The organism is Sporolactobacillus spathodeae, from assembly GCF_016908935.1.
In the GTDB taxonomy this organism is placed as follows: domain Bacteria; phylum Bacillota; class Bacilli; order Bacillales; family Sporolactobacillaceae; genus Sporolactobacillus; species Sporolactobacillus spathodeae.
This window is the reverse complement of the sequence record NZ_JAFBEV010000008.1, coordinates 57672-109273: the sequence shown is the minus strand read 5'-3', so window position 1 is coordinate 109273 and position 51602 is coordinate 57672. Positions and strand designations below refer to the sequence as shown.

46 protein-coding genes and 2 pseudogenes (1 of these 48 only partly in view) are annotated in these 51602 nt (G+C 41.3%); 34 read left to right on the top strand and 14 right to left on the bottom strand.

The window, feature by feature from the left end; all coding sequences use genetic code 11:
* Positions 1 to 579: 579 nt before the first annotated feature.
* Positions 580 to 750, bottom strand: coding sequence for a hypothetical protein (locus JOC27_RS06130; protein ID WP_205006125.1), 171 nt, complete (start codon positions 748 to 750; stop codon positions 580 to 582).
* 217 nt (positions 751 to 967) lie between these two features.
* Here JOC27_RS06130 and spoIIID point away from each other — a divergent pair, with 217 nt between their 5' ends.
* The 5 genes from spoIIID (at position 968) to fabZ (ending at position 5641) form a co-directional block, all read left to right on the top strand.
* Complete coding sequence (gene spoIIID / locus JOC27_RS06125) at positions 968 to 1252, top strand: sporulation transcriptional regulator SpoIIID (protein ID WP_205006124.1); 285 nt, start codon at positions 968 to 970, stop codon at positions 1250 to 1252.
* Between the two features lie 902 nt (positions 1253 to 2154).
* On the top strand, positions 2155 to 3156 hold the full coding sequence (gene mreB, locus JOC27_RS06120; protein WP_205006123.1) for a rod shape-determining protein MreB: 1002 nt from the start codon (positions 2155 to 2157) through the stop codon (positions 3154 to 3156).
* A gap of 75 nt (positions 3157 to 3231) precedes the next feature.
* Positions 3232 to 4047, top strand: coding sequence for a flagellar hook-basal body protein (locus tag JOC27_RS06115; RefSeq protein ID WP_205006122.1), 816 nt, complete (start codon positions 3232 to 3234; stop codon positions 4045 to 4047).
* Positions 4048 to 4228: 181 nt separating this feature from the next.
* Positions 4229 to 5062 (top strand): flagellar hook-basal body protein, encoded by an 834-nt coding sequence (locus tag JOC27_RS06110; RefSeq protein ID WP_205006121.1) that lies wholly within the window; start codon positions 4229 to 4231, stop codon positions 5060 to 5062.
* A 147-nt stretch (positions 5063 to 5209) separates the two neighbouring features.
* Positions 5210 to 5641, top strand: a complete 432-nt coding sequence (gene fabZ, locus JOC27_RS06105) for a 3-hydroxyacyl-ACP dehydratase FabZ (protein ID WP_205006137.1) — start codon at positions 5210 to 5212, stop codon at positions 5639 to 5641.
* 295 nt (positions 5642 to 5936) lie between these two features.
* Here fabZ and JOC27_RS06100 read toward each other — a convergent pair whose 3' ends face one another.
* Together JOC27_RS06100 and JOC27_RS06095 are read right to left on the bottom strand one after the other, a co-directional pair.
* A complete protein-coding gene (locus tag JOC27_RS06100) occupies positions 5937 to 7460 on the bottom strand; it encodes an alpha/beta fold hydrolase (RefSeq protein ID WP_205006120.1) in 1524 nt (507 codons plus the stop codon).
* A 39-nt stretch (positions 7461 to 7499) separates the two neighbouring features.
* Positions 7500 to 9023, bottom strand: coding sequence for an alpha/beta fold hydrolase (locus JOC27_RS06095; protein ID WP_205006119.1), 1524 nt, complete (start codon positions 9021 to 9023; stop codon positions 7500 to 7502).
* Between the two features lie 120 nt (positions 9024 to 9143).
* Between JOC27_RS06095 and JOC27_RS06090 the strand changes: the two genes are divergently transcribed.
* On the top strand, positions 9144 to 9401 hold the full coding sequence (locus tag JOC27_RS06090) for a hypothetical protein (protein WP_205006118.1): 258 nt from the start codon (positions 9144 to 9146) through the stop codon (positions 9399 to 9401).
* 1040 nt (positions 9402 to 10441) lie between these two features.
* A complete protein-coding gene (gene allB, locus JOC27_RS06085; RefSeq protein WP_205006117.1) occupies positions 10442 to 11839 on the top strand; it encodes an allantoinase AllB in 1398 nt (465 codons plus the stop codon).
* 40 nt (positions 11840 to 11879) lie between these two features.
* Here allB and JOC27_RS06080 read toward each other — a convergent pair whose 3' ends face one another.
* Both JOC27_RS06080 and JOC27_RS06075 read right to left on the bottom strand, forming a co-directional pair.
* On the bottom strand, positions 11880 to 12080 hold the full coding sequence (locus JOC27_RS06080) for a hypothetical protein (protein ID WP_205006116.1): 201 nt from the start codon (positions 12078 to 12080) through the stop codon (positions 11880 to 11882).
* Positions 12077 to 12817, bottom strand: coding sequence for a hypothetical protein (locus JOC27_RS06075; protein ID WP_205006115.1), 741 nt, complete (start codon positions 12815 to 12817; stop codon positions 12077 to 12079). The genes JOC27_RS06080 and JOC27_RS06075 overlap by 4 nt, the downstream gene beginning before the upstream one ends.
* Before the next feature lie 756 nt (positions 12818 to 13573).
* Here JOC27_RS06075 and JOC27_RS06070 point away from each other — a divergent pair.
* The 19 genes and pseudogenes from JOC27_RS06070 to JOC27_RS05980 all read left to right on the top strand — a co-directional run bounded on the left by JOC27_RS06070 (position 13574) and on the right by JOC27_RS05980 (position 31157).
* Positions 13574 to 14893, top strand: a complete 1320-nt coding sequence (locus JOC27_RS06070) for a UDP-glucose dehydrogenase family protein (protein ID WP_205006114.1) — start codon at positions 13574 to 13576, stop codon at positions 14891 to 14893.
* Between the two features lie 30 nt (positions 14894 to 14923).
* A complete protein-coding gene (gene galU / locus JOC27_RS06065) occupies positions 14924 to 15805 on the top strand; it encodes a UTP--glucose-1-phosphate uridylyltransferase GalU (RefSeq protein WP_205006113.1) in 882 nt (293 codons plus the stop codon).
* 14 nt (positions 15806 to 15819) lie between these two features.
* Entirely contained in the window at positions 15820 to 16521 is a 702-nt protein-coding gene (locus tag JOC27_RS06060; RefSeq protein WP_205006112.1) for a sugar transferase, read from the top strand.
* Between the two features lie 46 nt (positions 16522 to 16567).
* The gene (locus JOC27_RS06055) at positions 16568 to 17710 is read left to right on the top strand and encodes a glycosyltransferase family 4 protein (RefSeq protein ID WP_205006111.1); all 1143 of its coding nucleotides are present in this window, start codon (positions 16568 to 16570) and stop codon (positions 17708 to 17710) included.
* A gap of 28 nt (positions 17711 to 17738) precedes the next feature.
* The gene (locus JOC27_RS06050; protein WP_205006110.1) at positions 17739 to 19082 is read left to right on the top strand and encodes an O-antigen polymerase; all 1344 of its coding nucleotides are present in this window, start codon (positions 17739 to 17741) and stop codon (positions 19080 to 19082) included.
* Positions 19075 to 19989, top strand: coding sequence for a glycosyltransferase family 2 protein (locus JOC27_RS06045; RefSeq protein WP_205006109.1), 915 nt, complete (start codon positions 19075 to 19077; stop codon positions 19987 to 19989). Before JOC27_RS06050 ends, JOC27_RS06045 begins: the two co-directional genes overlap by 8 nt.
* Before the next feature lie 14 nt (positions 19990 to 20003).
* On the top strand, positions 20004 to 21101 hold the full coding sequence (locus tag JOC27_RS06040; protein WP_205006108.1) for a glycosyltransferase family 4 protein: 1098 nt from the start codon (positions 20004 to 20006) through the stop codon (positions 21099 to 21101).
* A gap of 367 nt (positions 21102 to 21468) precedes the next feature.
* Positions 21469 to 22347, top strand: a complete 879-nt coding sequence (gene rfbA / locus JOC27_RS06035) for a glucose-1-phosphate thymidylyltransferase RfbA (protein WP_205006107.1) — start codon at positions 21469 to 21471, stop codon at positions 22345 to 22347.
* A gap of 15 nt (positions 22348 to 22362) precedes the next feature.
* The gene (rfbC, locus tag JOC27_RS06030; protein ID WP_239529924.1) at positions 22363 to 22935 is read left to right on the top strand and encodes a dTDP-4-dehydrorhamnose 3,5-epimerase; all 573 of its coding nucleotides are present in this window, start codon (positions 22363 to 22365) and stop codon (positions 22933 to 22935) included.
* A complete protein-coding gene (rfbB, locus tag JOC27_RS06025) occupies positions 22935 to 23957 on the top strand; it encodes a dTDP-glucose 4,6-dehydratase (protein WP_205006106.1) in 1023 nt (340 codons plus the stop codon). The genes rfbC and rfbB overlap by 1 nt, the downstream gene beginning before the upstream one ends.
* The gene (rfbD, locus tag JOC27_RS06020) at positions 23947 to 24795 is read left to right on the top strand and encodes a dTDP-4-dehydrorhamnose reductase (RefSeq protein WP_205006105.1); all 849 of its coding nucleotides are present in this window, start codon (positions 23947 to 23949) and stop codon (positions 24793 to 24795) included. The genes rfbB and rfbD overlap by 11 nt, the downstream gene beginning before the upstream one ends.
* A 54-nt stretch (positions 24796 to 24849) precedes the next feature.
* The gene (locus JOC27_RS06015) at positions 24850 to 26097 is read left to right on the top strand and encodes a flippase (protein WP_205006104.1); all 1248 of its coding nucleotides are present in this window, start codon (positions 24850 to 24852) and stop codon (positions 26095 to 26097) included.
* 219 nt (positions 26098 to 26316) lie between these two features.
* A complete protein-coding gene (locus tag JOC27_RS06010) occupies positions 26317 to 27564 on the top strand; it encodes a glycosyltransferase (RefSeq protein ID WP_205006103.1) in 1248 nt (415 codons plus the stop codon).
* A 632-nt stretch (positions 27565 to 28196) separates the two neighbouring features.
* The gene (gene tnpA, locus JOC27_RS13660; RefSeq protein WP_415641019.1) at positions 28197 to 28343 is read left to right on the top strand and encodes an IS66 family insertion sequence element accessory protein TnpA; all 147 of its coding nucleotides are present in this window, start codon (positions 28197 to 28199) and stop codon (positions 28341 to 28343) included.
* Between the two features lie 155 nt (positions 28344 to 28498).
* Entirely contained in the window at positions 28499 to 28801 is a 303-nt protein-coding gene (gene tnpB, locus JOC27_RS06005; protein ID WP_205006102.1) for an IS66 family insertion sequence element accessory protein TnpB, read from the top strand.
* Positions 28750 to 29073 (top strand): annotated as a pseudogene (locus JOC27_RS13595) (IS66 family transposase zinc-finger binding domain-containing protein); the annotation flags it as partial. The gene tnpB and the pseudogene JOC27_RS13595, both read left to right, overlap by 52 nt.
* A gap of 599 nt (positions 29074 to 29672) precedes the next feature.
* Entirely contained in the window at positions 29673 to 30137 is a 465-nt protein-coding gene (locus JOC27_RS05990) for a tyrosine-type recombinase/integrase (RefSeq protein WP_205006135.1), read from the top strand.
* On the top strand, positions 30124 to 30342 hold the full coding sequence (locus JOC27_RS05985) for a site-specific integrase (protein ID WP_205006100.1): 219 nt from the start codon (positions 30124 to 30126) through the stop codon (positions 30340 to 30342). Before JOC27_RS05990 ends, JOC27_RS05985 begins: the two co-directional genes overlap by 14 nt.
* Complete coding sequence (locus tag JOC27_RS05980) at positions 30333 to 31157, top strand: tyrosine-type recombinase/integrase (protein WP_205006099.1); 825 nt, start codon at positions 30333 to 30335, stop codon at positions 31155 to 31157. The genes JOC27_RS05985 and JOC27_RS05980 overlap by 10 nt, the downstream gene beginning before the upstream one ends.
* Positions 31158 to 31234: 77 nt before the next feature.
* Here the strand turns inward: JOC27_RS05980 and JOC27_RS13410 are convergent, their stop codons facing one another.
* From JOC27_RS13410 to JOC27_RS05965, 4 genes and pseudogenes are all read right to left on the bottom strand, one after another.
* The gene (locus JOC27_RS13410) at positions 31235 to 31576 is read right to left on the bottom strand and encodes a hypothetical protein (protein ID WP_239529920.1); all 342 of its coding nucleotides are present in this window, start codon (positions 31574 to 31576) and stop codon (positions 31235 to 31237) included.
* Positions 31577 to 31697: 121 nt separating this feature from the next.
* Complete coding sequence (locus tag JOC27_RS13405) at positions 31698 to 31988, bottom strand: hypothetical protein (RefSeq protein WP_239529918.1); 291 nt, start codon at positions 31986 to 31988, stop codon at positions 31698 to 31700.
* A 545-nt stretch (positions 31989 to 32533) separates the two neighbouring features.
* The gene (locus JOC27_RS05970) at positions 32534 to 33556 is read right to left on the bottom strand and encodes an acyltransferase family protein (protein WP_205006098.1); all 1023 of its coding nucleotides are present in this window, start codon (positions 33554 to 33556) and stop codon (positions 32534 to 32536) included.
* Between the two features lie 93 nt (positions 33557 to 33649).
* Positions 33650 to 35021, bottom strand: a pseudogene (locus JOC27_RS05965) (IS5 family transposase).
* Positions 35022 to 35319: 298 nt separating this feature from the next.
* On the opposite strand from JOC27_RS05965, the gene JOC27_RS05960 reads away from it, so the two are divergent.
* Positions 35320 to 36306 carry an IS1595 family transposase gene (locus JOC27_RS05960; RefSeq protein WP_205006097.1) on the top strand — a complete coding sequence of 329 codons (987 nt, stop codon included), beginning with the start codon at positions 35320 to 35322 and terminating at the stop codon, positions 36304 to 36306.
* 38 nt (positions 36307 to 36344) lie between these two features.
* On the opposite strand, the gene JOC27_RS05955 is transcribed toward JOC27_RS05960, so the two are convergent.
* Positions 36345 to 37229 (bottom strand): C39 family peptidase, encoded by an 885-nt coding sequence (locus JOC27_RS05955; RefSeq protein WP_239529916.1) that lies wholly within the window; start codon positions 37227 to 37229, stop codon positions 36345 to 36347.
* A gap of 750 nt (positions 37230 to 37979) precedes the next feature.
* On the opposite strand from JOC27_RS05955, the gene JOC27_RS05950 reads away from it, so the two are divergent.
* Positions 37980 to 38960, top strand: a complete 981-nt coding sequence (locus tag JOC27_RS05950) for a glycosyltransferase (RefSeq protein WP_205006096.1) — start codon at positions 37980 to 37982, stop codon at positions 38958 to 38960.
* 13 nt (positions 38961 to 38973) lie between these two features.
* Here JOC27_RS05950 and JOC27_RS05945 read toward each other — a convergent pair whose 3' ends face one another.
* Together JOC27_RS05945 and JOC27_RS05940 are read right to left on the bottom strand one after the other, a co-directional pair.
* On the bottom strand, positions 38974 to 39747 hold the full coding sequence (locus JOC27_RS05945; protein ID WP_205006095.1) for a hypothetical protein: 774 nt from the start codon (positions 39745 to 39747) through the stop codon (positions 38974 to 38976).
* A 128-nt stretch (positions 39748 to 39875) separates the two neighbouring features.
* Complete coding sequence (locus tag JOC27_RS05940) at positions 39876 to 40790, bottom strand: thermonuclease family protein (RefSeq protein ID WP_239529914.1); 915 nt, start codon at positions 40788 to 40790, stop codon at positions 39876 to 39878.
* A 286-nt stretch (positions 40791 to 41076) separates the two neighbouring features.
* On the opposite strand from JOC27_RS05940, the gene JOC27_RS05935 reads away from it, so the two are divergent.
* From JOC27_RS05935 to JOC27_RS05925, 3 genes are all read left to right on the top strand, one after another.
* A complete protein-coding gene (locus JOC27_RS05935; RefSeq protein WP_205006094.1) occupies positions 41077 to 42210 on the top strand; it encodes a hypothetical protein in 1134 nt (377 codons plus the stop codon).
* 284 nt (positions 42211 to 42494) lie between these two features.
* The gene (locus tag JOC27_RS13590) at positions 42495 to 44336 is read left to right on the top strand and encodes an SH3 domain-containing protein (RefSeq protein WP_205006093.1); all 1842 of its coding nucleotides are present in this window, start codon (positions 42495 to 42497) and stop codon (positions 44334 to 44336) included.
* 232 nt (positions 44337 to 44568) lie between these two features.
* Complete coding sequence (locus JOC27_RS05925; protein WP_205006092.1) at positions 44569 to 44934, top strand: 3D domain-containing protein; 366 nt, start codon at positions 44569 to 44571, stop codon at positions 44932 to 44934.
* Positions 44935 to 45017: 83 nt separating this feature from the next.
* On the opposite strand, the gene JOC27_RS05920 is transcribed toward JOC27_RS05925, so the two are convergent.
* Together JOC27_RS05920 and JOC27_RS05915 are read right to left on the bottom strand one after the other, a co-directional pair.
* Entirely contained in the window at positions 45018 to 45881 is an 864-nt protein-coding gene (locus JOC27_RS05920) for a serine hydrolase (RefSeq protein WP_205006091.1), read from the bottom strand.
* 208 nt (positions 45882 to 46089) lie between these two features.
* Positions 46090 to 48228: a YhgE/Pip family protein gene (locus JOC27_RS05915; protein WP_205006090.1), complete on the bottom strand. Its 2139-nt coding sequence runs from the start codon at positions 48226 to 48228 to the stop codon at positions 46090 to 46092.
* 488 nt (positions 48229 to 48716) lie between these two features.
* On the opposite strand from JOC27_RS05915, the gene JOC27_RS05910 reads away from it, so the two are divergent.
* The 3 genes from JOC27_RS05910 to JOC27_RS05900 form a co-directional block, all read left to right on the top strand.
* Positions 48717 to 50195, top strand: a complete 1479-nt coding sequence (locus tag JOC27_RS05910) for an ArnT family glycosyltransferase (RefSeq protein ID WP_205006089.1) — start codon at positions 48717 to 48719, stop codon at positions 50193 to 50195.
* 345 nt (positions 50196 to 50540) lie between these two features.
* On the top strand, positions 50541 to 50786 hold the full coding sequence (locus JOC27_RS05905; protein ID WP_205006088.1) for a hypothetical protein: 246 nt from the start codon (positions 50541 to 50543) through the stop codon (positions 50784 to 50786).
* Positions 50787 to 50912: 126 nt separating this feature from the next.
* Positions 50913 to 51602 carry the 5' portion of a YveK family protein gene (locus JOC27_RS05900; RefSeq protein WP_205006087.1) on the top strand. 75 nt of this gene lie beyond the right edge of the window, so the window shows 690 of its 765 coding nt (coding positions 1-690); it begins with the start codon at positions 50913 to 50915; its stop codon lies off the right edge, out of view.

The window sequence follows — 51602 nt, the reverse complement described above, 5'->3', positions numbered from 1 at the left end:
AAGTTAGACCGAATCCGTAAAAAGTTAGACCGAAAATCCAGAGTTAGACCGAAACGAGGAAAAGTTAGACCGAACCATGAAAAAGTTAGACCGAACCCGCGAAAAGTTAGACCGAAAAACAGGAGTTAGACCGAAGCGAGAAAAAGTTAGACCGAACCCGCGAAAAGTTAGACCGAAAATCCAGAGTTAGACCGAAGCGAGAATAAGTTAGGCCGAACCGTGAAAAAGTTAGACCGAACCCGCGAAAAGTTAGACCGAAAAACAGGAGTTAGACCGAATTCCAGCTAACCTAAACTTTCTATGAAATGCGGTGATACAGATAGGATTTTTCAAAGAAAAATCCTTCCATCTCAATCCAAAAAAGGAAGAACTTTCCCTTTGAGCACAACTGGGAAAGTTCTTTCCACTCCCATTAAAAGCGGGCAGGATTTTTCTCCTTAGCACCATAGAAAAATCCCTCCATCTCAATCCAAAAAAGGAAGAACTTTCCCCTTGAGCGCAACTGGGAAAGTTCTTTCCACTCCCATCAAAAGTGGGCAGGAATTTTTCTCCTTAGCACCATAGAAAAATCTTTCCATCTCAATCCAAAAAAGGAAGAACTTTCCCCTTGAGTGCAACCGGGAAAGTTCTTTCCACTCCCATTAAAAGCGGGCAGGATTTTTCCCCAGCTCCGAAGAAAAATCCTTCCATCTCAACCCAAAGAAGGAAGAACTTTCCCCTCAAGCGCAACCGGGAAAGTTCTTTCTCCATTTCCCGTCCATTTCGCATGCCTTTGAAACCTGCGTGATCCCTTGTCCCACTTGATTTTTTGGCATATAACGGAGACTCGTTTAATAAGATGTTACAAACTCACATACGGGGTTTCGAGGTGAGCGCGGCGGGCTTGAAACGAGTTTGAGCGTTTGTTTCCGTTTCCCTCCATACATTGTCTCATTTCGCATCTTCAGATTAACAGGAGGCGAGTGGTGTGCATGACTACATCAAAGAGCGTACGATCAAGATTGGAAAGCATATCGTGGAGACGAAGAAGACGGTTCGAGTCATCGCCAAAGAATTCGGTGTGTCGAAGAGCACGGTCCATAAAGACCTGACGGAGCGACTGCCGAATATCAATCCGGAACTCGCGAATGAAGTAAAAAATGTGCTCGATTATCACAAACAAATCCGTCATTTGCGCGGGGGAGAGGCGACACGACTGAAGTATCAGAAAGACGCCGAAAGTGAGCACAACGAACAGGCCGTCCAAAACTGAATCCCCGAATGCTTCCCTACCCTATCTGCAGTCAACACACCCATGTTCCTCGGCGGGGGAACCTCACATAAATGAAACCGAAAGAAACCCTGTTTTCGCCAACGACTGATTGTTACAAAAAAATAAGTCGGAGTCCGCCTTGATCACTAGAAAGGAAGTGCGTGCAGGCTAAGTGAAACAGTCAGCAAATTACCGATATCGAAAAATGAACAAACAAGGAATGCGGGCTCATCCCAAGCGCTGAGCCCGTCATTCTTTTCTCAGCATTGCTTTGCCAACGAAAGGATTATTCGTTTTTGCGAGGCTCCGTCTTACCCGCGCCAAGCTAGCCGCCAAAGCGTCATTGTTGCAAATGGTCATGGCAGCGCCAAGTTTTTTCCGAAAATCGTTTTTCCAATTTAACGATCATTCACTTGTCTGAGCGGGGTTCCCGCACTGCCCGCGATCAGAGCCCTTTTCCTAAAGCTATGTTTAAATTTATTATTGTTTGTCTTACCAAAAGGAAATGTACGAGACGCCTGCGGGAACAGTGAGCCACGAGACCCCGCAGATTCCAGCCTGTCCGAGGAGACGCGCGGCGTCTGCGGTAAGCCCTTGATCGGTGCGAAATTGTTTCAGAAAGGTTTTTATTACGCCAAGTTTTTTCCGAAAATCGCTTTTCCAATTTAACGATCATTCACTTGTCTGAGCAGGTTCCCGCACTGCCCGCAACCGCAGCCCTTTTCCTTCGGCGTTTTCCCAATACCATACATAGCAAAAAATCCGACTTTATTTGACAAAAAGATAACAATATGTATTTTTTTCGACTGCTTCCATGTGTCAAGGTTTTTATGCTAAAATGAAATAATGAATGATAATTGTCCTAGGTCGTTTACCTAGCAAGCTGCAGGGAGGATAATGGAGTGTTTTCAAGAGACATTGGAATAGATCTCGGAACCGCGAACGTACTGATTTATGTGAAAGGACAAGGGATTGTCCTAAATGAACCGTCCGTTATTGCTTTGGACACGGATACGAAACAAATGCTGGCTGTTGGCGAAGAAGCAAGGCGAATGGTCGGCAGAACGCCTGGCAACATCGTTGCGATCCGGCCGCTTCGCGACGGCGTAATCGCTGACTTTGAAATCACTGAAATGATGTTGACACATTTTATCAATAAAATAAATGTGAAAGGCTTCTTGAAGAAACCGAGAATCCTGATCTGCACACCGACGCATATTACTTCTGTTGAACAGAAAGCGATTCGTCAGGCTGCCGAACGCAGCGGTGGCAAGGAAGTCTACCTCGAAGAAGAGCCGAAAGTGGCTGCTGTCGGCGCAGGTATGGACATCTTCCAGCCAAGCGGCAATATGGTAATTGACATTGGCGGCGGAACGACGGATATTGCGGTTCTGTCAATGGGCGATATTGTCACCTCCCAGTCCATCAAGCTTGCTGGCGATAAATTCGACCGTGAAATTTTAAATTATATCAAAAAGAAATATAAATTGCTGATTGGTGAACGGACTGCCGAACAGATTAAAATCCAGGTCGGCACGGTCTTCAAAAATGCCCGCGACGAAAGCATGGATATTCGTGGTCGCGATATGGTGACCGGTCTGCCGAAAACGCAGACGGTTCACTCGAACGAGATTGAAGAAGCGCTCGCTGATTCTGTGGCACAGCTCGTGCGTGCAGCAAAAAATGTGCTCGAACAAACGCCGCCTGAACTCTCCGCGGACATCATTGACCGCGGTGTTATCATCACCGGCGGCGGGGCGCAGCTCCACGGCATTGACCAGCTGCTTGCCAGCGAATTGAAAGTGCCGGTTGTTGTTGCGGAAAACCCAATGACCTGTGTGGTTGAGGGTGCCGGCAAAATGCTCGAACACTTGGATAAGTTGCCGAAGCGCAAAGCGAATTAATCGCTTTTTGCGCTTTTGCGCTATATAACGGAAAATATTTACCATTTTTGAAAAAGAAAGGCGGGTGACTTCCTGATGATAAGCGGATTATACACAGCAGCTTCCGGCATGATTGCCGAGCAGCGCCGCCAGGAAATTTTATCAAATAACCTGAACAATATGGATACGCCAGGCTATAAGCAGGACAATACGAAGCTGCGCGCGTTTCCGGAAATGTTGATGCAGCGGATCGGCGGCGATACACCTGTAGCCAATATCGGCGACTTGCCGACTGGCGTGTACGCTGAGGAAACGGTCCCCGACTTTTCTCAAGGCACGCTGACGGATACCGGCAAGAAAACGGACGTTGCGCTTGTGACCAATCAGCTGCCGGTCAATCCGACAACCGGTGCTCAGGAAGGCGCCTTGCTTTTCAGCGTGCAAACACCCGCGGGAGCGGTTCGCTATACTCGAGACGGGCATTTTACGCTCAACGCGGCGGGCCAGCTGACCGATGACGCCGGTGATAAAGTGCTGGATACGAATGGCAATCCTATTCGGGTCAATTCGGAAGATATTCAGGTTGCGAGCGACGGGACAATCACCAATAGCGCGAGCGGTGCCCAGCTCGGACAGATAGGTGTCAGCTATGCGGCCAACACGAATCAGCTCGTGAAAGAGGGCGGCGGTCTGTACCGGCTGCAGAACGGGACGCTACCGTCAGCCACCGGCCAGGCAAATGTCGCCTATCAACTGAAGCAAGGCTCGCTGGAAGGCTCCAATGTGTCGCCCGATGAAACGATGACCGACATGATGGGCGCTTATCGCTCGTTTGAAGCCAATCAGAAAGTGCTGCTGATTCTCGACAACACATTGGACAAGGCTGTCAATCAAGTCGGTCGCATTAACTAACAGCTGACAGCTTGAGCGGTAAAAAATATATATGAGTTTGTGTGAAAAATTTAGCGAATGGGCCCCGGTACTGCCCGCGGCAAGCGAGCAGCCGGAGCGCAATTGTTGAAATTGGCTTAGCTAAACTTTCCAGAATCAAACCGAACAGCGCAATTAATCTCGCAAAAAGCAGGTGAATCCCATGCAGCAGCAGATGCTTGATACAGCGGTCACACTTGGCCAGATTCAGCAGCAGCTATCGACTGTCGCCAATAACATCGCCAATGTAGACACAACAGGCTATAAAAGTCGCAGTGCCAATTTCAGCGACTTGCTCGTGCAGTCACTCAACAATATAACGCCGGGCGACGATAAATTAGATCAAGCGAATCGACTGACACCAAACGGCATTCGCCTCGGATCCGGAGCGAAGGTCGGCGACACGCAGCTGGACACGTCAGCGGGCGCGCTGCAGCAAACCGGAAATCCGCTTGATTTAGCGCTGACCAATGATCAACAATATTTTACGGTCAGTCTCAATGGAGCGACTGCCTATACGCGCGCCGGAAATTTTAACACCGAGCCGGCCGGCGGCAATCGCTTGCGTCTGCTGACCAAAAGCGGGCAAGCAGTACTCGGCGCCAATGGCCAGCCAATGACGCTGCCCGCCGGTTACAGCGATGTGCAAATTAGCAGTGCCGGCGATGTGACTGCCGTCATGCCCAGCGGCGCGCGCGTGAATGCCGGCCGTCTCGGCATCGTCCAGATCAACCGACCGCAGCTTCTGAAAAGCCAAGGCGATAGCTTGTTTACACTGCCGAATCTTGGCAGCCTCGGGATTGGTCTGAACCAGGTCGTGCAGCCGGCCAATGCAGCGAATGGTTCGGTCGCTCAAGGAAAGCTCGAAGGATCAAACGTTGATTTGACCGATGAGATGACCAATCTAATCAATCTGGAGCGCAATTACCAGATGAATGCCCGGTCGATTTCAATGAGCGATCAGATGTCCGGGCTCGTCAACGGATTGTTGCACTGATTGAAGCGAATAGCTGAGAAAAAAGAGAGGCATACTGCTCAAATGGAAAAGCCAGGCCGCTGCGTGGCTTGATCGAGCGGACTTGTTTCTCTCAATTTGAACAGACAGAAGGGAGCGAGCGGCCGCGCATTGCCGGCCGCGAAATCTATGCTGACGATTGATGAAATAAAAAAAATATTGCCCCACCGCTACCCATTTTTGCTCGTGGATCGCGTGCTCGAAGTTGAAGATGGCGTTCGAGCAGTAGGAATTAAAAATGTATCGGCGAACGAGCCCTTTTTCCAAGGCCACTTTCCTGATTACCCGATTATGCCAGGTGTCCTGATTGTTGAGGCGTTGGCCCAGGTGGCCGGAATTGCCGTCCTACATGCCGGTCAAAAGGACAATATGTTGACGCTCTACGCCGGCATCGACAAATGCCGGTTCAAAGATCAGGTACGCCCCGGCGACCAGCTGCGCCTCGAATCGGAAATCGTCCGATTCCGTGCCGGCTTTGCCAAAGCCAAAGGCACCGCCTCAGTAGACGGCCAAGTCGTCTGCGAGGCCGAAATGATGTTCGCCCTCAAAGCAGCAGAATAATAGAACTGAGACGATCGGCATGATGCCGATCGCTTCTTTTTTTAAGCTTTTATCTGACTTTATCTCAAATACGGGGACGATCGGCGTTACGCCGATCGCTTCATATTATCAAGCTCAATCTATATTTTTCGTACTTGCATTCAATCGTTACAAGCCAGTGTCCAATAACCCCAAGCGACTCGCCAATTAGATCAAAAATTTAGCGCTCTTTCCGAATTTCACTTGGAAAGAGCGCTAAATTGCGGCCTCATTTCTGAATTTATGCCGCATCGATCACGCGCACCAAAACAGAGCGTCACTTTTCGATACTATGCGCGGCGCGGGCCCATTCTTTGGCGAATCCGCGGTAGGGTTCCACTTTTTTGGCCACAGTCAAGAGGCGCCGCATCAGCTCGGGTTCGCCTGCTTCCTTTGCTGCGGCAAGCAACGAGGCGAGCAATTGGGCCAGTTTGCTCCTCAGATTTTGCGCCAGCTCGAGGCCCCATGCGCTGCGGAATCCGCTGAACCAATTCGGCTGATAATCCGCCAGAAAATCGAGAAAAAGGTCGCAGCGCTCAGGAAGCGGCGCGGAGGACCAGAGCAGCTGATCGATCGCGTCCAGATAATCGGCGAGGTCGCAGCGTCCGTCGGCATTTAGCCCGATCGAGTCACGCGTGATCAGCAGCACATCCTTGAGCTCTGGCGCATCTTGCGTGGAAAATTGCTGGTTCAGATGGCTCAGCTGCACGCGCAGCTGATTGCGCGCCTGTTCCAAGTCGGCCTCTGGATAGAAAGCATCGATCAGGCTGTCGCGCTTGACCGCGCCATCGTTCATGATCAGATAAAGCAAAATCTCGCGGGCGCAACGCTGGGTCCATTTGCCGTCAACTTCAAGACCATTCCAAGAAACCGCGGATTTTTCCTGCATTAGCGACAGGCTCAGCTTCCGGCTACGGATAGCGCGCGGGAGACTGACTTTGTTCATGATGGCTCGCAAGAAGGCTGAAGTTTCGCTCCGCATCGTCAGTGCAGCGGGAAAAAGGTTGCCGCCAAGAAATTGGTTAATTCGCTGAGCGACGCGATTCGGCCGTTCCAGCTGAACAAAGTAAGAAGAATCTGGAATGACCATCAGTTGGCTGATCGGCGCGTAATGGCTGAGTAGCATCGCCAGCGTCGTTGGAAAAGTTGGATCATACTCGCCTTGCAGAAACAGCACTGGCTGCTGCAGACTCTGGAGGAGCTGGACGATCGCCTCACCTGGCGTGTGATAGCGTGCGATCAGATCAAGCAGCGGCTCAGTTAAGGCACGATTGTTGACGTGGCGCAGCGCCTGAAGCAGTGTTCGCGCGTTGCTGAGCGTCAGCGAATGCAAGCCATCAATCAGCAACTTTTTCTCATAGAGTTCCCGGTCAACAGCAAGCAATTGCGCACTAGACGCGATATCACGCGCGTAATCACTGTTTCCAATGGAAAAAGGAAAAGCGATCAGCGTTAGTGATTGAACAGCCGCTGGATACGACAAGGCAAATTGCATCGCAAGATAAGAGCCGAATCGGTGACCAACCAGATCAATTTTTTCAAGATGCAGATAATCGATTAAATCCTTAAGTTGACGGACACAAGCGCTTACAGCCAAAGGATCGCTAGCATTCGGATGCAACCCATGTCCGGGCAGATCGTAGACAAGCCAGCCGAACGCCGGATCGAGCCGCGACAACATTTTCCGCCAGACCGTGTGATCCTGGCCTAACCCATGAAGACACACGAGCGTCGGATGCCCGGGTAACCCTTGAAGATACGTATAATGTATGGTCATCGAATCCGTGCGAATATAGGTCACGCATGAAGCCCCCATTTAATAGCGATAAAAAAAACTCCGTCATAGGATGCCGCTCTGCATCTGCGCCAGCCATTCGTCGCAATAGCCATCGTACGGCTCGATCAGATGTGCGCGCTGCAAGATGCTCAGGAGTAGATCCCGCTTGCCACTTTTCTGCAAAACGGGAATCAGCTGCTGGAGAACCAGCCCCATATCACGTTCGATCTCATGAATCATCACGTCGATCCATTCCCCATGAAAACTAGAGAAGCAAGCAGGATCATAGATGGCTAATAATCCGGAAAAATCAGTCGCCTGTTGATGCACAGAATGTTTTTCCGACAAGAGCCGAGTCAGTTTCTGCCTGAAATCCAGTAAATCGTTCTCAGGCTTTGCGCGAAGGATCAGGCGCTCGTCATCAACAAGCAAAATACCGCTTGCCGACGGATCGGCGCAGGAATCGAAAATTTTATTCAAATGACTAATACGCACCCGCAAATGATTGTGCGCTTGCGCCGGCGTCATATCCGGCAGGAAGGTTCGGATTAACGTTTCGCGGCGCGCAATCCCGTGATGCAACATCAGATACAGCAGCAGTTCCTTTGCACAGCGCTGATTCCATTTCCCAATAATTTCATGTCCGTTCCAACGCACAGCAAAAGGCTGCAGGACATGCATCGTCAGCAGGCGCTTCTGGTGCTCTTTCTGATCGAGTTCATAGTGGATCTGTTGCCGAAACGTCAAAATCGCCCGTTGATAAGGACGGTCGATCGCGATTGGCTGAAAGATGCCGGCAAGAAACTTGATCATCAGCTCCGCTGTCTGATTCGGCGCGTCAAGACTCGGATAATGCGCCGCGTGGCTAATCGGGAACCAGCGGCACTCAGGGATGCAGGCGGCGAATAAGGCGCTCATTCGCTGCGGGATCAGCCGGTCATGGATGCCATGGAGGACAAGCGCCGGCTGCTTGAGCTCGGAAAGCGCATCAGCGAAATTAAAACGTGCCGGACTGTAGGTGCTGAGCAGCCAATCCAGTTCCGCTTGAATGCACGCCGGCGCCAGTCGCCGGAACGCGCGCCGGAAATCACTGCGATAGTCGCCGGGACTTTCCTCGAACAAATCCGCCTCCGCTTTCTCCAGCAAGAGCTCCGGGTCCAATTGAGCAAGCTGTTTCAGTAATTGAAACGATTGGCCAAAGTCCTGCTCCGGAAGAAAAAAAACAGATGAAATCAAAGCCACCGAAAGCACGCGATTCGGATACTGCCGCGCCATCTCGAAAGCGAGCGCACTGCCGAGTCCGCAGCCAGCAAGGTGTACTTTCTTTAAACCGAGCGCGTCCATCAGGCTGAGCATTTCACTTAGAAAGCCTTGAAGCGATCGCGTATCGGACGGATTGCCACTTTGCCCATGGCCCCCGCGGTCATAAACAATCCAGTTCACCGATTGACCGAAACGCGGCAGCAGCCGGGACCAGATCGTGCTGTCGGTCATCATCCCGTGAATTAGCAGGAGCGTCGGTCGGTTCGGCACAAATTCAGAGGCCTTGTAATGTAGGACATAATCAGTCACTGGAATAAATCCCAAGATGCTTCCCCCTTAAAATCGCTAGAACATGAGAGATGAAACGATGCTGTAATGGCCGGTTTGCTATCATTCATATATCAAAGAGACAACAGATAGAAGAGTTGTGAAAGGGGTATCGGCATGAATAAATATATTTTCTATCTTCGTCCGCCGATCCGCCGACACGGTTCGCTTGTTTATTTCAGCGTATTCGCCGCGCCCACTCTGCAGCACGCAGCTCGGGCCTTCGCAGACTATGCGCACGCCGCGTATTGCGGCTTTCTTCAATTAGCGAAGCACAAATCAGAAGTTTATTTCACGCAAGGTCAAGGGGACAAAGCAGTTGAACTTGTCTATGTTGTGATCGAAGAAATCAGTACCCGCGCCCGCCAGCCATGAATGCCAATGGCTGGCACGCCTAGTGTCTAAGACATAGGAGAAAGTGAATAGAAACCCTCACATCTATTGAGGTTAAGCATTTCCACGCGCTCTGTCCATGAAAATAGTTAGACAACATTCGAACCCCTTCGACAATATTTTCGCAACACCGCCACGATTTTTTCAAAGGATCGACCAGATCAAGCGAATGCTGTTGAAAAACTGAGAAAAAGGAATGCAAAAAATAAATAGAGCTTAGGTCACACCCCCAATGCTATGCCTCATCTAAAAAGCTAGAAAGAATCCCCGAAAAGGTAGAACGAAGGCAACAAAAGTTAGGTTAAATCTCAGAAGCTAGATACCCTCTCAAAAACGCTTGTTGAAAAAATTCAATCGGACCGTTCCGCGGTCGCGGAACGACCATTTTCCTAAAGTCGCACCGAATCCGAAGAGAGTCGCACCTAAATCAAGCAAAGTCGCACCAAATTTTGAGAGTCGCACCGAATCGAGCAAAAGTCGCACCGAATTCCGAGAAAGTCGCACCTAAATCAAGCAAAGTCGCACCGAATTTTGAGAGTCGCACCGAATTGAGCAAAAGTAGCACCAAATTCCGAAAAAGTCGTACCTAAATCAAGCAAAGTCGCACCGAATTTTGAGAGTCGCACCAAATTCCGAAAAAGTCGCACCTAAATTAAGAAAAACCGCTCCGAACCATGCCAATCTCGCACCGATCCAAGGAGCAACCCCGAATCGCTCTTATCAACTCAATTCCAACCCAAAATTTTCCCCAATCTCCAGAACGCACCCGTTAATCAAACGTTTGTTTAAACCGTCTGTTCCCCTTTTCCACATGATTGTAGAATCGGATCTTGACGAATCATGCTGGAAAATGGTAAGTCTAAGAAAGTACGAAGTTTGGCGAAGCGATGCGAATATGAACATAGAGCTCACCAACCAAGCTCGAATCACGAACACGATCCACCCCCGCTTAATCATCAAGCGGGCCAATCAGTCAAAACATCGATCGAAGCATCACACCACAAACGAAAAGAGGGAAAGCGATGAATTGGGATTATGTCATCAAAAACGGAACGCTCGTGACCCCATCCGAAAGCTATAAAGCCCACATTTATATCAAGGATGGCAAAATTGCCGCGATCAGCGACCAGGATCTCGGCGGGACTGCCACCCGCGAAACCGACGCCGAGGGCCGGTACATCCTGCCCGGCCTGATTGACGTCCATGTCCATTCCCGCGACCCAGGCCCGACCTATAAGGAAGACTTTTTCACCTCGACCCAGGCCGCGGCGGCAGGCGGGATCACAACGATTTTTGACATGCCAAACACGACCCCGCCGACGCGCAACGTGGCCACGTTCAAGGCACAGGCAACGAACCTGGCCAGCAAAGCGCATGTGGACTTCGGCATCTGGGGCATCTGCCTCGGCCACCTCAACGCGGAAGATATTCCCGAACTGCGGGAAGCGGGCGTGATCGGCTTCAAATATTTCTGGGGCTATGCGATCAATAAGGAAACGTTCCAGCTCAGCTACAATTACCAACCTGGCATGAATGAAGCGGTGATCGCACCGTTTTCCGACGGCGAAGTCTATGAAATCTTCCAAAACGTCGCCAAAACCGGCGGTGTGCTGGCGATTCACGGTGAGGACAGCAGCTTGATTCAGACGCTGACCGGCCAGGTTCAGAAGACAGGTCGCAAGGATTACGAAGCGCTGCTCGAGGGGCGGCCGAACCTCGCTGAAGAAGTCACCGTACAGATGGGACTCTCCTTCAGCCGCGCGTCCGGCGCTAATTTGCATGTACTTCACGTGACCACCGCCGAGGCTGTCGCACGGATCCGCCAGGCGAAGGCGGAGGGGGCGCCGGTTAGCGCAGAAACGTGCCCGCATTATCTGTTCCTCAGCAACAAAGACTATCCGCAGGTCGGCCCGGTGATGAAAATTTATCCACCGATTAAATATGAAAAAGATCAGCAGCAGCTTTGGCAGGCGATCAACGACGGCACGATCACGATCCTTTCATCGGATCATGCGCCGCATACGCCTGAAGAAAAAGACGGTGATCTCTGGTCGATTCCCGCCGGCATGCCAGGGACGGAAACGATGGCGCCGCTGATGCTGAACGCCGTCAATGAAGGTCGGCTCAGTCTGAATAAACTGGCCGCGCTGCTATCGGAAAATCCGGCCAAGCGCTTCGGCATTTATCCGCAAAAAGGATCGCTAGAAATCGGCACCGATGCCGATTTGACGATCGTCGATATGGACAAAGAGGGACAGATCGAAGCATCGCGACTGCACAGCAAGAGCAAGATCACCGCCTATGACGGTTGGAAAATCAAAGGGCTTCCGGTCGAGACCATCGTCCGCGGCGAAACCGTGATGAAAGACGGCGAAATCGTCCATGCGCCATTCGGCGAGCTCGTTCGCCCGAACAAATAAATAATTTTTCATCTATATATATAGATAAAGCGGACAACACTTACGCGTTGTCCGCTTTATCGATCGCACGACGGGTTTCAGTAATCAGCCGATCCACCGCCGCTTGTGGTCGGTTAACGATTCGTTGCACAAGCTGCTGCTGTTCGGGAGTTAGACTCTGCCATTGTGCCTGCCGCTTTTCCATATGAGCCTGATGCAAGGCCGCAAAGAAACTCGATGAAAAGGACGCGCGTGCGTTCATGAGATCAGCTCCCCAAGAAGACTGCCTGGACGCAGCGCGCATTCATAGACCGGAACAGCGTGGACGAGCCGGCGCAAAAGCGCGAGCACCTGCTTCGTTTCCGCCGCCGCGTGTGGCCAGTAGGAGACGTGGTCCAAGAGTCGCAACAGAACAACCGAACGACCGGCCTTCATCCGTTGATTCTGAAAAGCAGGCTGAATGAAATTGAGGCTCGCTACAGGAGTACCCGAGGCAAGCAACTGACGCTGTTCGCCGAAAGCAGACCACTGGAAAACTTCAAGCCCGTCCGCCGTCAATTTAATCGGCAGAAAATCTGGCTCATCGTTTGGCCCGCCAATCGATAAATGTACCGGACCCACATCATCGTTTGTAACGGATGCGCGCACGAGCAGGCCCCAGCCACGTTTCATGATCAACGTTCCGTAGAGCGTGATAAACGCTTGACGCAAGGCTGTCGGATCCGTCAGGAAAAGATCAGCCGATCGCCCGTCTGCACCAAGTGTAAAATAAAAAAATTCCGCGTCAAAATAGGATTTACTTAGCCTATTCGATGTGATAGAATCTGATGTGACAAGAGGCGTGACATAGTCGCTATGCAGATGCACGGACCAATCAACGGATTGCTTCGGACGCGCTTTTTCGGATCGAAACACGTGTGTCAATCGGTTCATTAAGAGAATGGAATCGGTGCGAATCGCGAGAATATGTTCACCAAATTGTGTGTAGACCTGATGCATCTTATCGTCTCCTTAATTGATGCTATCCGCGAGCGGCAGTCTGCAGTGCCAGCTGCAGACTTCGTCGCCTGTTCACGGACGCTGCCTGTGCATAAAGAGGAGCAAGTTTCACTATCGATGAAGAGCGCGTTGCCAGACGCGCTTTTGTTATACCAAAAGATAATCGAATAAGTGCAATTTAGGCTTCATGAAGTACATCGTTCGAATGTGGTTCTTCAGACCCACTCCCTTCCAATTAGCCGGTTTCAGGTAATTAAAAAATTCCTTGTTAGAATAATGCTAGTGTAAGCGCATCCCCATTACACAATCATTACAAAAATACGAATTTGAAAAAATAAATTCCCAAAAAGTGATCAATGTCACATACATATCCGTGAAAAAAGAATCAAACAATTCAAAAGTACAAACTATGTCCGGTTGCCTAGAAATAGAGTCTATGAAGGATCGAACAACGATATGAATCATTTTCGGGGTCGAAATGCAATTGTAAACGAAATGAAAACTATCTGTAACGAATGTCACCAAGGCTCCAAAAATAGCCTATTGTATTGCGACCCTGTGACATTTTTCCCATAACTTCCTCTTTCCAAAGGCAAGTTATGTGCTATAATGCAAATAGCTTGACGAGCTGATTTTGTCGATATTTATCGTACAAACAGTTGTTAAGATAGTGTATAATTATCTAATCTTATAGATGATCGCTCTTTTTTCTAGCTAAAAAAGCAATTCATCCAGAGAAGATTGAGAGGGAATACAATGAAAATTGCGGTCATAGGAACCGGTTATGTCGGGCTGGTTACCGGTGTTGCGCTATCCGAAGTAGGCCATACAGTGACCTGTATTGATGTGGATCCGGAAAAAGTCGAGAAGCTGTCTCACGGAATCCCGACAATCTATGAACCTGGCTTGGAAGAATTAATCAAGAAGAATATTGGACAAGGTCGTTTATTCTTTACTTCTGAGCATCGCACAGGTTTGAAAGAGGCTAGCGTGATCTATATCGCTGTGGGTACGCCGCAACGCAAAGATGGATCGGCTAACTTGGATTATGTTGAACACGCGGCTCTTGATATCGCGGCAAATATCGATCGTGACACAATTATTGTCATTAAGAGCACGGTTCCTGTGGGAACGAATTTTCATATTAAAAACCTTATCAATAAAAATACGAAGAACGGCATTCGAGTGAAAATCGCCTCCAACCCGGAATTTCTTCGCGAAGGTTCAGCAGTTAAAGATACCTTCCATGGTGATCGGATTGTCATTGGTTCAGAAGATCGGGAAACCGCTGATGTTTTGGCCGAAGTGAACAAGCCATTCGAGATGCCGATTATAAAAACGGATATTTCCAGTGCCGAGATGATAAAATACGCGTCCAACGCGTTTCTTGCAACAAAAATCAGCTTTATTAATGAAATCGCTAATATTTGCGAGTCACTTGGCGCAAATGTCGAAGAAGTTGCAAAGGGAATGGGACTTGACCATCGCATTGGTCCCGATTTTCTCAAAGCCGGCATCGGATACGGCGGATCGTGCTTCCCGAAAGACACCAATGCACTGGTTCAGCTTGCCGGAAATGCTAATCATGAATTTAATTTATTGAAATCTGTTATCGAAGTGAACAACAAGCAGCAAATACTTCTGCTTGATAAAATAATGACACGGTTCGGCGACATTAGTGGAAAAAGAGTTGCTGTTCTCGGTCTTGCTTTTAAGCCCAACACGGATGATTTACGCGAATCACCCGCTTTAGTTATGATCCCGAAACTTGCGGCGCTTGGTGCAAATGTGATCGCCTACGACCCGATAGCTGTCTCAAATGCGAAACGTCAATTAGGCACTGAGATTGAATACACGGAGGATCTTCATTCAGCTCTAAATAATGCTGATTTTACGGTGATAATTACAGATTGGCCGGATGTGAAAAAAATAGGCCTGACTGTATTCAATAAATTAATGAAAACGGCAATTGTATTCGACGGCCGAAACTGCTTTGATTTGTCTGACGTAAGACAGTCAGAAATTGAATACTATTCAGTTGGTAGACCAGATCAGGCGCCAGAATTAATCTACTGATTTTGTTGCAAATGAAGGGAAGCTATCCTAATGAAAAAAGTGAGAAAAGCAGTTATTCCAGCTGCAGGTCTAGGCACACGATTTTTGCCGGCTACAAAGGCATTACCGAAAGAAATGCTGCCAATTGTCAACAAACCGACGATTCAATATATTGTTGAAGAGGCCGTTCAAGCTGGAATTGAAGATATTATTATTGTCACCGGCAAAGGGAAACGCGCCATCGAAGATCATTTCGATATTGCTTACGAGTTGGAACAGAATTTAATTCAGAAGAATAAACTTGATCTGCTTGAGAAGGTTCGTGAACCGTCCAAGATTGATATTCATTATATTCGCCAAAAATCGCCGCAAGGGTTGGGTCATGCCGTTTGGTGCGCTCGCAAATTTATCGGGGATGAACCATTCGCCGTGCTGCTTGGCGATGATATCGTTCAGGCAGAGAAGCCGTGCATTCAGCAGCTTGCTGAACAATACGAAAAAACTGGTTGCTCGGTGCTTGGCGTGAAAGAAGTTCCAGTAAATCAGACACAGCGTTACGGTATCATTGATCCAAAATCACAGGACGGTCGGTTGTATAATGTCAGCCGCTTCGTGGAAAAACCGAAAGAAAATCCGCCATCGAATTTGGCAATTATTGGCCGTTATGTGCTGACACCGGAAATCTTTGAATTTCTTGATAAAAAGGAAATCGGTGCAGGCGGCGAAATTCAGCTAACCGACGCGATTCAGAAACTTAACGAACTTCAAGGTGTCTACGCTTATCAATTCGAAGGCAAACGATTTGATGTTGGTGAGACACTCGGATTTGTTCTGACCAATATCGAAATGGCGTTGCAGGATAAAGACATTCAGAAAGACGTACTCAAGGGTATTGAAAAAATTCTTCATGACAATAAACTGTTATTAAAGTGATGGAGGACAACATCATGGCTATGCCTAAATCAGAAATCGATGCACATTATTTGGAACGGGCGGGACGCCCAAATGTCACAAAAGCACATGTGGGCGACAGCACCACCTATTTATTCTTTAAAAGGGCACTGGATCTGTTTGGGGCAGTTGTTGGCCTTGTATTAAGCTCACCTTTGTTTTTAATTATTTCCTTGCTATATCTGTTTGGTGGCAATAAGGGTCCGATATTTTTCAAGCAGAAAAGAACGGGACAGTATGGTGAAATTTTTTACATCTATAAATTTCGCTCAATGGTTGTTAATGCAGAAGAGCAACTGAAATCTAATAAACTTCTGTACAAGAAGTATTTAGATAATAGTTATAAATTAGAGCCAGAGGAAGATCCGCGAATTACAAAAATTGGCTGTTTTCTCAGAAAAACCAGTTTGGATGAGCTGCCGCAATTTATTAATGTTTTAAAAGGCGAGATGAGCCTTGTTGGACCAAGACCTGTTGTTTCCGAAGAATTAAAAGAATATGGTGATCAAGTTGATAAATTTCTTTCAGCAAAGCCAGGTTTAACGGGATATTGGCAGGCATGCGGGCGCAGTGAAATTGAATATCCGGAAAGATGTAATGTAGAACTTTATTATGTGGACAATAAATCATTTTTATTTGATATCAAATTAATTATTAAAACATTTATTGCAGTAATAATGAAAAAGGGTGCTTATTAAGTTAATAAACACCAATTTTCTATTTTATATTTGGTGGTTAATAATAATGAAAATTGCTATTGTTCATGAGTGGTTTGTATCTCATGCAGGATCGGAAAAAGTTGTTGAACAAATATTGAAAGTTTTTCCTGAAGCTGATCTCTTTGCAGTAATAGATTTTTTGCCTGAGGATAAGAGAGATTTTATATTAAACAAATCGGTTAATACAACATTTATACAAAAGCTACCCTTTGCAAAGAAAAAATATCGTAATTATTTACCATTAATGCCATTTGCTATAGAACAATTAGATTTATCGGATTATGACATAATTTTTTCAAGTTCCCATGCTGTAGCAAAGGGAGTAATAACAGGCCCTGATCAACTGCATATTTCCTATGTACATTCTCCAATACGTTATGCATGGGATCTTCAAAATCAATATCTTAAAGAATCTGGACTAACAAGAGGCTTTAAGAGCTTCTTGGTTCGTTTGATTCTACATAACATAAGAATTTGGGACGTTAGGACAGCGAATGGCGTCGACTATTTTATAGCAAATTCAAATTTTATTAAAAGGCGAATATGGAAGGTGTATCGAAGAAAAGCAGAGGTTATATATCCGCCAGTGGATGTTAATAATTTTAAATATCAAAAGAAAAAATCAGATTATTATTTAACAGCATCACGCATGGTTCCTTATAAGAAAATAGATGTAATTGTTGATGCTTTTACTAATATGCCAGACAAAAAGCTGGTTGTTATTGGTGACGGTCCAGATTTTAATAAAATAAAGAAAAAGGCAGGAAACTATAGCAACATTCAGCTATTAGGTTACCAAAGTTTCGATGTTTTGAGAGAGTATATGGCGAACGCAAGAGCTTTTGTTTTTGCAGCGGAAGAAGACTTCGGAATAATTCCTGTGGAAGCACAGGCCTGTGGTACACCTGTTATTGCATATGGAAAAGGTGGGGCGTTAGAAACAGTCAGGAGTAATAACATAGAGGAACCCACGGGGTTATTTTTTAATCAGCAAACAGTTGAATCTATAACAAAAGCAATTGAAGATTTCGAAGAAAATATAGATGTTTATTTACCTGAATATTGTCGAAAAAATGCAATGAAATTTTCCGAAACAATATTTCGAAAAAAAATAAAAACATATGTTGACATGTGTTACAAGGAAAAAGAAATGTTATCTAATCATTAATATAATATTTGTGGAAGGAATGATGTATTTGTTTTTTGGAATGCTTTGGGCATTAACTATTTTTGCGATGCTTGGCTGGTACATAAGCTTATATTATAAAAAGCAATTAATAACAGTTCTGTCAACTTCAGTTTTTATGCAAATATGTATTCCACTTGTATTGATGTATCCATTTGTTTTTTCAGATAAAAATGTTTCAGCAACAGGTTTGAAAAATTATTATATGTATTTGCAACATGTTAATTATGCTTTTTTAATTTGTTTAATTGGAATTGTCTTTTTCTTCTTAGGTTCATTCTTATGTTCGAGATTAAAAAGAAAATCCAAAATAATAAATATTAAAAATCAATATAGATTCATTAATTTCATTACAGAATTGCTCGTCAAAAATGCAAACAAGATAACATTTTCAATTTTTTTTGTTGCTTTATTAATTCTATTTATAATAATGCTTAAAATTGGATATTTTCAAAATATATTTAATGTAAGAACTTTTAGCATGAGTCAGACAGGTTATCGTCCTCTATCTAACTTTTTTTATTCCATTTGTTCTGTCATGATCACCCTACTTCTTGTTTCATTGTATATTAAAAAATCAAAATTATTATTTTTATATTTAGTTATTTGTCTACTTTTTTCATTAACAAGCGGAACAAGAGGGGCAGTATTGCACAGTTTGCTTATTATTATCTTTGTCTACTTTACAGTAAATCAAAGAAAAATCAATAAAAATAAGCTTATTCAGTTTGGAACGTTGGGAATTATCTTATTATTAATGGCGGTTTATCTAGGAAATTTAAGAAACAAACAATATAATCCAGTTTTTGTATTAAATAATTTGTCTGAGTCATTGTTTTACGGAAATAATTTCTCTGATTTACGAGACTTTTCATGGGTAATGGCTTATTGGAACGGCTCGTTGTTATACGGAAAAACAATGCTTGCAGGTATGCTGTCATTTATTCCCAGTGCCATCTCAGATTTTAGATCACATTGGAATATAGGTGTATTTACGGCCACAACAGTAGGTTTTGATCCACGTGTTCACCCTGGACTAAGAACAGGCATCTTTGGAGAGTCTTACTTTAACTTTGGAATATTAGGTGTTTCAATATTTGGATTTATATATGGATACATAATAACGTATATTGATACCTTTGTTCAAAATTACATCAATAGTAATGGGCGAGAAAAAAAAGATATAATATTTGCTGTGGCAACAGGTTATATAATTGCTGGCTTAATGATAAATATAATGATAACAGCCGGTTTTTTTCAAATATACGTCTATATTTTTGTCTTATTTTGCTATTATTTTTACAATTATTTAACAAAAATATTTATTTCTAAATTTGGAGTAAATCATGAATAGACCAGAGGTAGCCGTAATTTTAGTTAATTGGAATAACCATAAAGATACTGTAGAATGTTTAGATAGCTTTAGTGATCTTTCTTATAAGAATTTTAAAGTATACCTTGTAGATAATAAATCAACAGACAACAGCGTAAATTTGATTAATGAACATATAGCTTCTAAAAAATATACATTTACAATTGATTTTATTATGACGGAAAAAAATTTGGGGTTTGCAGGTGGAAATAATGTGGCACTTAGGAAGGCCTATAATTCGGGTTCAAAATACTTTTGGTTGCTAAACAATGACACTATAACTACTCCCAATTCTTTGACCAATTTGGTCAATTGTATGGAAAAAAATGAAAAAATTGGTATTGTTGGATCGAAAATCTATTATAATAATTCTGATATAATTTGGTTTGTGGGAGGAACCTTTGATCCAAGTACAGGTAGAACACGACATATAAGTTTTAAGCACAAAGATTCTGGACAATATAAAACACCCTTTGAAGTTAATTATATAAGTGGCTGTAGCATGATGATAAGAAGAGAAGTAATTAGAGACATAGGTTTTATGAGCGAGGATTTCTTCCTATACTATGAAGAAGTTGATTATAATATTAAGGCAGAAAAATATAACTGGAAAATAGTTGTTGAACCAAACTCTGTAATTTATCATAAGGTGTCCATTTCCTCAGGAGGAGAAAAAAATTTAGCTCCTTATGTAGCATACTATGATTTGCGTAATGGTTTCTGGGTTTGCAAGCGTAATTTCAAAGGATTGCATTTTAAAGCATTTGTATATTTATTGTTGAAAACATTTAAGAAGATACTGCGAATTTATTCGGAAAACCAGGACAGGAAATTTGTAAGATTAAAGTATATTATTAAAGGTGTAAATGAAGCGCTATTTACAAAGTGATTGTGGGGATATCTATGAAAACAGTTATTACAATAGATATGAGAATGATAAATAATTCAGGTATTGGAACCTATATTTCAAATGTAGTTCCCATATTGATAGAAAATATGTCTGATTGTCATTTTAACCTCATTGGAACAAGGGAAAGGCTAAGAGTATATAGTCAACATTCAAATGTTTCGATTATTGAATGCACTTCAAAAATTTATTCTTTGAGAGAACAAATAGAAATAATTAATAAAGTTCCATCTAGTACAGATCTATTGTGGATACCTCATTTTAATATTCCTATTTTATTTAGAGGTACACTATTAGTTACCATTCATGATATATTTCATCTAGCAATGCCGAATTTTGTAGAGGGAAAAATAAAAAAATTCTATGCAAAAGTAATTTTTCGCTTTGTTGCAAAAAAAGCTAAAAAAATAATAACAGTTTCACATTTTACAAAATCTGAAATTTTGCATTACTTGCGTTATGATCCTAATGATATCACAGTTATACATAATGGAGTAAATAATAGTTGGTATATTGCTCAAAATGTTCAAAGCCAACCGGATGTCCCATACATACTATATGTTGGAAATGTTAAGCCCCACAAGAATCTAAAAAATCTAATTAAGGCGTTTTTATTAATTCAAGATAGAATTTCTCATAATTTAATTATCGTTGGAAAAAAAGAAGGATTTTTGACCGGTGATGAAGAATTGGTGCAATTTGCTGAAAAGTATAAACATAGAATTAGATTCACTGGGTATATTGACGACAATAAATTAAAAAATTTAGTTAGAAATGCTGATGTTTTTGTTTTTCCTTCTCTTTATGAAGGATTCGGGCTCCCTCCTCTTGAAGCAATGGCTTGTGGGACTCCAACCGCAGTTTCAGATATTGCACCGTTACGAGAGGTTTGCGGAACAAATGCCGTATATTTTAATCCAAAGGACGAAAATGATATTGCTCAATGTATAAAGTTGTTAATTTCGGATGAAAGGAAAAAAAAGGAATTATCTCAAAATGGAAGAAGGTGGGTTGAAAATTTTTCTTGGATGGAGTGTGCCAAACAAACGGAAAAAGTAATAAGAGAAACAATTAGTTCAAATAATCATAGTTAATTTTTTAATAAATTGATGCACTTTCATTAAGTTAATAATTTTCTAGCCCTTCAGATTTATGTTAGGAGAACTGACTTCTTTCAATTAATGCCACTTGAAATTGACTAATCTTAATAGGCCATTTTAAGAATATAAACACATATAAATTAGTTTATTTAGACTTTTTTAAGAAAATAAGGGTAACCGTTTTTGAGGAATTATAACTCACATTACTTTTTATATCCAAATTACGATATGTATTTAAAAGAGCCTCAAGGTTTTTGATTATTACGAATCAACAATAAAGACTAATGCAAAGTTATATACCGATTATTCCTCTGCATTAATGGTTGACATATTTAAAATGCTAAAAGGAGGAAACAAAATTTTGAAAGGTGTTATTTTAGCTGGTGGAAGCGGCACGCGTCTCTATCCGATTACACGTTCTATTTCGAAACAATTGCTTCCGATATATGATAAACCGATGATTTACTATCCATTATCGATATTGATGTTAGCTGGTATCAAGGACATTTTAATTATTTCAACACCGAAAGACACACCGCGTTTCCAAGAGTTGTTAGGTGATGGGTCGGATTGGGGAATAAATCTGCAATTCAAAGTTCAGCCGAGTCCCGATGGACTTGCTCAAGCTTTTATTTTGGGCGAAAAGTTCATTGGTAATGATAGTGTAGCCTTAATATTAGGAGACAATATTTTTTACGGACATGCCTTCACCAGTATATTGGAAAAGGCTGCTTCACGTTCTACCGGGGCAACCGTATTCGGCTATAACGTTAAAGATCCCGAGCGTTTCGGAGTCGTTGAATTTGGCAGTAATGGAAAGGTTATCTCAATTGAAGAAAAGCCTGAAAATCCTAGATCAACATATGCAGTAACTGGTCTCTATTTTTATGATAATCAAGTTGTTGATATCGCAAAGAATATTAGGCCATCAGCTCGAGGAGAGCTGGAAATTACTTCGGTTAATGAAGCTTATTTAAATCAAGGCCAGTTGAATGTTGAATTGCTAGGGAGAGGATTTGCCTGGCTGGATACCGGAACCCATGAATCGCTGCTCGAAGCCTCACAATTTATTCAAACCGTAGAAAATAGACAAAGCCTGAAAGTGGCTTGCCTGGAGGAAATTGCTTTCCGGAAGGGTTATATTAACGCCGATAAGCTTTTGCAGTTAGCACAGCCGCTAAAAAAGAATGGTTATGGAAAATATCTTCTCAATTTATTGAGAACACAGAATCTGATATAAAGGCGGGTACTGGCTATGGGGAAAATCAAAGTGACGAATACCTTTTTAAAAGGTGTCAAAATAATTGAACCAAAAGCGTTCGGAGACAATCGCGGTTATTTTATGGAAAGTTACAACGCAGAGGAATTATCTGAAGCGGGCATACATACGAAATTTATTCAGGATAATCAGTCATTATCTAGCGAACCAGGCATTGTGCGCGGTCTCCACTATCAATTGAATCCGAAGTGCCAGACGAAATTGCTTCGCGCATTGACAGGCGCGATTCTTGACGTTGTTGTCGATATTCGCAAAGGGTCACCAACTTTTGGACAATGGGGCGGCTTTATTTTGAGCGAATATAACCATCGCCAGCTCCTGATTCCAAAAGGATTTGCTCACGGCTTCTGTACGCTGACGCCAAACGTCAATGTTTTCTACAAAGTCGATGAATTTTACGCACCGGAGTACGATCGAGGTATTATGTGGAATGATCCAGCCATCGGTATTCACTGGCCAGTCAGCAATCCAATACTCTCTGAGAAAGATAAAAACCATCCATTATTAGAAGACGCGGAAATGAATTTCGAAGTGGGAGTTGACGACTAATGAATATTCTGATCACAGGCGGCGCCGGATTTATCGGCAGCAACTTCGTCCATCATATGGTGCGTTTTCATCCGAAAGATATGATTGTCAACTATGATCTGTTGACCTATGCCGGTAATTTGGAAAATCTGAAAGATATTGAAAATCATCCGACCTATCACTTTGTCCGCGGCGATATCCGCAATCGCGAACTCTTGGAATATGTGTTCGATCAATTCAATATTGATACAGTGGCTAACTTTGCGGCAGAATCTCATGTTGATCGTAGCATCACCGAACCGGATCTTTTTGTGAAGACGAATGTTTTAGGCACACAAACGCTACTAGATGTCGCAAAAGGCAAGAATGTGAAGAAGTACTTGCAAATCTCCACTGACGAAGTGTATGGCTCTCTCGGTCCGGACGGCTACTTCACTGAGACAACGCCTCTTGCACCGAATAGCCCCTATTCCTCAAGCAAGGCATCGGCGGATTTGCTCGTTCGCGCCTACTATGAGACCTATGGAATGAACGTCAATATTACCCGCTGCTCGAATAACTATGGTCCTTACCATTTTCCAGAAAAATTAATTCCATTGGTAATTACTAACGCACTCGAAGGCAAAGAATTACCGGTTTATGGTGATGGAAAAAATATTCGCGATTGGCTCTATGTCGAAGATCACTGTGCAGCCATTGATCTGGTGCTCCATAAAGGCATCTCCGGGGAAATTTACAATGTCGGAGGACACAATGAAAAGAAGAATATCGACATCGTCGAGTTGATTGTAGATACGCTCGAAAAATCCCATGATTTGATAAAACATGTAACCGATCGTCTTGGCCATGACCGTCGCTATGCGATTGACCCGGCAAAGATTGAATCTGAACTGGGTTGGAGACCGCAATATAATTTTGATTCGGGAATTAAAGAAACGATTCAATGGTATCTCGAACATGAGGACTGGTGGCGTAAGATAAAGTCCGGCGAATATATGGACTATTACAAGAAGCAGTACGGAGCCAAAAACTATGTTAAATAAGGTTTTGGTAACGGGCGCACAGGGACAACTGGGCAGAGAACTTACATTGATGCTTCAATCCAAGGGGTATAAAACATTTGGATTAGGACATGCCGAATTAGACATTACGAATCTTGCCCAGGTTCGTGATGTTTTTCAAACGATAAAGCCCGATGTGATCTGCCATACCGCGGCTTATACTGCGGTGGATAAGGCAGAATCCGATCGCGAAGGTGCGTTTCTCGTCAATGCTTATGGGACTCGGAATGTGGCGATCGCAGCAGAAGAAATAGGTGCCAAGCTCGTTTACGTAAGCACGGACTATGTGTTCAATGGAGAGAAAGAAGGCAGTTATTCTGAATTTGATATGCCTTGCCCATTAGGCGTTTATGGACAGTCCAAATACGCTGGCGAACAGTTTGTGCATGATTTTCACTCTAGGTATTTTATTGCCCGTACATCCTGGGTTTATGGAAAATACGGCAATAATTTTGTCAAAACAATGTTGAAGCTAGCAGAAACCCATGATCAAATTAATGTGGTCAATGATCAACGCGGTTGCCCAACATACACCTACGATTTAGCTGAGAAAATCATTGAGCTGTTTGAAACCGATAAATATGGTACCTATCATATTTCAAACTCTGGAAACTGCACATGGTATGAGTTCGCAAAGGCGATTTTTGAGATAAAAGGTATTCATATTCAGGTCAATCCATGTACAACTGAAGAATTTCCAAGGCCTGCAAAGCGACCAAGAAACTCTAACTTTATGCATATTGGGCTTAAATTGAATGATTTTAACTTTATGGAAACATGGCAAAAATCGTTAGTAACTTTCTTAAATGATGATTTGTAACCTGTTGCATTTCCTGAGAATATATACTTGAAACATTGGATGGTACAAGAGGATATGAAAAAATTATTGGCGAATACCATATTTAGAAATATAATATCACTCTTAATTTTGCAAGGAAGCAATTATATATTGCCCTTATTAACATTTCCATATTTAGTTCGAACATTGGGTACGGAACACTATGGTAAATATATTTTCATAGTTACTTTAATGCAATTTTTAAATTTAATATGTGATTATGGTTTCAATATTTCTGCAACGAAAGATATTGCAGTTAACCGATTTAATAATAGAAAAATAGAACAAATATATAATTTAGTCATTACAATAAAGTTGATTTTTACTTTCCTCGTCGGAATATTATTATTTATTGGAATTATACTCTTTGTGCATAGTGATAAATCCCTTTATTTTATTGCATTTTTAATAGTAGTGGGAAATAGTTTGTTCCCAATTTGGCTTTTTCAAGGTTTAGAAAATATGAGATATATAACAATCCTAAACATTATATCAAAACTGATTAATACCATGCTAATCTTCATTTTGGTACACAATAGTGATGATTTAAATATAGCAATTTCATTGCAAGCTATTAATTATATTTTGCCTAGTATTATGGCACTGTACATAATTATAAAGCATTATAAGTTTGAACCTAAGTTAATACTTGAAAGCAAATTGATAAAGGAACAAATAAATAGTGGGTTTTATATTTTTATTACGACACTCTGGATAAATTTTTATACTCAAGGGCCAATTATTATTTTGGGTTGGCTTACAAATAGTAAAACTACAGGACAATTTGGTGTAGGGCAGAAGATAATGGCAGCTTTTTCAGGATTGATTGCTCCTGTCAGTCAAGCCGTTTACCCACACATGTGTTTGCTCTATGAAAAGGATAGAAATAAATTTCATCAGTTCAAGAAAACATTGAATATTATTGTATTAATTATTGGTGGGATTATTGCAACAGGGATGATTTTTGCATCTTCAACGTTAACAAAAATAGTAACAGGTGAAGATAATTTTGAAATAGCTGAGCTACTGAAGTTTTTTGCCTTTGCTATATTTTTTGCAGTAATGAATACTATTTTAGCAAGAGAGATGTATGCAATGAATAGGCAAAAAGTTCTCAATAAATTATATTTTGTTGCTTCAATCATCTTCTTGATAGTTTCATTTCCACTCACAATAAAATATTACGGTTTAGGTATGTGCATCTCGATCGTAATAACGGAAGGGATCATATTTATATTGAACACTCGAAATATGATTGGTTCTAAAACAGTACGGACTAACTAGGACTTGCTATATAAAAGAAAAGTCTTTATATAATAGGTAATTTGAATAAAAAACCTTCAAGATTTTTGCTACGATTAGATCAAAAATTCTGTAAAATAAATAAAAATCTCTTCTTTGTACTAGATAAGACTCGATTAATGATGCAAAATTTGTTTGGTTTAGCTGCATTAATGGTCATTTATCTACATATTTGATTCGGAAGATATGGATTCTACAAACATGCCACTTGTACAGCAAACCCTAATTAAATATTATGCAAAATTAATAAGAAGGGACAATGGTTATCCTATGAAAGATAAAATTATGTATATAGCTGCACATCAAAAAAATATAAACGATGAAACATCGGGAATTCAAAAAAAAATTAAATCACAAATAAAAGTATTTGAAAGATGGGGATACAATGTAGAACCTATTCATGCTAATACGACTAGTAATTTACTTTATAAAGTATTAGTGACTTTTTTTGCTTTTTACTTCGTTTATAAAAAAACCAAAAATGAAATTAATGAACAGATTAAGTTAACCTATATTAGATATGAAAATCCAGATTTATTTTTACTGAAATTTCTAAAAAATATTTCAAAGAGATCTGAATCCAAAATTGTCCTTGAAATCCCAACATATCCCTATGATAAAGAAAGAATATCTAGAATAATGGGAAATGGTCACTTGAGTTTAAAAAACATAATTATTAATATATATTTCTATATAAATGACGCAATCATTAGGAGATTATTGAAGAAATATGTAGATTATATATATACTTTTTCAGATGATAAACAAATATTTGGTATTGACGCAATAAATAGTTCAAATGGTATTGATGTAGAAATGTTGCCTATTAGCAGTTCTCACTTTGATGGTAAAATTTTAAATATAATCGGTGTTGCTACCTTAAACCGTGAGCATGGCTACGACAGAGTAATTAATGGAATTTACCATTATAAAAAATATAAAGGGCCAATAGGCATTATGTTTCATGTTGTAGGCGATGGACAACAAAGAAAAGAACTTGAGAAGTTAAGCAGTGATTTGAAAATTGAAAATTGCATTCACTTTTACGGAGCTAAATCGCGTAGAGATTTAGATGTCTTATTTGATAAGGCTGATATAGGTGTGTCTAGCTTGGGACGTCATCGTCAAAATATTTTTAAGATGACTGACCTAAAATCAAGAGAGTATTGTGGAAGAGGGTTACCGTTCATTAGTTCGATAATTGATAAAGATTTTTCGAAACAGCCATTTCAATTTTGTATTAAGCCTGATGAAAGCTATATAAACTTTAAGGAATTAATTGAGCATTACGAGAACTACATAAAGAATAATAAAAATTTTAAAATGTCTATAAGAAAATTTGCTGAAGAGAATATCACTTGGGAGAAGAAAATGGAAGCTATAAATCATATATTGATGGAACAAAGTGAACGTGATGTTTATCATACTGGTAGGACAAATACTGATTAATTCGATAAATTAATCGTCTTAAATACTAAATAACCGACTATGATTAAAAATTGAAATTGAATTCTACTTTAAGTAGAGGCTGCTGAACATATTAAAAATGTTGATTTATCAAGATTTTTGCTTTCTTTTCAGCAATTTGTAACCGTCAAGTAGTTTTGAACATTTTTGCTAATTAATTTTGAACACTTTTCTCGTTAAAAATCGTGCTCGCCTTCCCTGCCGACTTGAACTTAGTGGGCGATGGTACATGATTACAGCCAGTGGATTGTACCAGGTATGCCATCTTTATTACCACTGATTGCCAATGATTTTACCACCTATCGCCAAAACATTTACCAGAAAAGCTCTCTACAAATATCGAGTTTGGAAATCTATATAGATTTTCTTTCGATTGGTGGGGACGAAGTCCCCTTAGATTTAAAGAACTCCGAATCCACAGTTATCGTTCACTTTCCTTCAATGAAGAATCCCCCACTTGATAGAAGTTAGGAGGGGGATTAAAATTTAATTCCTTATTAGAATAAATCTAAGCCTAATTGTTTTTTTAGATGTAAGCGTCAAATAATGGACACCTTCTTTTGATGAAGCGGTCATGCGATAATGCTTCTATCAAATAATTAGGATGATGATCCATGACACGGACAGAACTAAAAGAACTTTGTCAGAAACGAATAAACGATTTCGAGGCGAGCAATTTCACGGGCGTTCGATGGTGTGCTGATCAGGAGATTCCATTGAGTCAGTTCCGCTATTGGAGACGAAAATTGCGCCTTATCTAGCTGTCTCAGCCAACGGATCAATGGATGTCTATTGAACTGGAAACCCAGACGACACACGCTCCTTTGTTGATTCATTGTGGATTCGCTAAAGTTGAAGTTCATGCCGGGTTCGATCCGGATCTGTTTGCGGACGTTCTTCGGGAGCTGCGTACCCTATGATCTGTGAGTCCACCATTGAAACGGTCTATTTGGCCAAGGGTCCTACGGACCTTCGTAAATCGATTGACGGATTGTCCGTATTGGTTCAAGAAGGCTTTCATCTTGATCCATTCTCATCTTGCTTGTTTGTCTTCTGCAATCGTAAACGAGACAAGTTGAAAATTCTTCATTGGGAATACAGTGGATTTTGGCTCTATTACAAACGATTAGAAAAAGGAACGTTTCAATGGCCGAAGGCCAATGACGCCAAAAACGTCAATTCGGCGCTTCGAGCGAAAAGACACATCCGGAGCAATTAACCCTTCAATTATTCAATGAAGCAGAAAGTGAATCAGATGCCAAAGCTCCAGAACCTACTGTCGAAACAATTACCTATAAACGAAAGAAATCCCAAGGGCAGCGACAGGAAAAATTGGAAAACCTGCCGGTTGAAGTGATTCATTATACTTTGCTTGAACAGGAGCAGACTTGTTCTTGTTGCGGAGGCACCTTGCATGACATGTCAACTGAAGTCCGCGAGAAGCTCAAAATTATTCCTCCCCAAGTCAAAGTGATCCAACATATTCGTCATTCCTGGACACATTCCCAACAAGCAGATTCGATATATTTCACATATTTATACACAAAAAGAATTGAAGGCTTTCTTTGCTTCCATTGACACATGCCAATATTCATCTTTTTCACCAACACGGTGTTATGTCATCCCAGTGATCTTCAGGCTGATTTATTGCTGTGGGCTCAGATCATCTGAAGCCCGTCTTCTCCTAGTGAATGATGTGGAGCTGGTAACTGTATATTGCCATTGAATAGGGACGTCTATGACATGTTTTAGGGACACCTCTGCCATGATGAGGGACACAATAAAATTGGGTGTAATTTCATTATATTGTTCGATCAAGTTGTTATAGCCTCTTTACCCCCTTCCCTATATTTGTGATATTTTCTGTTTTCTTCAAGAACCTATCAAGGGTCATAGGCTTCGCCCTCCCTACGGTCGCCCTTGACAGAACCTCGAAGAAAACAGGCAAGGTAGCTAAGATAGGGAAGGGGATAGTGTGCAAATCTTTCTGTCCCTCTCTATGGCAAACATGTCCCCCATTTTTGACCTAAGTGTCCCTCAGAGATGGCACAAGTGGGCTTTTGTGATGGCAATATACAGTAACTGGAGAAATCATTATACGCGAGTCCAAAGGGTGGAGATCACGTGTCATTTATATGAGCAATGATGTGCTTGCAGTCTGCAGGAAATATGATTCTGTGATCAAAGCCCTTTTACCTATACGGGAAGCCTTTTTCCCAAATAAGCATGGTAAATGCTTTAATCGTTCTATAATGGATTACTGGTTTCACGAATTTTGGGATCATTTGCCTGAGGCGAATGAGTTGACCGGAAATCCTGCACGTATCCACGCATTTCGACACACATACGCAGTACACAAGCTTAACCAGTGGGTAAGGGATGGCTGTGATGTAAATACCCTTTATCCATATCTCAGTGAATATATGGGACATGCCAACTATGCCGACACAGATTATTATCTCTCATTGATCGATGAATTCTATCCAGATATGGAACAAATGATGGCTTCTCTTAACGATGACATTCTTCCCGAGGTACCCCATGAAGAAAAATGAAATGCAATTTTATCTGTTACTTCGGGATTTTTTGGGAGAATATCTTATAGAGAAAAGAAATTTTAGTGCTAAAACAGCCAATGCTTACCGGCAGTCACTAACACTATTGAGAAAATATTTCAAAGAAGCAAAAGGTATTGGTTTTGAAAGGATGGGTTTTTCACTTTACAAACGCGAATTGATTTACGAGTTTCTTTGTGGCTAAAAACAGCTAAGAAAAATTCAGCCAGTACGCTTAATCTCAGACTTTCTGCGATTAAGTCATTTTTGAAATATTGCAGTGAAGAGAATATAGAACTGACTTCCTATTATCTGGATATTTCCTCAATCCATGCTTTTAAGACATCAAAAGATAGTTGTATTGAATTCCTTTCCCAGGAACAATTGAAGCTTCTTTTTTCAATACCAGATACATCAACAAGAATTGAGCGAAGAAATTGTTTTTTTATGATACTGATGTACGAAACAGGTGGCAGGTTACAAGAAATATTGGATCCAACACTGAACAGTATCATTAGAGATGAAAGCAGAGTGAAAATCATCCTACATGGAAAAGGCAACAAAACAAGGAGTGTCCCTTTACTTGGACAAACTGTCCGTCATTTTGATGCCTATCTAAAAGAATTTCATAAGCAGAGAATCAGAACGGATTATTTGTTCTATACCGTCCATGACTCAACGCACACGAAAATGAAGCAAGGGACAGTTGATTATTTTCTCAAAAAATATGGATCCCTTGCCAAGGAAAGAAATGAAAAATTTCCTTCGGGTCTTCATGCGCATATGTTAAAACACAGCATAGCCATGGCCATGTATAAAAAAGGGATTCCCATTTCCTATATCCGGGATTTTCTAGGACATAAAAGTATTGACACGACAACTGTGTATTCCCATGCTGATGAGGAAATGCTTACGAAAGCACTTGAGTCAGTAAATGACGTGGTAAACAGTTTGCCAGCAATAAAGAAACACTGGAAAGGAAATGAGCAATATCTGATCGCCTTATGTGGACTGGATTGAAAAATATTATCTTCAATTTCAATTGATACATCTTTGACCTGCTTAACTTTTTAACAAAAATTGAGGATAATAAAAATTTAAATATAATCATTTGGTGTTCGCACACGAGCAGGCATAACGATAGTATGATAATAGTCAGCCATTTCTCTGTAAGCACGGTTTAAAACGAGTTCCTTTCTCGTATGCTTGGTCACGCTCGTTTTAAGATTGTCTGGGACAACTATTTGTGTCACTCCTCCAAAGAATTCATAAGCATGACGGTGAGCGATGATCCACGAATGCAGATCCATGGACAATGTCGCTTCCGCATAGGATAGTTGGCTACATGGAAGGGTGGCAACGAACACAAAGGCTTTGAGTCTTTCTCCTGTATCTCGATCATTAATGAATGCTGTCGCCCCCGCCCAATCAACCTCCATGATTTCTCCAGGTTTTCTTCGAATGCGTAGTGTCGCCTTATGTTTATCTGCGTATTGACTGTAGTGACGCAGAAAACTTCGATAAGAATAAGGAATTTTGTTATTGACGCGACACTCAGCTTCATATTCGTGATGAAGGAGAGAGCGTTACATTCGGCTTAGACAGCTCTGCATGAATCCGGTCAAAATTCAGCGGATGACGACCTGAGGCTTCCAAAGCCTTTTCTGGAAATATAAAATCTTCAATCCACTGATTTGTCATCTCATCTTCTAAAGGGCAGGATAACCCTTTTTTCTTAGCTAGTTGGATGATCTCCGTTACCTTTTGGCAATAATTACCTGTGCTTGCGGCAATACCTCTCAAACTAATCCCTTCATTATGAAGTTCCAATATCCTTCGATAATGAATCATAAAAAAACACCTCCTATAAAGTAGATTTGACACACCTGCGGTGTGTCCACTAATTATACAGGAGGTATTGTGGTAAATAGGCTTGTCATTTATTGGTACATTCATTGTCATTGCACGGTAAAAAACATGGCGTTAGTGGTACATTTCATTGGCTGTAATCATGGTACATTATCACGAACGATGTTCGATTTGATTTAAATACTCGAGAACATTATCAGATTTTCTATTAAAAATTCCCCCATTGAAGACAAAGTGGGGGAATTTTTAATGCCAGTTATTCCGGACAATATTTCCGGCAATCTTCGGCAACAACTGCCGTCATATTCTGGACACCTTACGGTGTCATTAACACAAGCCCATTATACAGGAGGTGGCTCTGGTGTGGCATAAGTGACTCAATATTTTGTCCTAAGGTGCCCTAAAATATGGCACGGTTGGCACTATTCAATGGCAATATACATCTACTGGCTGTAATCAGGAGTGGATCTGTCTGAAATGGCTCAGAAATATGGCACAAGTAGATTTTTACGATGGCAATATACAAATCACTTTAGAAAATTTTTTCTATGCTTATTAAGTAGACGAGCGGGCCATTCCTTTAAATAAAGTAAAAATAAACCAATGAATAAGATAAACAAGAACCTTGTTATGAAACTCCCACTAATTATAGCCATTTTACTACCGAATAGTATAATAATGTAAATGGGAATAATGTGACAATAATATAAATCTAATGATTTTTTTGATAGATAAATCACAAATTTATTACTGAAAATTTTTAGAGGTAGATTAAAACTTAAAAAATAAAATAAAATATAACTTACAAACAAACCATACGAAAAATAATACAATGTTGGAGGATATTTATACAGTTGTGTTGGTGCAAATTTATGAAATACAAAAAGAATAGAAAAGATAACAAAAAAGATAGTTGAAAAAAATAGTAATTGCTTCTTTTTTAGATGGTAGATTCTTATGCCCAGTGCAGCGATTAGGCAATAACCAAATCCTTCAGCGATATAATATTCAAATATTTTTTGTGCTGCTCCCGAAAAATGAATATGACGATCTATATATAATAATATTGCGTAAATAATATAGGAAACAGTCAATAACAAAAAATAAATAGTGTTATTTTTTACTTTATTACTTATTAATAATATTAAAGGATTGAATACAGCGATAATAAAAAATACGCGCATTATCCAAACATAACCAATACCATTAATTATTAAAAATGAACTTAAAATGTTTCTAACACCAAAATAATAATGTTGATGAAATATGAGTGCAATGACAAAGAATACCCCGAAGAACAAAATGAGGAATTTCCATGTCGGTATTATCAATCTATTAAATCTTTTGATTAAATATTCGCGATAGGGCAAGTTTTTCTTTTGAGAACTTAAATAAAATGAAGAACCCATTAAAAAAACCATAAGGGTTACATCAAAATTTCTTAGTTGAAAAATAAATGTATTCGGCATACTGTGAGCGACAACAATACAAATTATTGCTATGGCTCTTAATACGTCAATTCTTAAGTCTCGACTAACTGGAATTTTCAAAATACATACCCCATTTTATTTTATAAATTATTTAGTGAATACTGAATTAGGCTAGTGTATTTTCGACCCATTCCGGCGTTTTATAGCTAATTGTTATGTACCTATCTGTGATTTGTACGACAAGAAAAATGCCAAAGAATAAAGGCGTAATACCGTGTCAATATTCGCCATCGCAATGACCATATTGATGGATACGGCAATGGTTTAGCGGTTTTGGCGCGCACTAAGCTTAGACCGCACTTTTGCTTAATGAAGGAAAAGCTTCGTTCAATTTGACCTTGGCGATTCTCAGCGTCACGAGCTGCCGCATTCTTTGCGCGGCGCTGGTTTTCATCGACTGTCTTGGGTTTACGATCCAGTTTGGGCCTTATGATTTGATTCCCGCTCTTTGGCAAACGCGATGTTTTCTCGATTGCGGTACAGTTTGTCGGCCAATATCTCGTCTTGGTTACGACCGTGCCGCTCGTAATAAAGCTCAATGGACTTTTGGAAGTCGGTACTTTCATTGAACGCGTTGAAGTCGACGCGTTCGATTTTGATGCTCCCAACTTGAATAGAGACATCGATTTTGGGACCAAACTCGGTGTTTTGCTTGACTTCGCCGCGTTTGATCGGGCGTAAATACTACTGTGTCAAGCTGAAATTCGGTTGTCCACTCAGTACGTTTTATGCTAATACATGTCCTCCTGCTGCGCAACAGTTGCTGGGCCGTGGCCTAGCAACTGTTGTTTCGTCGTCAATGCGCCGCCGTGTTCACACAGTTCGCCGACGTAACGCAAGTCGTGTCGCACGTACAGCAGTTGCGCTTTTCCTTGGCTGATCGAGGGGCTTCTTGGTAACGTGATATAGTTTTTTTTGTGTGCTTCCCGTTTGTACGTCCACGGAATCGGTCGTTGAGCTGATGCGCTAGTTCCGTGATAATTTTTTCAAGGAGCGTTCGCGCTTGATTGAGTAAGGAATGAGCCTGTGGAAAGCGGATGTTCACTGGAGTGACTGTGGCATCCATGATCATCGTCTGTTCGTCGCCAAGACTGTCTTGAAGCCGGTTTTTACACCAGTCGCCAATGACTTGGCGCAACCGTGCGCTGATGGGTGCGACACGTTTCCGGAAATGCGACATGGTGGACGGGTTGAAGGGTCGCGTCATAACGTACGTGGGACAACCCATGAAGTACTGATAAGTGGGCGTATCACGAATGGCATTGACCAAGTCAACGTCGGAAAGTCCGGTGGCCTGCTTAATGAGCTGAGTACCATAAAGGAGTCGGAAGGGTTTGCCCGATCGGCCAAGTGGAGACGGAAAAACGTCACTATACGCGGCTTCCAGCTGGGGCCATGGTAACTGATTAGCGAGCTGAACCCATGTATTAGCCCGGTTTTAGGACACACCAAGTTCCTGACCGAAAGAATCTATCGAAAGTTGAATGATTTTCGTCCGATAAACCACCACACCCACCCCATCCATTAAAAACTGCATGAAAAAACACGTCACGGCACACTATTCCATGCACTTATTATACAATAAAATTGGGATTAATTGTTTAACATATAGCATTACATAATTATTAAGCATCCACTAAGGTAGTACTGTCAAAAGGTCTAGAAAAAAATTAACACAGTTTTTATTAGTCCCCAAAGTGTATTCTATTCCGCCTTTTGATATTTTAATTAAAGGCTGTGTTAACGTTTAATGTTGGTTTTTGCCAAAAGAGAACGTTCGTTCTATAATATAAGTGAGGAACAAACGTTCGAGGTGATTTTCAATGGCATCCATTCATGAGACTCTGGCAATGATCCAGCAATTAAGTGAAACAGATAAAAATCGACTGCTTCAGGCACTTTCACAACAAATACAGGAATCTGTTAAACCCAACGAGCCGTTGATCAAGGACATCCGGGAGAAAAGGAACGAAGAAGGATTCCTTTGCCCAAATTGTGGTTCAAAGCTGGTCATTCGTTTCGGTACTTATTTTGTTCAATCGGTGAAACGCCAAAGATATCGCTGCTCTCAGTGCCATAAGACCTCCACCGATCTGACCCGGACGCCTTTGGATGGCACTTGGTATTCGGACAAATGGATTCCGTTCATTGAAGGAATGATCGACGGGCTGTCATTACGTAGACAGGCAGCGTCCCTTAAAATTTCTTTGCCTACCGCATTCCGTTGGCGTCATAAGGTTTTAACGGCTTTAGAACGTCTCACTTCAAACACGTTTAACGGCATCATCGAGATGGATGAAACCTACTTTCTGTATTCTGAAAAAGGAACGAAACAAACGCTACGACTGCCTCGGAAACGAGGCGGACATTCCGCAAAACGAGGCATCAGCCATGATCAAGTCTGTGTTTTAGTTGCACGCGATCGTCAGGGAACTACCTATATGCACACGAAGGGGCATGGTCGACTATTAACTAGCCAGTTGGACAAAGTCATCAGTCCGCTCCTCTCAAACGACAATGTGTTCTGCACGGATGCTTGGCGTGCGTTTAACACTTATACGAAAAATAAGAAACTGCCCCATTATCGATTTAAGTCAACCGAAAAAACGCGTGTAATTAAAGGCATTTATCATATTCAGAACGCGAACAGTTACCATAGTCGGCTCAAACGCTGGATGATCCGCTTTAACGGAGTTGCGACAAAGTATCTTGACCATTATCTAGCGTGGTTCCACTTTCTAGATAGAATGGGATTTGAAAATACTGACCATACGGTCAAAACAATGATGGTGACGGCGTGCACCGCTTAAATCTTTATCAAGAAAACAACATTAGATTTAAACACAGCCTAATTAAAAGATATTGCCTGACTCCCCATTTGTTGCCAGGCACTGATAAAATATCCCTTACCTAAGCGTCTGTTCTTTTTGCCACCCATAGGATCGTTAACATAAACGTAGTTTGCATCATAACCGGTGACAAGGACGGAGTGTTCGTGCATAGTGATCCGTATATAACCCCTCTTTGTGTGCCAGGTGCGCCATTGATTCCCAGGGAGATAACGAAACCATGCATTGACAATCACCCAGACGGGTCTGCCCTTGCGAATCTGTGCTTCAATCGCTAACCAGGATTGTCCGGAGAGATCAACTGCTCTGCTACCAAGATAGCGCTTTGCAAGATTAAAGACAGGTTCATGGTAGACACCATAGCCTGAGTATCTAAGTGAATACATATTGCCGACAAAGCCATCATGTGGGTTCCCATAGAGACCCCGTGAATAATAAGGCACCTTGGCAATCTGACTTGCAAGTGCCATTTTATCTATATGTTTTCCTGCATAATTAAGCAGCATTGAAAGGCTAGTTACTTCGCATCCACGAGGCAATTGCGGGTATTGGTTGTAAACGGGTGCATTTAATATGTATGATTTCGGGCTCTGCGGTTTTGATTGAACGATTTTTTGAACATATTCGCCTGAAACAAAGCCGTAGCCATTTCGATATTTAATTCTCAGCCAACGACCCGTCTGTATGACAGAAACCACTGCTCCCTTTTTCAAGATGCCTATTGATTTGTAACTTTTAGCTGCTCCCGATCGGACGTTCAAGTAAGCAGTGGTTACTTTTCCTTGATAAAGGACTTTTGGCATGTTTTGCGCTTCGATCTGTCCAGGGAGAAATAAGCTGATTAGCAAGACAATTACGAGAAAGGACCCCAATAGTTTTCTCAAAACAGGTCATCTTCTTTTCATAATAATTTTTCTTTGGAGTGAGTGAGGAAAAAAATTGATAACGAAGAAATTTTAGTAGTTAAATAATACGGTATAGTATGAATATTTTCTTGAATTTTAGTAGAATTATCCATAGGATCCTCATTGAAGCATATGAAATACTATTATCATAGCATAATTTGATATCGGGGAGAGACAGTTCGTTGAGAAAGTTGCGACTGCTGCTATTTAACTCATTTTCTTACTCTTCACATTTTTTGTTTCGAAGGCATGATTGTTTAAAGGCAATTATGTGAAACCTATTTAATTCACATGTAAAAAGAGGCAAAAAACACTGCACTTACAGAAAAATTATCTGTGTGTCATGCTGTTATTGCCCCCCGAAAATGGCTGAAAGTTGACCGCGTTGCCTGTCAAATAATTGCCAGCTATAATGTCCGTAAGAAATTGCTGGCAATTATTTTTTATAGAAGGAAAAGGACAACCCTTTATCGTGCAATGTAACTTACACGAGAGACATCCCCAAACAACGCGATTACTTGTCCCAGTTGTGGTGGCGAACTTAAAGTAATTGGTAGTGTGAAAGAAAAATTGTGCAAATTTATAGCACTTCGCTGGCGCATCTCAGAATTCAGATATGGTAAATAATTGACAACAGGTGGTAAATTGGTTGGCATCAGTGGTGAAAAGTTTAGCAAGACTAGTACATTCTATTGAACGTATTCATTAGACGACTTAATGAGGGAATATATGAACAAATATTATCTTATTGCAAAGTACAACAGGGATTATCGGGCAACATCAAAAGCAAGAATGGATGCGGAAAGAATTATGGAACAACAGCACTATAATCCCGTATCTAGAGAAGAGTTCATTGAGAATAGTGATCAATATCAAAATTCATTATTTGTTGTTCAATATCCCGACTTGTTTCACAATAGGGAGATTCTTTTTACAATGAAATTACTAAAAAGATTAAAATGTACGAGCATTATTCTCATACATGATTTGAATTATTTACGAAATAAATCAATAAGTTCTAAAGATGAACAGGAAATCCTTAAACAATCAGATTTTTTAATTGTTCACAATAAGAAAATGGAAGATTACCTTGTTCAATTCGATATTCCGAGGACTCGTATGATTCGGTTAGAGCTGTTTGATTATTTATTTTGTGCATCTATTGATAGGAAGATAAAAAATATCGTTTCAAGTAGATACGATATTATTATCGCTGGAGATTTATCAATGGAAAAGTCTGCGTATATAAGAAATCTGAACAATTTACCTTATCTTAATTTCAATCTTTTTGGATCAGACCCTCAAATTAATCTCCCAGATAATACTTCTTATTTAGGTAAATATTCTGGAGATGATTTACCAAACTATTTACCTGAAGGGTGGGGATTAATTTGGGACGGTAATTCCTTGAAAACATGCAATGGTCAATATGGATCGTATCAGCGATTCAATAATCCCCATAAGGCATCGCTATTCTTAGCAACTGGTATACCTTTAATCGTATGGGAACATGCAGCAATAAGGGATTTTATTGTACAAAATAAACTGGGAATCTCAGTTACAACTCTTTTTGACATTGATAAAACAATTCATTCTTTAACTGACATAGAAAAAATTGAAATTCAAAAGCATCTTGATTTTTGGAGTAAAAGAATCAGAAGAGGATACTTTCTACAAAAGTCATTAAATAGTGTTGAAGAGAAAATCTAATCCCTATATTGAGTTATCTGCTTTTTTTACTTAATTTCCAAATCGTTTCAAAATAGTTTTCTGCCATTTCGACAATACTAGGTGATACAGATTCTTCATCATCGGATTCAAAGTAATCGTATTTCGAATCATATTGTTTTACTCTTGTACCTTTTAAAATGACGCACAAATCAGAGTGATCGGGCGGTAGAGTTACCTGCATCCAGACACGCGTTATTAGCTTTTCAACACCGTTTTTACTTTTTGTTCTAAATGATGCAATGATTACCGGAAGACGATATTGGGTAGAAAAGCATCTCGACTCGATGAGGTCGGAAAAAGGCTGCAAGAGATTAATTACTCTATCGATATCTTGGTTGATTTCTTTTTCTTCAGCACGAATTCCAGCGATTATCTCCATTTCCTGGATTTCTTGCAAAAATGAAGATCCTTTTTGAGCATAAAGAAATTGAATATTAATTCTATCACCACGCTTTTTTCGTCGTTGCGCGATTTGGAAAAAATTAGAATTTGCCTCGACAAATCCCCCACCAGCCACGTAGATAATCTGTATTTTTTCCGCCTTTTTAAAAATAAATTTAATATCTTTAAGTGAAATTTGGCCAACATCTATCTCATCGATGTTGTGATTTTTTAGCTTTTTTGCCAATTTTACCTGCTTTGAGTATCTTTTGGTGAAAAAGAATGCGATTATTGCTGTGAAAAATGCAAGCATCGATGTCGCTATTACTTCGCCAATAATTGTAGTTCCTAATTGAGACTGTAAAAAGCTATAAGTCATATTCATCGTAATGAACTCCTCAAATGACATTTATTATAAAGAAGCGAAAGAGCAATCAACTCTTTCACTAAATTTTTCATCAGAACCACCACCTTAAATAATCAATGAGAATGAGCGGTCAGCTATCGAGCCACTTATTTACTAACACGTAGATATTGGGTGCTCGTTTTGTTCCCTACCTGAATCACAACTCTGTAGGTGCCCGGGGTGGTGGCGGTTCCGACAAGCCAAGTCCATGTAATTTTGCCACTGCTGCCAGCTATTTTCGGTTCCAACCCTTTTGCTTTACTAATCCCTGATTTGTAATAGACTTTGATCGTGCCGCGTGCGCCACGTTTGGCTGTAACTGAAACGGAAGCATTCTGGCCGCGTTTGACCGATAAGCCGTGGGCCGTCGAGCTGCTGGATTTGGGAGCAGCGGCTGTTTTCTTTGTTGAGTAATTATATCCGGAGGCAGTGACGTATCCTTTGCGCGACCAGATACCGAGTTTACGAGATTTGGCATAGCTCTGAGCGGATTCTAAGCTGGCGAGATGTTGGGTATTCGGCGGTTCAATATAGGCAACGCGGGCAAGACCTTGTTTGACGACCAAATAATTGTACAAACTGCCTTTTGAGGTATAAATAAATGCCAAAAGCCGGTGGTATTTATCATAACGATGACCGGCCAAACCTTCTTGCAGTCGGACTTTGCTGCCGACCGGAAGCATTTTCTTTGCATAGGCGGAGGCAGCAGGACCAAATGGTTCAACGGGTTTGCGCGGATCATGCGTCTCCGGTGTGTCGATCAAAAGCATGCGAATTTCAACGGTTTTATGATTGAGCGTGACATAAATCGAGTCGCCATCCACTTCCTTGGCTATGGTTGCGGCGACAGTTCCCTTGGGGTAAAATGCGGCATGAGAAACTATTGGGGCGGACAGCGTCAGAGAAGAAGCAACCAAAGATATAATCAGAACGACTTGAAGGATAGGTTTCTTGTTTTGCAGATAACCGAGAAATAGGACGGAAATTAAGCTCAGACAACCGATCAAGATCATTTCACTCATTTTAACAGGTCCCCTTTATCAGCTCACGAAAGGGTCGAGCGATTATTATTTATCTCTAATTTTAGCAAGAAACAGCGAAAATCGCATGGTTTTCAATCACTTATTTAAAAAAATAAATCAGGCGAGAACCCGAAAACATTCAAGCATAGCACAAGGTATCTTTTAGTGCGGACTGTCAAAAAATTTGTTGATTATGGAAGCGAATTCATTTGAATGTCATACGCTTTTTAATCCCCTACAGGTGTATAATTTTTACAAATAAAGATAGATATGAGGGGACATAGAGATGCGAATGAAACGATGGGTGGCGGCTTTGCTTGGATGCACATTCTTGGTAGCATCGGGAACCGCATCGGCTGCAGGTCCACAAAACATCACGATTAATCAAAGCTGGGCGAAATTAAAAATGGCAACAAATGCGACAGGATATGACCGGATGCTTGATAAAACCAATAGCGGAGGACGGCATGCCTATTACCGGATGAAGATTGGACTGGACCAGGTCCGCATTAATAGCTATCAAACAGCGGGAATGAAGTATAATTTTCAAACCTTTGCCTGGTTGCCGTATCTCGACAGTAAGTTCAGTAAAAAAATAGTGAAACAATTAGTGAATCCACAGAGCTTTACGATCTTAAATCATAAAATTTATATGGTTTGGTCCCTGAATAATAATCGGGGTTACATAACTACATTTCCAATGAATCTTCCAGCGAAAATGAAAAATAAATTTGAAGATTTTCGCTCGGCTTATTGGTATAAGTATAATCATTCAAATAGCTACATTAAGAAGGGCTATCAAAGCGCAGGGGCGGATAACTTCTTTAAACAGGTTTCGGTCAGCGATCAGATGACGATTGGCCATGGGCAGACGCTGACAACGGACGGCAAATATTTGTACATGCTGCAGGATACAGATTTCACACATGGCAGTTTACAAGGAAATGAATCGATTGTACTTTACAAATATGATGCGAATTTGAAACCATTGAAAAAATGGTCATTTCGATTAATTAATAAATACAGCAAATACAAATACAACCCGCACACGCTAACCATGATTGACGGTAACCATTTTTATCTCGGGTTGGTCGGTAATCTGAAAGGAAGCTATAAAGCCAGTTATGTTGTTTTTAAAGGAACAATTACTGGAAATAAAGTATCTGTCGCGCCAGCCTTTCGGGTGAAAAACGCGGTTGGCAAATACCTGCAGTCTTTGTCGTATGACCGGTATAGTCATCGACTCTATCTTGTCAGTGATGATTCTTTTGTTGGCATTGATGTGGCAAACAAATCGCTGAGGAATTACAGTACTAAAATAGCCAATACACGAGAGACGGAAGGGATGGCATTCGATGGGACGAATACCTACCTTCTCTACAACTCGTCGCCAGAAATCATACAAGCCCGTTTCAAATAAATATAATTGATCCCAATCTAATAGAAAAGGCAGAACATACGATTGACTGTTCTGCCTTTTTTTGATCCCCAGCAATACCTGAAAACTTGGAGTCTATGAATAATATTAAACCAGAATGAATGTTTCCCTGTTTACTCTGCGATTGATGCATCCATTAAACGCTGAATTCTCAAAAAATATTTGTTTCGACCGATAAACTTAATAAAGAAGAAAATGGAATATTTTTTAAAATGAATCCTTTAGTCAAATAGTAATCTATTATTCTTTGAAAAGGAGCGTGGAAGGTGAAATCATTCGGTAAGCGGTTGTTATTCAGTTTCTTGTTGGCACTTTTAGTGATTCTATCTATTGTTAGTCCCTCTGAAAGTACGGTTCAAGCGAAAACATCTACATATAGTGCGTATGTCACCGCGTACACACTGAAAATCCGAAATCGCGCAAGTACAAGATTCAAAACATTGCGGACATTGTCTATGACAAACAAAGTAACCGTAATCAGCAAGTATCGAAACTATTCACGCGTAAAGTACGGAAGAACGACAGGGTATGTGCAGACGAAGTATTTGAGCACGCGTCCATATAGATACTATAGTGCATATGTCACTTCGTATACATTGAAAATGCGCAACCAGCCAAGCATTCACTACTCGCTCAGACATACGCTGAGTATGACCAACAAAGTGACTGTAATAGGAAAGGGACATAAATATGCACTTGTCAAATATGGTCGTACTACGGGTTATGTTCAAAATAGCTATTTAAGCAAGAGTAAGTATAGAGCTTATAGTGCTTATGTTACTTCATACACGTTGCGGATGCGCAGTGCTGCGAGTGTTCATTATTCCATTCGACGTATATTGAGCATGGGAAGCAAGGTATCTGTAATTGGCAAAGGGTATAAATACGCACTTGTCACGGGTTATGGCCAAACAGGCTACGTTCAAAATAATTATTTAAGTCGAACGCCATACCCAATGTTCACCGGCTATGTGACTTCAAATTCACTGCAAGTATACGGGGGACCGGGAACCCAATACAGCAAGATCATAACACTTCACAAAAGTAATTCGGTAACCGTGTCTGGCAAGAGCGGAAGCTGGTATAAGGTAAAATCGGGCAGTAGGGAAGGTTATGTTTCAAGCGTAAACATTAGTAAAAAGAAACCGATTCTGACATCAGTTTCCTTGCAAATGGATTTGAAACCACGAAGTGGATCAAATTTTAATCATTACCAGGCTTATGTGATTGCTAATGCGCTGAATGTACGCACATCACCAACCAGTTCAGCGAACAATGTGATCACGAGTCTTAAAAAGAATACAGTGGTTACGGTCATTGGAGAAACAGGTAATTGGCTGCAAATTAGTTATAACGGCGGAAGAGTGGGTTTTGTCTCTGCTTCTTATGTAATAAAGGGAACGGCACCGAAAGTAGCAGGTGATCCGAAGAAACCTTATACCCCGCCGAATAGCACAATCAGTCAATTGGGCATTGATGTTTCGCACTGGAATAATAATCCACAAAATAGAAATAATCAGAACTATACGGGATCAGATATCAATTACCAGGCCCTTAAAGCAGCTGGTATTCGTTTTGTAATTGTTAAAGCAACAGAAGGGCAAAGCTATTATGATAAAACGTTCGCTGAAAATGTGAATAAAGCGAATGCAGCGGGTTTAGCAACATACGCCTATCACTTCTTCCATGCGAAATCAGTGACAGATGCGGCTAAGGAAGCAGATTATTTCCTGAAGACGATAAATGGCCGGATATCGAAAAACAGTTATGTTTTCTTGGATGTTGAGGATAGCGTTGGTGATCCACTGACCAAAGACAAAGCTCAATTGACAAGCTATGTGAATCAATTTTTTAAAGTCCTCGATAGCAATGGCTATCATCGGTTTGGTATTTATACCGGCTATGATTTTTATTATAGTCGGCTGATCGCTTCAGAATTGCCCAATACCACAAGATTGTGGATTGCAAGATACCGAGGCTCAGCTACGTATAATGGTCTCGGCATGCCTGCTGATATCTGGCAATATACCGACCAAGGAAAATTACAAGGCATTAATGCAAATGTAGATATCGACATCTCCTATTTTACAGATGCAGCGGGAATATAAACCTTTGATTGCGATTGACTTATTTGGATCGCTTGGCACCCTGAGCATGATGGCCTATTCAAGCCAAACATGCTCAGGGTATTTTTTTTATCAATCAAGTATCGTGGCCTTTCTCTACGATGAATCGTAAACACTGTAATGATCTGCCAAAGAGACTGTTATCTCCCTGAAATCATCCTGTCATATAAAACTGGTAAATTATAGACAGTGAAAGAAAGGGGAGAAGAGAGAATTGAAAAAGATAGTGACGGTTTTGTTTATCCTCATCTTCGTTGTTTCCGGACTAACACCTGATTCGACTGCTGACGCGAGTTCACATTATAAATATGTTAATGTATCATCGACTGCTTACTGCGAAAAAGGGAGAACAGCAACGGGCTATAATCTCGCGAAGCATCCGAATGCCAAAGTCATCGCGGTTGATCCACGCGTGATTCCGCTTGGCTCCAAAGTCTATATTCCGGGTTACGGAACGGCGGTCGCTCGTGACACTGGCGGCGCAATTAAAGGAAAAATTATCGACGTCCACTTCGGATCGCGCCACAAGGCCATCGTTTGGGGACGAAAACATATGAAGATCAAAGTTTATCACTATTAATCAAGGTTCATCCGCACAATGGAAAAAGGCAATCCGATACGTCGCGTATCGGATTGCCTTTTCTTTGTTTTATTCAAAAAGACTCATTCATGATACTTTTGTTTATGATAATTATTGACCAATGAGGCAAGTTGGGCAATTACCTTAGTGGAATGACTGTAAACAAATCCGTTTGTCAAGATGGACAACGTGTACGGATGTTTATCATAAACGATAGCGACATCATTTGAGACCTTCAGTTCAGGCATCCAGCCGACCTTATGGGCAACGACCGTACCCTTAATCCCAGCAGGAATAGTCGCATTATACTTTGTATGCTGTAAATAGGTAACCAGTTGACGATCATAGGCATTGGACTTTGCATCGTGATAGAGTTTGGTGATGAACGTCGTCAGATCCTGTGCCGAAGTCATATTGATGCCACGCGGATAGGAATATTTGCCGCCGATTTGCTTGATATAATGATGGAATTGCGAACGTCCCACACGATCTTCAAGCATGATGAAGGCGATATTATCACTATACTCGACGGCTTTTTTGATAAGGTCAGCAATCGTGTATTTGCTGCCAACCTTGTGATATTGAATCACGCCACTGCCGTCACAATATTGATACCGATGATAGGTCAGTTTCTGCTTCAGACTGAGCTTGTGATGGGAGACAAGATTCATCACATCCATGACAAGGGGCAGTTTAATGGTGCTCGCTGCGTGATGTGGGGCGGAACCATTTATCGAGTAAGCGTCACCCGTCGTCAGATCACGATAGACAAGCGTAATACTACCTCCTGAATGTCTTATGTAGGAAACAATTGCCGCTTTGCCCTTCGCGCTTAATTTTGGTGCGACCTTGCCTTGTGCTTTAACCGGAGTAACCATGCTAGAAAAAAGCGCGGAAACAAGTACGAGACAGAAGAATGGAAGAATAAAAGGATAGATTCGTTTCATAGTACCCCCTATATGATTTGATGCCTTGCTTCTATGTCTGTAAACTATCCTAACATTAATACGCATAAATAGATTAATAATTTTTTGGGTCAATAAATTTTTACATTTAGCCTATTGATAGAAAAGCGAACCCCCTAAAGCTGAATGGTTCATTCAACTTTAGGGGGTTCGTTTATATAGAGAGAACGTAATCTTTGAAATGATTATTTTAAAGAGGCGATTCATTCATTTCTTCACTGTTCAGCAGATAACTTTTCTTCTTTAGCAAAAGATGAAAGGTTAGCCACGTCAGCAGCATGGAAATAATGCCCATACAGAGAAGCATCAAGGTTTGTTGGAGCAGATATACAGGGTCGCCGCCTATTGAGATGACCTGTCTAAGACCATTGACTGAATACGACATCGGCAGCAGTGCGTGAATCCATTGAAAGAATATAGGTGTTAAGGACACCGGGAAAATACCGGAACTGCCGCCGAATTGTAATAAAAGTAAAAGACCGCCGATTGCGCGTCCGATATTATTAAACGCTGTGCCCAAAAATTGGGCAATTGCGAAGAAAGAAAGACTAGACATGATCGTAAAGAAGTAAAACTGGCTGACAGACGTGACCTTTAGTCCGACAACGGTCAACATTAATGTGCAGATAAGCACTGCCTGAAAAATCGAAATAGCGGCAGACACACTGAATTTGCTGAGATACCAGAATAAACTTGACGTTGGTTCCTCGGAAGGCTTTCGTAACGGAAAAAATGTTGCGAAAGCGAGTGCGCCGACAAATAAGCCGAGCGAAAGAATATATGGCGATAATCCTTCGCCGTAATTGTTGACTGGATTCAAGTCTTTAACTTGAGAACGTTCTGGTTTCGCAAGCAGATCAGCCTGTTTTTTGCTATTACCAACAAAAGAATCAGGAGTATTGGCGCCATTAGCGACTTGAGTTTTGAATTGATTGATTTTTTGATTCAGATCGTTTATTCCGCTGTTCATTTGATTCGATCCGGAGTAAAGCGCACGCGCACCATCACTCAATTTACCTTGTTGCTTATCAAGGATTCCAAGTCCCTGGGACAGCTGGTCGTTTCCATTCATGATTCTTCCGGCGCCCGCGTAAAGCAATCCGCTGCCCCGCTGGATTCCTTTCATCCCATCGCTGATTGATTTGGCGCCGGAATTAATTTGCGAGAGGGCATCGGCCATCGATTGGGACGCGTTCGTCAACGATTGCGCACTGGTTGCCAGCTGCACGCTGCTTTTTTGTGTTGCGGCCATTAACGAAGCAATATTGTAATTTTGAGCTGAATCAGCACCGAGTTGAGTTAACCAAGTTTCGAAAGACGCTGGAACGGGCTGATGGTTTTGCACCGCTGCCGCTTCCCATGTCTCAAGTAGTGTGATCAACTGCTGTTTGGAGATATTCTGTGCTGCGTAATTCGGGTAGATTTGCTTCAGAAAATCAAGAATCAATGCGAATTGTGCGTTGAATTTCTGCTGCGCGCGATTGAATTTCTTCATTTGCTGATGCAGTTTTTGACCGCCAGCCGCAGTTTCAGAGATACCAGCATTTAGCCTTTTCTGACCTCGATTAAGCTTGGAGATTTTCTGGTCGAGTGTCTTTAAGCCGGTGTGAAGTGAGTGGATACCGATATCAAGCTGAGCAGATCCTTGGCGCGCTTGATGCAGCCCCTGCTGAAACAGCAAAGAAGAGCTGGCCAATTTTTTCAGTCCTTGATTCATTTCCCCGGAGCCATTAACCAATGGCTTAATTTTTTCGGCGGCTTTGGTCAAACGGTGGCTCTGCAATTTCCATTCTTGATTCACCTTGTGGAGCATCGCAAACATCGTTTGGGCATAGCTCTCGGTTACTGCACGGGCAATACGTCGATCAATCCCTGGAATGATCCCTTTTACCATCTGCGCCGCCGTATAGCTTTCGCCTGAATTGGTGTAATAGCGCAGCGTCATTTGCTTCATCGTTTTCCCACTTAGTAAAGCTGCAGCGTTGTTTGAGAAATTCGGCGGGATCACGATCACCATATAATAATTCTGTTGTTGTAAATTTTTTAGAGCACTATTTCTATCCTTCAGGAAGACCCAGTGAAAGGTTTTATTCTTTTTGAGATTATCCGTCAGCACTCCGCCAAGTGCGATCGATCGCCCAGATAACTGTGCGTGATTGTCCTGATTGACAACCGCGACTTTCAATTGATTGGCGTGCCCGTAGGGATCCCAAAATGCAGAGAGGAAAATACCACCGTAAAGAAGGGGCACAAACATCAAGCCAATGACCGAGATGAATAACGTACGCGTATGAAAAATTTCTTTCCATTGAGAAAGGATCAGGTTCATAGTCAAATACGCTCCATGGTTTTTTGTGTGTCGAACTCGCTGGACTACCCATTCGTTAAAAGGGTGATAACTATTGATAGTGATTCAAATAGTTGTTCCTTAGTAATGGCTTCTTTAAAGGCGGCTGTTTTTTTAATTGCCGTGTGTTTGTTTGCTGCAGGTGTCTCATATATTGCCATTTCTTTAAAAAAAATCAACATTAAATTTTAATATAGCCATTATAATGGAACCCGAGATGTATTTGCTCTATATCAGGGTATAAAATAGAAATTTTTAATGAGTATTCTGATTGGCTTAAATAAAAAGAGAAATTTCAACCGTAATTTGAGAATGCTAATTAATCGACGGGTGTTATACAACAAGGATTCTGCCGGGGAATGCTTACCTTGGACAAATGATAAGGGAGGATACTCGGGGATTTTGTCTCTATTATATCACCTTAAATGATTAATACAGCACCGTATAAATGACAAGAGGATGAGCTATCATTGGACTGGAAACGTGGGTTGAATCAGAAGGTAAGTCATCTATTGCTAAAATTAGTTGATCTTGTTAAAAAATATGATTTACTCATTGCCACTTTAATGTTTCTTTCGCTGCTTTTCCTTCTTTATTATAAAATCAATATTCCTGATATACGGGATTGGGATGAAGCGCGACACGGCGCCAATGCCTATGAAATGCTACGCTATCATCAATTCTTTATTAATTATTACGGTGGTGTTCCGGATTATTGGAATTTGAAACCACCGCTTAGTTTTTGGATTATTATGTTCGGGTATAAATTGTTCGGGTTTAATGTGTTTGGTCTTCGCTTTTTTTCGGGATTTTCCATTGCGTTAACAGAGATTGCATTATTCTTTTTTGCTCGTTATCGTTTTGGAAAAATTGCTGGTTTAATCACGCTCGCATCGTTTGCAACTTGCGGACCAATCATATTGCTGCATTGTGGACGAACAGCCGATCCAGATGCTTTGTTTTTACTCTTTGTCACGCTCGCACTGATCAGTTTATTACTGACAGAGAGACGATTCTATTTTTTATATTTTACCGGATTCTTCTTTTCATTAGCCTTTCTGACAAAAAGCTGGCATGCATTTTCTGTATTAATCATTGCAGGTCTTTATTACGTCATGACCGGTAGAATTGCAAAACTGAAACCACGGAATTTTATTATATTTTTTCTTACGGCATTTGTACCCATCCTGCTTTGGGCAATCAAGCGCTATAGTTTTGATCGATTTACATTCTTTAGCAAAATGGTTCGGTATGATCTCATTCGGCGCAGTTCGTCCGTACTGGACACACATTCGGGTGGCAAGCTCTATTACTTAAATTTTATCGAGGCCAATGATACCTACTGGTTTCTCCTATTCTGCGCGCTTGGTCTAACGATTTGTGTCCTTTTAAATAGGAGTAACTGGAATCGAAATAAAAACATCGGTATCGGTCTGCTGCTTTGGTTGATTGTTCCCTTTATCATCTTTTTATTAGCAAAATCGAAGCTCTATTGGTATATCTATATCCTCTTTCCGGCAATATCGCTTTTTATTGGGCTTGCGGTGGATAAATTATTACAGCTAAAAAAGACCGTATTAACAATCGTTGTGCTGTTATTTATTGTTTTTTCTTTTTATACAAGTTTTATGAAAACCTATCGAACAGCGGCTTCCCAATCGCCATCTGAGATCCAGATGGTGTTCGAACATTTAAATCGGTCTTCGAAGTATCGATTAGCCAATGTCTATACAGATGATACGATTACCTGGAGACAAAGTACATATTTATCAGCTTTATTGTTCGCTGATTTAAAGCCAAAGGATACTGGAATTACGGGTTTTGTGCTGGATCGCCAGATGAATAGTTTACTCGTCATGGCTAATAATCAGGAAAATAAAAAAATAATGCATGCGTATCACTTTCACAGCATCTATTCCAATCCTCGATATATTATGGTTTCGAAATAGTGGAATTCGAGTTCAAATAGCCCACACCCAATCAAAAAAAGGTGTGGGTTCAATTCTGGCTGAAAAAAGGACTTGGCTGCGCCAATTTATAGATATTTTTACTCAGTGTAACGATCGTGTAATGCCCGCTGTTCTACACTGCTAACAATAGTTGACTAGAAGATATGAAAATGTTGCAAAATAGTGTCGAAATATTTTTTCACCACATCGATAAGAAACTGGTATTAATACTGGAAACATAAACCAACCATGCTATAATGAAAAATAGTGTTAATGTCCCATATCAAAATAAGACTTAAGTAACTGAAAAGTGAGAGATAGATTGCCGAGCGGGGGAATGGTTTGATGAGTGCGTTTAACTTTTATTTGGAATATGACGGGAAAAGAAGTCTGTCGAATCCGTATGGGACATCGGTTGATCAGATTGAAGCGGATGGTATTAATAGCGCGTCCAATCGCTTTGCAGAAAAGAATCACCTAAAGAAGCTAGACGTTGATGAATTGGGTGCGGACGAATTTCGTATCTATTATGAGAGCAGGCGGTTCTTGGGACGTTCGAAAAATATTATCTATTACGTGAAAAATGATTAAGAGAGTTAGGAATTATTTAACATAGAATCTGTAAATCCTTCTCCCATACTATGCTATAATTTTAGACATCATAGAGTAGTTTTGGTAAATGAGATTACTTACATTTTGAAAAAGTTGGGGGAAACTATGGAAGAGACGATTAGCCTCAAGGAAATCGCGCAGATTCTCAAGAAGAGAATGGCGCTAATCCTTGTCATCACAATGCTCGCGATTGCAGCGAGCGCAGTTGTCACCTATTTTTTTATCACACCGAAGTATGATGCCTCGACGCAAATTCTTGTCAATCAGTCTAATGACACAAATAGCTTGTACACGACAAATGCCGTGCAGACCAATGTTCAGTTGGTGAATACATATAGCGTCATTATCGATAACCCATCTGTTTTGAACCCTGTGATTCAAGCACTCGACTTGAAAATGAACGCCTCGCAATTGAAGAGTATGCTGACCGTCGCGACGGAACAAAATTCCCAGGTCTTTACGTTAACGGCGGAAACAGCGAATGCCGCAGAATCCGCTCGGATTGTCAACGCCGTGGCCGCGTCATTCAAAAATCGTGTGCAGAAAGCGATGAATGTTGATAACGTTACAATTCTTTCGCCAGCAAATGTCAGTGCGGCGAGCGCGCCAGTGAAACCGAAACCGTTAATGAATCTAGCGATCGCAGCCGTGGTTGGGTTAATGGCCTCGGTTGGTTTGGCTTTTCTACTCGACTACTTGGACAATACGATTAAAACAGAGGAAGATGTGGCTCAGTTGCTTGAGCTGCCTGTCCTTGGTGTTGTCACTGAAATCACATCGCGGGATGACAAACGA

Coding starts and splice junctions, on each gene's coding strand:
- JOC27_RS06130 (WP_205006125.1), bottom strand. CDS start 750: ATGGAGAAAGAACTTTCCCGGTTGCGCTTGAGGGGAAAGTTCTTCCTT.
- JOC27_RS06115 (WP_205006122.1), top strand. CDS start 3,232: ATGATAAGCGGATTATACACAGCAGCTTCCGGCATGATTGCCGAGCAG.
- JOC27_RS06110 (WP_205006121.1), top strand. CDS start 4,229: ATGCAGCAGCAGATGCTTGATACAGCGGTCACACTTGGCCAGATTCAG.
- fabZ (WP_205006137.1), top strand. CDS start 5,210: ATGCTGACGATTGATGAAATAAAAAAAATATTGCCCCACCGCTACCCA.
- JOC27_RS06090 (WP_205006118.1), top strand. CDS start 9,144: ATGAATAAATATATTTTCTATCTTCGTCCGCCGATCCGCCGACACGGT.
- allB (WP_205006117.1), top strand. CDS start 10,442: ATGAATTGGGATTATGTCATCAAAAACGGAACGCTCGTGACCCCATCC.
- JOC27_RS06080 (WP_205006116.1), bottom strand. CDS start 12,080: ATGAACGCACGCGCGTCCTTTTCATCGAGTTTCTTTGCGGCCTTGCAT.
- JOC27_RS06075 (WP_205006115.1), bottom strand. CDS start 12,817: ATGCATCAGGTCTACACACAATTTGGTGAACATATTCTCGCGATTCGC.
- JOC27_RS06070 (WP_205006114.1), top strand. CDS start 13,574: ATGAAAATTGCGGTCATAGGAACCGGTTATGTCGGGCTGGTTACCGGT.
- galU (WP_205006113.1), top strand. CDS start 14,924: ATGAAAAAAGTGAGAAAAGCAGTTATTCCAGCTGCAGGTCTAGGCACA.
- JOC27_RS06060 (WP_205006112.1), top strand. CDS start 15,820: ATGGCTATGCCTAAATCAGAAATCGATGCACATTATTTGGAACGGGCG.
- JOC27_RS06055 (WP_205006111.1), top strand. CDS start 16,568: ATGAAAATTGCTATTGTTCATGAGTGGTTTGTATCTCATGCAGGATCG.
- JOC27_RS06045 (WP_205006109.1), top strand. CDS start 19,075: ATGAATAGACCAGAGGTAGCCGTAATTTTAGTTAATTGGAATAACCAT.
- JOC27_RS06040 (WP_205006108.1), top strand. CDS start 20,004: ATGAAAACAGTTATTACAATAGATATGAGAATGATAAATAATTCAGGT.
- rfbC (WP_239529924.1), top strand. CDS start 22,363: ATGGGGAAAATCAAAGTGACGAATACCTTTTTAAAAGGTGTCAAAATA.
- rfbB (WP_205006106.1), top strand. CDS start 22,935: ATGAATATTCTGATCACAGGCGGCGCCGGATTTATCGGCAGCAACTTC.
- rfbD (WP_205006105.1), top strand. CDS start 23,947: ATGTTAAATAAGGTTTTGGTAACGGGCGCACAGGGACAACTGGGCAGA.
- JOC27_RS06015 (WP_205006104.1), top strand. CDS start 24,850: ATGAAAAAATTATTGGCGAATACCATATTTAGAAATATAATATCACTC.
- JOC27_RS06010 (WP_205006103.1), top strand. CDS start 26,317: ATGCCACTTGTACAGCAAACCCTAATTAAATATTATGCAAAATTAATA.
- tnpA (WP_415641019.1), top strand. CDS start 28,197: ATGACACGGACAGAACTAAAAGAACTTTGTCAGAAACGAATAAACGAT.
- tnpB (WP_205006102.1), top strand. CDS start 28,499: ATGATCTGTGAGTCCACCATTGAAACGGTCTATTTGGCCAAGGGTCCT.
- JOC27_RS05985 (WP_205006100.1), top strand. CDS start 30,124: ATGAAGAAAAATGAAATGCAATTTTATCTGTTACTTCGGGATTTTTTG.
- JOC27_RS13410 (WP_239529920.1), bottom strand. CDS start 31,576: ATGGAGGTTGATTGGGCGGGGGCGACAGCATTCATTAATGATCGAGAT.
- JOC27_RS13405 (WP_239529918.1), bottom strand. CDS start 31,988: ATGATTCATTATCGAAGGATATTGGAACTTCATAATGAAGGGATTAGT.
- JOC27_RS05960 (WP_205006097.1), top strand. CDS start 35,320: ATGGCATCCATTCATGAGACTCTGGCAATGATCCAGCAATTAAGTGAA.
- JOC27_RS05950 (WP_205006096.1), top strand. CDS start 37,980: ATGAACAAATATTATCTTATTGCAAAGTACAACAGGGATTATCGGGCA.
- JOC27_RS05945 (WP_205006095.1), bottom strand. CDS start 39,747: ATGAATATGACTTATAGCTTTTTACAGTCTCAATTAGGAACTACAATT.
- JOC27_RS05940 (WP_239529914.1), bottom strand. CDS start 40,790: ATGAGTGAAATGATCTTGATCGGTTGTCTGAGCTTAATTTCCGTCCTA.
- JOC27_RS05935 (WP_205006094.1), top strand. CDS start 41,077: ATGCGAATGAAACGATGGGTGGCGGCTTTGCTTGGATGCACATTCTTG.
- JOC27_RS05920 (WP_205006091.1), bottom strand. CDS start 45,881: ATGAAACGAATCTATCCTTTTATTCTTCCATTCTTCTGTCTCGTACTT.
- JOC27_RS05915 (WP_205006090.1), bottom strand. CDS start 48,228: ATGAACCTGATCCTTTCTCAATGGAAAGAAATTTTTCATACGCGTACG.
- JOC27_RS05905 (WP_205006088.1), top strand. CDS start 50,541: ATGAGTGCGTTTAACTTTTATTTGGAATATGACGGGAAAAGAAGTCTG.